47 protein-coding genes (2 of these 47 only partly in view) are annotated in these 57671 nt (G+C 64.5%); 16 read left to right on the forward strand and 31 right to left on the reverse strand.

Going from position 1 to position 57671, the window contains the following annotated elements; all coding sequences use genetic code 11:
- On the forward strand, nucleotides 1-1378 hold the 3' portion of the coding sequence (ctaD, locus tag AC5RV3_RS10915) for an aa3-type cytochrome oxidase subunit I (protein WP_494122144.1). 308 nt of this gene lie to the left of the window's left edge; only the last 1378 of its 1686 coding nucleotides appear in the window; the start codon falls outside the window, past its left edge; it ends in the stop codon at nucleotides 1376-1378.
- 104 nt (nucleotides 1379-1482) lie between these two features.
- Here the strand turns inward: ctaD and AC5RV3_RS10920 are convergent, their stop codons facing one another.
- On the reverse strand, nucleotides 1483-1776 hold the full coding sequence (locus AC5RV3_RS10920; RefSeq protein ID WP_494075798.1) for an antibiotic biosynthesis monooxygenase family protein: 294 nt from the start codon (nucleotides 1774-1776) through the stop codon (nucleotides 1483-1485).
- A gap of 253 nt (nucleotides 1777-2029) precedes the next feature.
- Between AC5RV3_RS10920 and mdlC the strand changes: the two genes are divergently transcribed.
- Complete coding sequence (gene mdlC, locus AC5RV3_RS10925) at nucleotides 2030-3640, forward strand: benzoylformate decarboxylase (RefSeq protein WP_494122145.1); 1611 nt, start codon at nucleotides 2030-2032, stop codon at nucleotides 3638-3640.
- 30 nt (nucleotides 3641-3670) lie between these two features.
- On the opposite strand, the gene AC5RV3_RS10930 is transcribed toward mdlC, so the two are convergent.
- Nucleotides 3671-3997 (reverse strand): cupin domain-containing protein, encoded by a 327-nt coding sequence (locus tag AC5RV3_RS10930; RefSeq protein WP_494122146.1) that lies wholly within the window; start codon nucleotides 3995-3997, stop codon nucleotides 3671-3673.
- Nucleotides 3998-4382: 385 nt separating this feature from the next.
- Here AC5RV3_RS10930 and AC5RV3_RS10935 point away from each other — a divergent pair, with 385 nt between their 5' ends.
- Nucleotides 4383-6347 carry a transglycosylase domain-containing protein gene (locus AC5RV3_RS10935; RefSeq protein WP_494122147.1) on the forward strand — a complete coding sequence of 655 codons (1965 nt, stop codon included), beginning with the start codon at nucleotides 4383-4385 and terminating at the stop codon, nucleotides 6345-6347.
- 47 nt (nucleotides 6348-6394) lie between these two features.
- Here the strand turns inward: AC5RV3_RS10935 and AC5RV3_RS10940 are convergent, their stop codons facing one another.
- The 6 genes from AC5RV3_RS10940 to AC5RV3_RS10965 all read right to left on the reverse strand — a co-directional run bounded on the left by AC5RV3_RS10940 (nucleotide 6395) and on the right by AC5RV3_RS10965 (nucleotide 13747).
- Nucleotides 6395-7141, reverse strand: coding sequence for an alpha/beta hydrolase family protein (locus tag AC5RV3_RS10940; protein WP_494122148.1), 747 nt, complete (start codon nucleotides 7139-7141; stop codon nucleotides 6395-6397).
- A 102-nt stretch (nucleotides 7142-7243) separates the two neighbouring features.
- A complete protein-coding gene (locus AC5RV3_RS10945) occupies nucleotides 7244-9634 on the reverse strand; it encodes a bifunctional salicylyl-CoA 5-hydroxylase/oxidoreductase (protein ID WP_494122149.1) in 2391 nt (796 codons plus the stop codon).
- 23 nt (nucleotides 9635-9657) lie between these two features.
- Nucleotides 9658-11304 (reverse strand): AMP-binding protein, encoded by a 1647-nt coding sequence (locus AC5RV3_RS10950; protein ID WP_494122150.1) that lies wholly within the window; start codon nucleotides 11302-11304, stop codon nucleotides 9658-9660.
- A gap of 97 nt (nucleotides 11305-11401) precedes the next feature.
- Entirely contained in the window at nucleotides 11402-12316 is a 915-nt protein-coding gene (locus AC5RV3_RS10955) for an acyl-CoA thioesterase (protein ID WP_494122151.1), read from the reverse strand.
- Nucleotides 12313-12795, reverse strand: a complete 483-nt coding sequence (locus AC5RV3_RS10960) for a cupin domain-containing protein (protein WP_494122152.1) — start codon at nucleotides 12793-12795, stop codon at nucleotides 12313-12315. Before AC5RV3_RS10960 ends, AC5RV3_RS10955 begins: the two co-directional genes overlap by 4 nt.
- Before the next feature lie 40 nt (nucleotides 12796-12835).
- Nucleotides 12836-13747 (reverse strand): fumarylacetoacetate hydrolase family protein, encoded by a 912-nt coding sequence (locus tag AC5RV3_RS10965; RefSeq protein WP_494122153.1) that lies wholly within the window; start codon nucleotides 13745-13747, stop codon nucleotides 12836-12838.
- 139 nt (nucleotides 13748-13886) lie between these two features.
- On the opposite strand from AC5RV3_RS10965, the gene AC5RV3_RS10970 reads away from it, so the two are divergent.
- On the forward strand, nucleotides 13887-14303 hold the full coding sequence (locus AC5RV3_RS10970; protein ID WP_494122154.1) for a RidA family protein: 417 nt from the start codon (nucleotides 13887-13889) through the stop codon (nucleotides 14301-14303).
- A 97-nt stretch (nucleotides 14304-14400) separates the two neighbouring features.
- Here AC5RV3_RS10970 and AC5RV3_RS10975 read toward each other — a convergent pair whose 3' ends face one another.
- The 6 genes from AC5RV3_RS10975 to AC5RV3_RS11000 form a co-directional block, all read right to left on the reverse strand.
- The gene (locus AC5RV3_RS10975) at nucleotides 14401-16107 is read right to left on the reverse strand and encodes a thiamine pyrophosphate-binding protein (protein ID WP_494122155.1); all 1707 of its coding nucleotides are present in this window, start codon (nucleotides 16105-16107) and stop codon (nucleotides 14401-14403) included.
- A 121-nt stretch (nucleotides 16108-16228) separates the two neighbouring features.
- Nucleotides 16229-17584 (reverse strand): MFS transporter, encoded by a 1356-nt coding sequence (locus AC5RV3_RS10980; protein ID WP_494122156.1) that lies wholly within the window; start codon nucleotides 17582-17584, stop codon nucleotides 16229-16231.
- A gap of 290 nt (nucleotides 17585-17874) precedes the next feature.
- The gene (locus AC5RV3_RS10985; protein ID WP_494122157.1) at nucleotides 17875-18750 is read right to left on the reverse strand and encodes a PaaX family transcriptional regulator; all 876 of its coding nucleotides are present in this window, start codon (nucleotides 18748-18750) and stop codon (nucleotides 17875-17877) included.
- Nucleotides 18747-19205 (reverse strand): acyl-CoA thioesterase, encoded by a 459-nt coding sequence (locus AC5RV3_RS10990; RefSeq protein ID WP_494122158.1) that lies wholly within the window; start codon nucleotides 19203-19205, stop codon nucleotides 18747-18749. The genes AC5RV3_RS10985 and AC5RV3_RS10990 overlap by 4 nt, the downstream gene beginning before the upstream one ends.
- Before the next feature lie 93 nt (nucleotides 19206-19298).
- Complete coding sequence (locus AC5RV3_RS10995) at nucleotides 19299-20786, reverse strand: MFS transporter (RefSeq protein WP_494122159.1); 1488 nt, start codon at nucleotides 20784-20786, stop codon at nucleotides 19299-19301.
- Nucleotides 20783-21871, reverse strand: coding sequence for an MBL fold metallo-hydrolase (locus AC5RV3_RS11000; RefSeq protein WP_494122160.1), 1089 nt, complete (start codon nucleotides 21869-21871; stop codon nucleotides 20783-20785). The genes AC5RV3_RS10995 and AC5RV3_RS11000 overlap by 4 nt, the downstream gene beginning before the upstream one ends.
- Nucleotides 21872-22076: 205 nt before the next feature.
- Here AC5RV3_RS11000 and AC5RV3_RS11005 point away from each other — a divergent pair, with 205 nt between their 5' ends.
- Entirely contained in the window at nucleotides 22077-22562 is a 486-nt protein-coding gene (locus tag AC5RV3_RS11005; RefSeq protein ID WP_494081791.1) for a cupin domain-containing protein, read from the forward strand.
- A gap of 113 nt (nucleotides 22563-22675) precedes the next feature.
- Here the strand turns inward: AC5RV3_RS11005 and AC5RV3_RS11010 are convergent, their stop codons facing one another.
- A complete protein-coding gene (locus AC5RV3_RS11010) occupies nucleotides 22676-23554 on the reverse strand; it encodes a PaaX family transcriptional regulator (RefSeq protein ID WP_494122161.1) in 879 nt (292 codons plus the stop codon).
- Nucleotides 23555-23738: 184 nt separating this feature from the next.
- Here AC5RV3_RS11010 and AC5RV3_RS11015 point away from each other — a divergent pair, with 184 nt between their 5' ends.
- On the forward strand, nucleotides 23739-24011 hold the full coding sequence (locus AC5RV3_RS11015) for a hypothetical protein (RefSeq protein ID WP_494122162.1): 273 nt from the start codon (nucleotides 23739-23741) through the stop codon (nucleotides 24009-24011).
- Between the two features lie 506 nt (nucleotides 24012-24517).
- Here AC5RV3_RS11015 and AC5RV3_RS11020 read toward each other — a convergent pair.
- From AC5RV3_RS11020 to AC5RV3_RS11030, 3 genes are read right to left on the reverse strand one after another with little or no spacing between them, the layout of a single operon-like run.
- The gene (locus tag AC5RV3_RS11020; RefSeq protein WP_494122163.1) at nucleotides 24518-25033 is read right to left on the reverse strand and encodes a nucleotidyltransferase family protein; all 516 of its coding nucleotides are present in this window, start codon (nucleotides 25031-25033) and stop codon (nucleotides 24518-24520) included.
- Entirely contained in the window at nucleotides 25023-25166 is a 144-nt protein-coding gene (locus tag AC5RV3_RS11025; protein WP_494122164.1) for a hypothetical protein, read from the reverse strand. Before AC5RV3_RS11025 ends, AC5RV3_RS11020 begins: the two co-directional genes overlap by 11 nt.
- Nucleotides 25167-25201: 35 nt before the next feature.
- Nucleotides 25202-25765, reverse strand: a complete 564-nt coding sequence (locus AC5RV3_RS11030) for a TetR/AcrR family transcriptional regulator C-terminal domain-containing protein (protein WP_494122165.1) — start codon at nucleotides 25763-25765, stop codon at nucleotides 25202-25204.
- A 98-nt stretch (nucleotides 25766-25863) separates the two neighbouring features.
- Between AC5RV3_RS11030 and bioB the strand changes: the two genes are divergently transcribed.
- Genes bioB through bioD form a run of 5 tightly spaced genes read left to right on the forward strand, consistent with a single transcriptional unit; the run spans nucleotide 25864 to nucleotide 31258 of the window.
- Nucleotides 25864-26943, forward strand: coding sequence for a biotin synthase BioB (gene bioB / locus AC5RV3_RS11035; protein ID WP_494122166.1), 1080 nt, complete (start codon nucleotides 25864-25866; stop codon nucleotides 26941-26943).
- Nucleotides 26936-28270, forward strand: coding sequence for an adenosylmethionine--8-amino-7-oxononanoate transaminase (locus AC5RV3_RS11040; RefSeq protein ID WP_494122167.1), 1335 nt, complete (start codon nucleotides 26936-26938; stop codon nucleotides 28268-28270). Before bioB ends, AC5RV3_RS11040 begins: the two co-directional genes overlap by 8 nt.
- Entirely contained in the window at nucleotides 28270-29400 is a 1131-nt protein-coding gene (locus AC5RV3_RS11045) for an 8-amino-7-oxononanoate synthase (protein ID WP_494122168.1), read from the forward strand. The genes AC5RV3_RS11040 and AC5RV3_RS11045 overlap by 1 nt, the downstream gene beginning before the upstream one ends.
- Nucleotides 29397-30488 (forward strand): cytochrome P450, encoded by a 1092-nt coding sequence (locus AC5RV3_RS11050; RefSeq protein ID WP_494122169.1) that lies wholly within the window; start codon nucleotides 29397-29399, stop codon nucleotides 30486-30488. The genes AC5RV3_RS11045 and AC5RV3_RS11050 overlap by 4 nt, the downstream gene beginning before the upstream one ends.
- Nucleotides 30485-31258 carry a dethiobiotin synthase gene (gene bioD, locus AC5RV3_RS11055; RefSeq protein WP_494122170.1) on the forward strand — a complete coding sequence of 258 codons (774 nt, stop codon included), beginning with the start codon at nucleotides 30485-30487 and terminating at the stop codon, nucleotides 31256-31258. The genes AC5RV3_RS11050 and bioD overlap by 4 nt, the downstream gene beginning before the upstream one ends.
- A gap of 283 nt (nucleotides 31259-31541) precedes the next feature.
- On the opposite strand, the gene AC5RV3_RS11060 is transcribed toward bioD, so the two are convergent.
- Nucleotides 31542-32807, reverse strand: coding sequence for a glycoside hydrolase family 26 protein (locus AC5RV3_RS11060; RefSeq protein ID WP_494122171.1), 1266 nt, complete (start codon nucleotides 32805-32807; stop codon nucleotides 31542-31544).
- A gap of 168 nt (nucleotides 32808-32975) precedes the next feature.
- Nucleotides 32976-34151, reverse strand: a complete 1176-nt coding sequence (locus tag AC5RV3_RS11065) for a PP2C family protein-serine/threonine phosphatase (protein WP_494122172.1) — start codon at nucleotides 34149-34151, stop codon at nucleotides 32976-32978.
- 356 nt (nucleotides 34152-34507) lie between these two features.
- On the opposite strand from AC5RV3_RS11065, the gene AC5RV3_RS11070 reads away from it, so the two are divergent.
- Nucleotides 34508-35014, forward strand: coding sequence for a hypothetical protein (locus tag AC5RV3_RS11070; protein ID WP_494122173.1), 507 nt, complete (start codon nucleotides 34508-34510; stop codon nucleotides 35012-35014).
- An 89-nt stretch (nucleotides 35015-35103) separates the two neighbouring features.
- Here the strand turns inward: AC5RV3_RS11070 and AC5RV3_RS11075 are convergent, their stop codons facing one another.
- Genes AC5RV3_RS11075 through AC5RV3_RS11090 form a run of 4 tightly spaced genes read right to left on the reverse strand, consistent with a single transcriptional unit; the run spans nucleotide 35104 to nucleotide 40850 of the window.
- Nucleotides 35104-36093 (reverse strand): C-terminal binding protein, encoded by a 990-nt coding sequence (locus AC5RV3_RS11075; RefSeq protein ID WP_494122174.1) that lies wholly within the window; start codon nucleotides 36091-36093, stop codon nucleotides 35104-35106.
- Nucleotides 36090-37775, reverse strand: coding sequence for a thiamine pyrophosphate-binding protein (locus tag AC5RV3_RS11080; RefSeq protein ID WP_494122175.1), 1686 nt, complete (start codon nucleotides 37773-37775; stop codon nucleotides 36090-36092). Before AC5RV3_RS11080 ends, AC5RV3_RS11075 begins: the two co-directional genes overlap by 4 nt.
- Nucleotides 37768-39480: an amidohydrolase gene (locus tag AC5RV3_RS11085; RefSeq protein WP_494122176.1), complete on the reverse strand. Its 1713-nt coding sequence runs from the start codon at nucleotides 39478-39480 to the stop codon at nucleotides 37768-37770. The genes AC5RV3_RS11080 and AC5RV3_RS11085 overlap by 8 nt, the downstream gene beginning before the upstream one ends.
- Nucleotides 39477-40850, reverse strand: a complete 1374-nt coding sequence (locus AC5RV3_RS11090) for an MFS transporter (protein ID WP_494122177.1) — start codon at nucleotides 40848-40850, stop codon at nucleotides 39477-39479. Before AC5RV3_RS11090 ends, AC5RV3_RS11085 begins: the two co-directional genes overlap by 4 nt.
- A 217-nt stretch (nucleotides 40851-41067) precedes the next feature.
- Between AC5RV3_RS11090 and AC5RV3_RS11095 the strand changes: the two genes are divergently transcribed.
- Nucleotides 41068-41973 (forward strand): Lrp/AsnC family transcriptional regulator, encoded by a 906-nt coding sequence (locus AC5RV3_RS11095; RefSeq protein ID WP_494122178.1) that lies wholly within the window; start codon nucleotides 41068-41070, stop codon nucleotides 41971-41973.
- A gap of 281 nt (nucleotides 41974-42254) precedes the next feature.
- On the opposite strand, the gene AC5RV3_RS11100 is transcribed toward AC5RV3_RS11095, so the two are convergent.
- Nucleotides 42255-43322: a hypothetical protein gene (locus AC5RV3_RS11100; RefSeq protein WP_494122179.1), complete on the reverse strand. Its 1068-nt coding sequence runs from the start codon at nucleotides 43320-43322 to the stop codon at nucleotides 42255-42257.
- 722 nt (nucleotides 43323-44044) lie between these two features.
- On the opposite strand from AC5RV3_RS11100, the gene AC5RV3_RS11105 reads away from it, so the two are divergent.
- Complete coding sequence (locus tag AC5RV3_RS11105) at nucleotides 44045-45103, forward strand: DUF262 domain-containing protein (RefSeq protein ID WP_494122180.1); 1059 nt, start codon at nucleotides 44045-44047, stop codon at nucleotides 45101-45103.
- 1353 nt (nucleotides 45104-46456) lie between these two features.
- On the opposite strand, the gene AC5RV3_RS11110 is transcribed toward AC5RV3_RS11105, so the two are convergent.
- The 6 genes from AC5RV3_RS11110 to AC5RV3_RS11135 all read right to left on the reverse strand — a co-directional run bounded on the left by AC5RV3_RS11110 (nucleotide 46457) and on the right by AC5RV3_RS11135 (nucleotide 54968).
- Complete coding sequence (locus AC5RV3_RS11110; RefSeq protein WP_494122181.1) at nucleotides 46457-46966, reverse strand: hypothetical protein; 510 nt, start codon at nucleotides 46964-46966, stop codon at nucleotides 46457-46459.
- Nucleotides 46967-47856: 890 nt separating this feature from the next.
- Nucleotides 47857-48960: a hypothetical protein gene (locus AC5RV3_RS11115; protein ID WP_494122182.1), complete on the reverse strand. Its 1104-nt coding sequence runs from the start codon at nucleotides 48958-48960 to the stop codon at nucleotides 47857-47859.
- Complete coding sequence (locus AC5RV3_RS11120) at nucleotides 48957-49490, reverse strand: hypothetical protein (RefSeq protein ID WP_494122183.1); 534 nt, start codon at nucleotides 49488-49490, stop codon at nucleotides 48957-48959. The genes AC5RV3_RS11115 and AC5RV3_RS11120 overlap by 4 nt, the downstream gene beginning before the upstream one ends.
- Nucleotides 49491-49892: 402 nt before the next feature.
- Nucleotides 49893-51092, reverse strand: coding sequence for a DNA cytosine methyltransferase (locus tag AC5RV3_RS11125; RefSeq protein ID WP_494122184.1), 1200 nt, complete (start codon nucleotides 51090-51092; stop codon nucleotides 49893-49895).
- 10 nt (nucleotides 51093-51102) lie between these two features.
- Nucleotides 51103-52569, reverse strand: coding sequence for a site-specific DNA-methyltransferase (locus tag AC5RV3_RS11130; RefSeq protein ID WP_494122185.1), 1467 nt, complete (start codon nucleotides 52567-52569; stop codon nucleotides 51103-51105).
- 884 nt (nucleotides 52570-53453) lie between these two features.
- Complete coding sequence (locus tag AC5RV3_RS11135; RefSeq protein WP_494122186.1) at nucleotides 53454-54968, reverse strand: helix-turn-helix domain-containing protein; 1515 nt, start codon at nucleotides 54966-54968, stop codon at nucleotides 53454-53456.
- Between the two features lie 127 nt (nucleotides 54969-55095).
- Between AC5RV3_RS11135 and aceA the strand changes: the two genes are divergently transcribed.
- Both aceA and aceB read left to right on the forward strand, forming a co-directional pair.
- On the forward strand, nucleotides 55096-56412 hold the full coding sequence (aceA, locus tag AC5RV3_RS11140; protein ID WP_494106841.1) for an isocitrate lyase: 1317 nt from the start codon (nucleotides 55096-55098) through the stop codon (nucleotides 56410-56412).
- A 198-nt stretch (nucleotides 56413-56610) separates the two neighbouring features.
- Nucleotides 56611-57671, forward strand: partial view of a malate synthase A gene (gene aceB / locus AC5RV3_RS11145; protein WP_494122187.1) — the 5' portion only. It continues 583 nt past the right edge of the window; only the first 1061 of its 1644 coding nucleotides appear in the window; its start codon is at nucleotides 56611-56613; the stop codon falls past the right edge of the window.

The following is a 57671-nucleotide window of genomic DNA, read 5'->3' on the forward strand; positions in this document are numbered from 1 at the left end:
CAATGCCATGGTGCCGCTTCAGATCGGGGCGCCGGACGTGGCCTTCCCGCGGCTAAATGCGCTGGCTTTCTGGTTTTTCCTCTTTGGGAGCCTGATCGCGGTAGCCGGATTCGTCACGCCCCAAGGGGCAGCCTCGTTCGGCTGGTTCGCCTATGCCCCGTTGTCCAACACGACGTTTTCGCCGGGCGTCGGCGGGGATCTCTGGGTCTTCGGCCTCCTGCTGCAGGGCTTCGGTACCATCTTGGCCGCCGTGAACCTGATCACGACGATCCTCTGCATGCGGGCACCGGGCATGACCATGTGGCGCATGCCGATCTTCACGTGGAACGCGCTCATCACTTCGATGCTTGTACTGATGGCTTTCCCGCCGCTCGCGTCCGCCCTCGCAGCACTCGGCTCGGACCGGCGCTTCGGATCGCACATCTTCAATCCCGAAAACGGCGGCGCCCTCCTGTGGCAGCACTTGTTTTGGTTCTTCGGCCACCCCGAGGTCTACATTCTGGCCCTGCCGTTCTTCGGAATCTTCTCGGAAATCTTCCCGGTATTCAGCCGCAAACCGATCTTCGGCTACAAGGGACTCGTGTATGCAACCATCGCCATTGCCGCCCTCTCGGTGACGGTCTGGGCGCACCACATGTACGCCACCGGCTCCGTGCTGCTGCCGTTCTTCGCGTTCATGACCATGCTGATCGCGGTGCCCACCGGCGTGAAGTTCTTCAACTGGATCGGCACCATGTGGCGCGGCTCGATTACCTTCGAGACACCGATGCTGTGGAGCCTGGGCTTCCTGGGCACGTTTCTCTTCGGTGGCCTGACCGGGGTGATCCTGGCCTCGCCGCCGCTGGATTTCCATGTCACCGACACCTACTTTGTGGTGGCGCACTTCCACTATGTGGTGTTCGGGTCCGTGGTCTTCGGCATGTTCGCCGGCTTCTACTTCTGGTGGCCCAAGTGGACCGGCAAGATGCTCAACGAGCGTCTGGGCAAGGTCCACTTTTGGATGCTGTTCCTGGGCTTCCACGGCACCTTCCTGGTCCAGCACTGGCTGGGCGTGACGGGAATGCCGCGCCGCTACGCCGACTACCTGCCCGAGGACGGGTTTACCGCCATGAACCAGTTCTCCTCGGTGTCGTCGCTCCTGCTCGGCGCTTCAATGATTCCGTTTCTGTGGAACGTCTACTCAACATGGCGTAAGGGCAAGAAAGTCAGCGTGGACGACCCCTGGGGCTTCGGCAGCTCGCTTGAATGGGCTACGTCATGTCCGCCGCCGCGGCACAACTTCACTTCGCTGCCTCGAATCCGCTCCGAACGGCCCGCCCTGGACCTGCACCACCCCGAACTCGCCCTGCGCCCAGACCGGGAAAAGGTTGCAACATAGCTTGCCATTCGCCTGCATGGCGTCGCGTCCTCCCGAGCGCTGCCGGGAGGACGCGACGCCCGGTATAGGTGAGGCAAGAATCCGCCAGACGTCGAACGGCAGCCCTAGTCGGCGAGCTCAACGACCTCGAACTCGAGCAGCTCCGACCCACTGGCCACTGGGGTCTTCGAGCCGTGATCGCGGGGCGCACGGTTGTCGCGCCAGTTCTCGAAGTCCTCACGCGTGGCCCACTGGGTGTACACGAAGTAGCGGTCTTCGCCCGCGACGGGACGCAGCAGTTGGAAGCCCTCGAACCCCGGAGCGGAGTCGACGGCGTGCTTGCGTGCGGCGAAGCGCGCCTCCAATTCGGTGCCCGAGCCTTCGGGGACCTTGAGCGCGTTGATGACGACGATGGACACGATGCTGCTCCTTTCGGGTCCGAACCGCCCGGACCATCACGCGTCCACGCTATCGCGTCAGGGCCTTTTTGTTGCCGCGCATGCGTACGTTACCGCTACGACCGACCAAGGCGGGCTTTCAGGAAGCCCGGAAACCGCTCGTTGGATTTAGTGATTCGCTGCACATAGGCTGCGTCCAAGGGCATGACGCCGGGCCGGCGCGGCCGGTCACCAGGACTGACCGCTTGGTTCGCGAAGTTTGAGGAGCAGACGAGTGACGGGCAAGCAGAAGACGGTTCTCGAGGCGACGCTGGAGATGTTCCGCGCACACGGGATGACCACGATTTTCGGCAATCCCGGGTCGAACGAGCTTCCGTTCCTCGCCGGCCTGGGCGGGGACTTCGACTTCGTCCTCGGATTGCACGAGCAGGTGGTCGTCGGGATGGCGGAGGGCTATGCCCGGGCCACGGGCAGGCCGGCGCTGGTGAACCTGCATGCCGCCTCCGGCTCGGGCAACGCCATGGGCGCCCTGACCAACGCCCACTACGGGCACATCCCGATGGTCATCCTCGCCGGCCAGCAGGTCCGCCGCACCGTCGGACAGGAGGTGATGCTCGCCAGCGCCGACGCCTCGGCCCTGCCGGCGCCGCTGGTCAAGTACTCGCACGAGCCGCTGGCCGCCGCCGACGTGCCACGCACCCTGTCTCAGGCCGTGTTCGAAACCTGCACCCAGCCCCGCGGACCGGTCTACGTCTCGGTCCCCCTCGATGACTGGGCCGAGCCCGCCCTCGACGACGACGCCCTGCTCACCGACCGCTCGGTCGCCACCGCCGGCGGCCTCACCGAGGACCTGGCCCGGGAACTGATCGCCGCGATCGACGGCGCCAAGAACCCGGCCCTGGTCGTCGGCCCGCAGGTGGACGCGGCCGCCGTCGAAGACCCGGGCGTGTTCGATGCCGTGGTGGCTCTGGCGGAGAAGGCCGACGCCTCCGTCTACGTCGCCCCCTCCCCCTCCCGGGGCCCGTTCCCAACCACCCACCCGAACTTCGAGGGCGTCATTGTCCCGGGCATCCAGTCGGTGCGCGACCGGCTCGCCGGCCACGACGTCGTGCTCGTCCTCGGCGCCGCCCTCTTCCGGTACCACCGCTGGGAACCCAGCAACTATCTCGAAGAAGGAACCCGCGTCATCCACCTCACCCAGGACCCGCGCGAGGCCACGCGGGCGCCATTCGGCCGGTCCGTCGTCGCCGACGTGGCAGGGGCGACCAAGACCCTGGCCCGGGGCGTGAAGGACCGCGGCCGGCGGCGCGGCGAACCGGGCACCCGGGAGCTGCCGGCGGCCAAGACCTCCCCGGACGGCATGACCGGCACCGAAATCCTCGAAGTCCTCAACACCCACGTCAACGACACCGTCGCCTACGTCAACGAGACCACCACGCTGGACCTGGACTACCTCGAGCGCATCGCGATCGACCGGCCAGGCATGTACCACTTCCCGGCGTCGGGCGGGCTGGGGTTCGGCCTGCCCGCGGCCGTGGGCATGTCCCTGGGCGCCCCGGAGAAGACCATCGTCGCGACCGTGGGCGACGGCTCCGCGAACTACGGCATCACCGCCCTCTACACCGCGGCCCGGCGGCAGACGCGGACCGTGTTCGTCATCGTCAACAACTCCGGCTACGGCGCCCTCGCCGGCTTCGCCCAACGCATGGGCGTGCCCGACGTCCCCGGACTCAAGCTCGGCGGCATCGATTTCGTCTCCATCGCCGAGGGCTACGGCGTCCCCGCCGAACTCGCCACCACCCGCGAAGAATTCGAAGCCGCCTACCAAAAGGCGCTTGCCGCCAACGGCCCGATCCTCATCGACGCACAGGTGGCCACCGGCTGACCCGCCGTCGGCCTGGCTACCGCACACCGCCTACTTGAGCTCGATCTCGACGAACACAAAGTCGTCGTTGGACTCGTTGACGACGTTGTGTTCGCTTCCCGCCTTGCGCGTGTAGGAAACGCCGGCGGTCAACTGGCTGGCCGACGCCCCCTCGCTGGTCTCCAGGGTCAGGGTACCGGTGCTCATGGGGACCACGACATAGTCCACGGGATGCACATGCCAACCGGTTTCCGCGCCCGGAGGAAAACGCCACTCCGTGACCGTCACCCGGTCGTTGTCGATCTGAACGGTGGCCACCGCGGGCGGGCGCCCACCCGTCTGTTGGTCCACGAAACCAGTCTGCACGTCGCGTTGCATGTTTCTCCTTCGGTCAGGAAATGGCTGTTCGTGGCCACCCTATCCGGCGCCTCGCCCACCCTGCAGCAGCCCTCCACGCCGGCGCCCCTCCCCTGGTCAAAACAGGGTAGGCCGGCCTCTACCGAAGGGGGTTTTGAGCTTCTACCATTTTCTCTACTGCTCCATTGCGGGGAAGGAGGGGTGTGGGATCCATCGTCAGGAAATGCTCCCCAACGCCCCGCCCGAAGGCTGCGCGCGGATGCATCCGTCGCTTGGATTTCCCGCATAACGCATCATGTGGCCCTTTCGACGAAACAGGTTTCAACAGGTCGATTTCGACGAGCTGATGGCGTCTGCCCGTCGTCCGAAGAAGAAGCTCCGGCGTCGGCGCCTCGACTTGTGGCTGGTGAGCGTTGCCGTGGCGGCCCTAGGGGCCGGGGCGATCGTCGCACCCGCGGCGGTGGGCGTGTCCGCCGTCGGCAATTCCGTCCTGGACATGTGGCAAGACCTGCCGACCGATCTGCCGGTGGAGCGACCGCTGCCACAGCACACCGTCCTGCTGGACAAGGACGGCAAGGAATTCGCCCGACTCTACAGCGAGAACCGGATCGATGTTGAGCTGGACCAGGTGTCGGAGGCCTTTAAGGAGACCCTGATCAACACGGAGGATGCCCGCTTCTACGAGCACCGCGGAGTCGATCCCCTCGGCATCACCCGCGCGCTGATCAACAACGTCACCAGCCAAGACGTCCAGGGAGCTTCCACCATTACCCAGCAGTTGGTCCAGAACATCCTGGTCAACCATGCCCGCAATGAAGAGGAAGACAAGGTCGCCGTCGGCGATACCTATAATGCCAAGCTCCGCGAGATGAAGTATGCCGTCGCCCTGGAAAAGCAGCTGCCCAAGGACGAGATCCTCACGCGCTACCTGAACGCGGTCTATTTCGGCAACCGGGCCTACGGCGTGGAGGCCGCCGCCCGTGTTTACTTCAGCACGACGGCGGCGAAGCTCGACCACGCGCAATCCGCCCTGTTGGTCGGCCTGCTCAAGGCGCCTGTCACCTACGACCCGTTCACCCAGCCGGACGCGGCCAGCGCGCGGCGGAACACCGTGCTCCAGGTGCTGGAAAAGGAGGGAGTCCTGTCAGCCCGCGAGGCACAGACCGTCCGCGAGGCCCCTCTTGGCGTAAAGCGCGGCTCGGTGCCGTCCAGCTGCGGCGGGTCCAAGTATCCGTTCTACTGCGAGGTGGTCCGCGAAGAAATCCTGGGCAACCCGGCCTTCGGCAAGACAGCCGACGCCCGGCAGGAGCGCTTCTACCTGGGCGGCCTGACACTGACAACGGCGCTGGACCGGAAGGCCGCCGACGCGGCCCAGAAGGCAGTCAAGCGGGCGCTCGGCAACGACAACCGCGCGGCCCTGGGAACCGCGATCGTCCGGCCGGGCAAGGGGCACGTGGTCGCCATCGCGCAGAACCGTGCCTGGGGCGAGGGTGACGGCAAGACCCAGGTTGTCTACGCCAAGCACGCCTTCCAGGTCGGTTCGGCCATGAAGCCAATCGTGCTCGCCGCCGCACTTGAGCAGGGCATCCCAACCTCCCAAAAGTTCAAGGCGGACGGCCCCTACCGCTCAAAGAAACTGGACAATCCGAAGGGCGGCTACATCAACTACGACAACGAGGACTACGGAGTCATCAATGCGTACCAGGCGATCCGTGCCTCGGTGAACGTCTACTTCATCAAGCTCGTCGAACGCGTCGGGGTCGTCAAGGCCGCCGAAATGGCCAACACGCTGGGCATCACCTCCATCGACCCCAAGAAGCTTGGCGGCAGGGAAGGTTCCATTGCCCTGGGCGCCTACGAAGTCAACCCGCTGGAAATGGCCAACGCCTACGCCGCCTTCATGGGCGACGGCACGGTGTGCCGCCCCGTCACGGTCATCAAGGCAGTCCGCACCGGCACCGACGAAGAGCTGCCGGTCCCCGATCCCGGCTGCCACCGCGCCATCGATCCGAAAGTCGCTGACACCGTCGCGGACGCACTCAAAGAACCCTTCAACCCGAGGGGTACCCTGGGACCGCGCCTGGAGCTCGACGGCAACCGGGAGGCCGGCGCGAAAACCGGAACCACCAACGACTTCGCGGCCAACTGGATCGTCGGCGGCACTCCCCAGCTCACCGCCGCCGTCTGGCTCGGCGATCCCCGCGGCGGCGCAGAATACCCGCTCACCCGCCTCACGGCCTACGGCAACACCTACACCGACCTGACCGGCTCGGAAGTCGCCGCCCCGGTCTGGAAGGAAACCATGGACGGCGCGCTCAAGGGCGAAAAGAAAGTCCCGCTGCCCGAAGCCCACCGCTCGATGACCAAGTAGACGCCGACCAGGGCTGGTATCAGCACTGTTGGACGATGGTCACGGCGTTAAGGCACGACTTCCAACGGGAATTGTTGTTCATCCATCCACGTCAGGACCCTGTCCCAGTGTCCGGCCTGCGGATCGATGAGCTGGACGTGGTCCATGCCGGACTGAACGCATAGTTCGATGTGTACACCGTGTGTCCGGGCCTGCCGGACGAAGTCGCGGGTGTGATCCAGAGGCACGCGTACGTCAGCATCGCCATGCACCGCCAAGGTGGGGATGGAGCGCGGCCGCTGCCGCACCGGCGATGCATCACGGTACAAATCGTGGCGGCCAGCGCCGTAGTATTCGACGACGGCACCTTCCGCCAGGTTCTCTTCGTATGTTCGTGCCACGTCTGTCACGGGCGCCAGCACAACCAGCGCGTCAACTGGCGCGCGGGTCAGCAGGACCAATTGCCCGCCCACCGAATGGCCGATGGCAACCCGCGGTCCGGGCAGTTCCTGCGCCCACGCACTATCGGTGACCGCACGGATTGCCGCGTCAACGTCCTCGTGCGGTTCGGGCCACTCGCTCTCTGCCGCTCCGCGCCGGTATTCGATGTTCGCCACCGCCCACCCACGGGAAGTCAGGTCGGCCGCCATTGGCTCCATCAGCGAGGCGTCGAACTGGGCACGCCAATAGCCGCCGTGCACCAGCAAAGCTAAACCGACAGGTGTAGCATGGCCGGCTGGATTCCAGCAAACGACGTGCTGGGAGGCGTCCGGCCCGTAGTAGATCGTCTGGATTTTTTCAGCGAGTGTGCTCACTTAACCTTCCCTTTCGCCCTGCTCGCACTGGTGGATAAAAGATGCGGATGACGGTTGGCCCGGGCCGTTGCCCGGGCCAACCGTCATCAGTCACCAGGGACCTTAGCCTGCCAGTGCGGGCTGAGCCGGACGCAATGGCTTCCAGCGTAGATGCGAGTTGTCCTCTGACTCGTTGACCTCCCGCATCAGGGAGAGTCGCGGGCGGACCGCATCCGTGCGCGCGCTCGGCGGTTTGCGGCGTCCAGCCCGGAACTGTGGAATCCACGCAACGCCGTCGCCCCGGTAGTTTTGCTCCGCAGCTGCGTGCAGCGTCCAGTGCGGGTCATACAGGTGTGTCCGTCCCAGAGCGATCAGGTCGGCGCGTCCGGCCAGCAGGATCGAGTTCGCGTCGTCGTAGGTGGAAATCGCCCCCACCGCGATAACAGCGATGCCCGCGGGGACTGCGACTTCCTGACGGATTCGGTCCGCGTACGGCGTCTGGTAGCTGCGACCATACTGAGGCTTCTCCCCCTTGGCGATCTGGCCGGTGGATACATCGATTCCATCGGCGCCGTGGGCCGCAAACGCCTTGGCGATCTGAACAGCTTCATCCAGCGTATTGCCGCCGTCGATCCAGTCTGTCGCGGAGATGCGCACAGTCAGCGGTTTCTCCGCCGGCCACGCAGCCCGCACCGCGTCGAAGACCTCCAGCGGGAAGCCCAGCCGGTTGTCCACACTGCCGCCGTACTCGTCCGTTCGGTGGTTGGCCACCGGAGACAGGAATGAGGAGAGGAGGTAGCCATGCGCCGCGTGTACTTCCAGGAGGTCGAATCCGGCCTCGTCTGCCCGCTGTGTGGCGGCGACAAAGTCTGCCACGACCTTATCCATCTGGGCACGATCCATTTCCCGGGGAACCTGATTGTCCGGTCCGTAGGGCAGCGGCGATGGGCCGATGACCTCCCAGTTGCCCGATTCCAGCGGCTGATCGATGCCTTCCCACATCAGCTTCGTTGACGCTTTGCGGCCGGCGTGGCCGATCTGGGCGCCGATCTTGGCGTCGGAATGCCCGTGGACGAACTCGGTGATGTCTTTCCATGCGTCGCGCTGTTCGTCCGTGTAGAGCCCGGTGTCGCCCGGGGTAATACGGCCTTCTGCCGAGACGCAAACCATCTCCGTCATGACGAGGCCGGCGCCGCCCATGGCCTTACTGCCCAGGTGCACCTTGTGGAAGTCCGCCGGCATCCCATCGATGGCGGAGTACATGTCCATGGGCGAGACCACGATGCGGTTCTTCAGCTCCAGGCCGCCGATGCGGTACGGCTGGAACATAGCCGGCGCGACCGATTCCAGACCCTGCGAGCTGGCGAAGTGTTCCTCCACCTTCAGTGCGAATTCGGGGTCCCGCAACCGCAGGTTGTCCTGCGTGATGCGCCGACTGCGGGTGAGCAGGTTGAAGGTGAACTGGACCGGGTCCTGCCCGGTGTATTGGCCCACGCGTTCGAACCACTCGAGTGACGCCTGCGCGGCGCGTTGGGTAGATTCCACCACTGGCCGCCGCTCGGTTTCATAGGCTTCCAGCGCCGTCTCCAGATCCTGGTGTTCGTGGAGGCATGCCGCCAGGGCCAAGGCATCTTCCATGGCCAGTTTTGTGCCGGAGCCGATGGAGAAGTGTGCGGTGTGCGCAGCGTCGCCGAGCAGCACCACGTTGCTGTGCCGCCAACTGCTGTTGCGGACGGTGGTGAAGTTCAGCCACTTGGAATTGTTGGCCAGTACCTGATGGCCCTCGAGCTCGTCAGCGAATATCTCCCGAATCTTCGCGATCGCTTTCTCATCGGAGACGCCGGGGGCAAATACCTCGTTCTCGGTTTCATCGAAGCCGGCAGCGCGCCAGACGTCCTCGGGCATTTCCACGATGAACGTGGAGCCCTGATCGGAGAACGGGTAGCCGTGGATCTGCATGACCCCGTGCTCGGTCTCTTTGATAAAGAACTTGAAGGCTTCGAAGACCAGATCGGTACCCAACCACATGAATTTGTTCGGCCGCGGGTCCAGATTGGGGCCGAACGATTCGGCGTACTTCGAGCGGATCTGGGAGTTTACCCCGTCTGCTGCCAGCACCAGATCATAGCCGGCTTCGAGTTCCTCCACCGGGGGTGCCAGGGTTGAGAAGCGCAGGTCCACACCGAGTTCCGCACAACGGTGCTGCAGCAGTTCGAGCAGTTCTTTACGGCTCATGGCAGCGAAACCTTGGCCGCCCACGGCGATGGTTTCGCCCTGGTAGTGAATGTCGATGTCGGACCAGCGGGCGAATCGGCGGCTCATATACTCGGCCACCACCGGATCCGCGTTGCCGATCCCGCCCAGGGTTTCGTCCGAAAAAACCACGCCGAAACCGAAGGTGTCATTAGCCGCGTTGCGCTCCCAGACAGTCACCTCGTGCGCCGGGTCCAACTGCTTCATCAGGGCTGCGAAGTACAGGCCGCCGGGGCCGCCTCCCACAATTGCGATTTTCATGTCTGTTGTCCTTCCGGTCTGGTCTAAGCCGGGCTGCCGGCCAGGTCTGCCCCTTGGCCAGCCTGCTCGCGGAGTTTGAAGTGCTGAAGTTTTCCGCTGGGGTTGCGCGGCAGCTCGGTCACGAACCTGATGTCCCGCGGGTATTTGTAAGGCGCGATGGTTGCCTTGACGAAGTCCTGGATGTCCTTGCGTGTGGCGTCGTCGCCGACCGCACCGTCGCGCAGCACCACGAAGGCGCAGACCACGCTGCCGCGTTCCGGATCCGGCCGACCGATCACGGCGTTCTCCACCACGTCCGGATGCTGGTCGATCGCCGCTTCCACCTCGGGGGCCCCGATGTTGTAGCCGGACGAGACAATCATGTTGTCCGACCGGGCTTGGTAGACGAAGTAGCCTTCCTCGTCGCGCAGAAACGTGTCGCCGGTTATGTTCCATCCGTTCTGCACGTAGTTTGCCTGCCGCGGGTCGTCCAGATAGCGGCAACCGGTCGGGCCGATGACGGCCAGCTTCCCGGGCTGGTTGACCGGGGCTTCGTTGCCATCGTCGTCCAACACCTTGGCACGAAAACCCGGGATCGCAATCCCCGTGGCGCCGGGGCGGATGTCGTCTCCGGCGGCGGAAATGAACACATGCAGCATTTCGGTGGAACCGATCCCGTTAACCAGGGATAGCCCGGTGGCCTCATGGACCGCCTCCCACGTCTCCCTTGGCAGATGCTCTCCTGCCGACACCGCAATGCGCAGCCCACGGAGGAGGTCCGCCCGACCTTCCTTCAGGATGGCGCGGTACGCCGTGGGGGCCGTGAAAAGCACCGTAGCGCCGGCATTGGCCGCCTGTTCCGCCAACTGCACCGGGGTGGCACGTTCGGTCAGGAGCGCGGAAGCACCAAACCGCAGCGGGAAGACCACCAATCCGCCGAGCCCGAAGGTAAACGCCAGAGGCGGAGATCCCGCGAACACATCGTCGGCGGTGGGTTGCAAGATGTACCGGGCGAACGTATCCGCGTTAGCCAGGATGTCGCGGTGGAAGTGCATGGTGATCTTGGGTGTGCCGGTGGTACCCGAGGTCGGCCCAAGCAGGGCAATGTCGTCCGCCGCTGTGGCAACGTCGTCGAATTCGCCGCTCTTAGCAGCACACCGGACTATGAGGTCATCGGGGTCGTCCGCCCCATAGGTCATGACGGCGATGCCTTCCCCCACCGCCTCAGCAAGTCCATCAGCAAAGCGAGCATCAGTGATCGCAGCCGAGGGACGCGTCAACTGGCAGATGGTGGCAACTTCACTGGCGCGCAGCACCGGCATCGTGGTGACGACGACGGCACCGGCCTTGAGCACGCCCAACCAGGCGGCCACCAGCCACGGGTTATTGGGGCCGCGCAGCAGGACACGGTTACCCGGCACCACGCCGAAATCCTCGGTGAGCACCTGCGCCACCTGGTTGGCCCGCTGCTGCAGTTGGCCGTAGCTCCAGGTCTGGCCGTCCGGAGTATGCAGGGCGGGGCGCTCGCCCCCGAAGGCGGCTACGGCCTCATCGATGAGCGCCGTGGCAGCGTTGAGTCGGTCCGGATACTGCAGTTCGGGAAGGGTGAATTCCAGGATTGGCCACTGCTCGGCGGGAGGCAGGTGGTCGCGCGTGAACGAGTCCACATGAGCTGACGGGGAAAGCTCCATGGCGTTCCTTTCGGAGAGAAGAATGGGCGGGGAGACGGAAGAGCGGGCTAGTCGGGCAATGTGGAGGCACGTGGATGACCACATGCCTCCGCCAGGCTCAGCGCCCTGCGCGGATCATGCCTTCTTGCGCAACCGTGGCCAGCAGGCGGCCGTCGCGGTCGAAGAACCTGCCGGTGGCCAGCCCGCGGTTGCGCTGACCGGAAACCGCTTCCTGGGCGTACAGCACCCAGTCGTCCAGGCGACCGTCGCGGTGGAACCACATGGAGTGGTCGAGGCTGGCGGTCACGAGTCCGGGTTGGGCCCAGTACTGGCCTTGCGTCCGCAGGATCGGCTCCAGGATGGTGTAGTCGCAGACGTAGGCCAGCGCGGTGCGGTGCAGGTCCTGAGTGGCACGCTCGTCGACTTGATCAGGCAGTTGCCCAAATGCCTTCACCCACACAGCTTGCTGCGGCACCTGTTCGCCCTCGATCTCCACATACACTGGGCCGGGCACGTGCCGCATGTCGAAACTGCGTCCCCGCGACCAGTAGGCAGCGGCGTCGCCTTCGACGCCTGCCAGCACTTCGGCGGCACTCCGCAGCGAATCCGGGTCTACGCAAGCCGGCATGTCCGGCTGGAATTCCGGACCGTCCTCGGGCACTTGGAAGGAACCCATCGCGGCGAACACGGTCTTGCCGTCCTGCCAGCCCCGCACGCTGCGGGTGGAGTAGCCGCGACCGTCCCGCAGCTTCTCCACTTCGTAGCGGACCACGGCCCCGATATCCACCGGGCGCATGAAGTAGCTGTGCATCGAATGCAGCTGCCGGTCCTCGCCCACCGAACGCATCATGGCCGCTGCGGCTTGGGCCACCATATCGCCGCCGTAGGCCTTCGGCCACGGCACGTACTGGGTGGTCGCCTCGTAGGCCTCGTCGTGGACTTGAGGTTTAACGGCGGTCAGTTCGACGGCGCGCAGGAAGGTCTCGGCCGTCGGCGCCAGGCTTCCCTCAACGGTTACGGTGTCGGTATTCATGCCCGGCGGTATCCTTCCAACGTCTCGTCCGGAACGTCGTCCAGGTTGACCACAATGTTCTCGGGCGTGCGGGCCGTAAGCCAGACCAGCTCTTCTGTGACGGACATGTTCGCTTCCACGTGCGGCATGAACGGCGGCACGAAGACCCAGTCGCCGGCCGTCATGTCCACAAACTCGGAGTAGTCCTCGCCGAAGTAGATCCGGCCGTGGCCGCGCAGCACGTAGCCACCGGTTTCGGCTTCGCCGTGGTGGTGGGGCAGCGAGCGGTAGCCGGGAACGTTCGAAACCTGTCCGAACCAGATCTTGGTGGCCGGCGTGTGCTGGATCGAGACGCCGGAGACGCGGACGCAATCGCCGGACTGGGCGGTGTTGGTGTCCTCGCTGCCGGATTTGGTGACGACCGGGACCACTTTCCCGTCCGCGCCGGCATACACCGAGTTGTCGCCCTCGGTGCGGTATTCGGTAGCTGCTTCAGTCATGTCGCTCCTCTGTCATAGGGGTGGGGTTGGGAAAGGCGCCTCAGCCGCGGGCGGCCGGCTCCGCCGTTGTTGTTCCGGAAAGGGCCGGTGCCGGTTCCCGCAGGCCTTCCGCGGGCTGGATGCGGATCAGGTTCGTCAGGCGGCCGATGCCGTCGATCTCGGTGGTGAGCACATCGCCGTCGGCCAGGAAGCGCGGCGGAACCATGCCCATGCCCACTCCCCCGGGTGTGCCCGTCAGGACCACGTCTCCCGGGCGCAGCGTGGTGAACTGCGAAATGTAGGACAGCAGCCTGGCCGGACCGAACACCAGAGTGCGGGTGTGGCCGTGCTGTACCAGCTCGCCGTTTACGTAGCCGCGGACCTCCACGCCTGTTCCGTCGAATTCGTCGGCGGTGACCAGCACCGGTCCCAGCGGCGTGCTCGCGTCGAAAGCCTTGCCTTGGAACCACTGCAGGGTCCGGCGCTGCCAGTCCCGCATCGAGACGTCGTTGGCCACGGTGTAGCCGGCGATGGCGGCGGCGGCCTGGTCTTCGTCGGCTCCGGTCAGGGTGGCCCCCACGACCACGGCCAGCTCGGCTTCCCAATCCACGTTCTCACTGCCGACCACGCTGAGTTGGTCCTCCGGACCGGCCAAGGTGTCCGCGAATTTGGCGAACAGCGTCGGATACTCGGGCAGCTCACGCCCCATCTCCTGGATGTGGTCGCCGTAGTTCAGGCCGCAGCAGATCACCTTGCCCGGCCGCGGCACTACCGGCGCCAGGTCGCCGACCCGGGACCGGACGACGGCGGCGCTCGCGGCGGTGCGCACCGCCTCCTCGGCCTGGGCGCGCCAGCCCGGCATCGCCAGCAAGGCTCCCACATCGGACGCCGGCAATGGCACATAGGCGCCGGCCGTCGTTTGGACGGCAGCCGTGGTGCTGCCTGGTCCGGTGCGCAAGGTGGCCAGTTTCATGCGGTCTCTCCTTCGTATTTCGATGTGTCGACTTTTTTACGGCCGTCACATATGCTCAACGTACACGATCAGAACGATCCGCACCAGAGTTTTTTCCAAAAACCGAAGAAACCGATCTACCAACGCCAGGAGAGAACACATGAGCAATCAGTCAGCCGTTGGCAACCGCACCATCAACCCTGCGTCGCTACCCAAGCCGTCCGGCTACGCACACGGGATTTTGGCCGGAAACACGGTCTTCCTGGGCGGCCAGACCGCCCTGGACAAGGACATGAACATCGTCCCGGGCGGGATTGTCGAGCAGTTCCGCCAAGCATTTTCCAACGTGCTGGCCACGCTGGAGGAAGCAGGCGGGCGCCCCGAAGACCTGGTCAGCGTGACCATCTACCTCACCGACGTAGACGACTACCTGGCCAACGGCCGGGAAATTGGGCGGCTCTGGCGGGAAATGGCCGGCACTGAATATCCGGCGATGGCCGGCATCGGCGTCTCCCGGTTGTGGCAGAAGGAAGCGCTGATCGAAATCCAAGGCACCGCGGTGATCCCGGAGCGCTGAGTAAAAACGCAGAGCCACGCTGTGTGGGAGGGCGGAATTTTCCGCCCTCCCACATGTTTTCAGCCGTGGCCGACCACACCCCCGGCAGCGCCGGCGGTCAATGCCCCTTGAATGCCTCGGCAAGCCACCAGGCACCGCCGTCGGAGGCGATCCGCGCATCTATCACCAGCGGCTCCGCCCGAGGGCCCTCAAGCCACGCCGAAACCGCTGCCACATCGTCCAAGCCGGTAACGGTTATCGCCTCGGCCCCGTAGCCCCTGGCTATCGCGGCGATGTCCACGAGCGGAAACCGGACCACCTCAAGATCCTCGTCGTCTACGTCGAAGTGATGGACTTCGGCCCCATAAGCGGAGTCGTTGTAGACGATGACCACCAGCGGAATCCGCTCCCGCACTGCTGTCTCCAGGTCGGCGATCGCCATCAGGAAGCCGCCGTCCCCGGTGCCCAGGACCGGCAGGCGGTCCGGGCGGGCTGTGGCGGCCCCGATGGCAGTCGCGAGCCCGAGGCCAATGGATTGGAACGCCTGGGTGAAGCAGAATCCGAATTCGTCCGGCACAGACAGGTAACTGCTGGGGTAACCCATGAAGTTTCCGGAGTCGATGGACACCAGCCGGTCAGCCGGGAGGATCTTGTCCAGCTCCCGGCTGATGACCCGGGGGTCGATGGCCTCATCAGTGGACAGGTCTTCTATCGCCACGGAGTTCCAGCGGGCATGGGCGGAGATCTGCGCGGCCATCTCCTGGGTACGCAGTCCGGCGGCCCGGTAGCCCTCGGCCTGCAGCACTTCCAGTACGGCCTGGGCCGTCTCGGCGCTGTCACCTAGTACGCCCAGTTCGATCGGCCGGTTGGCGCCGAGAGCCGAATCCTCCACATCGACCTGGGCCACCAGCGTATTCGCCCCAATCAAGGACCCGTGCCGCATGGTCCACATGTTCAGTGCGCAGCCCCAGCCGACTATCAAGTCCGCGCTGCCAATGGTTTCCGCGGTGAAGGGGGAGGAAAATCCTCCGGATATTCCGAGATTAAAGGGATCTCCGGCGAAGAGCCCATGTGCCACCGCGGAGGTTGCCACCAGCGCCCCGGAGGCTGCGGCAAGTGCCGAAATCTGCGGACCGGCTCCACGGGCGCCGCGTCCGGCGACAAAGACGGGACGCTGAGCGCCGCGAATCAATTCGGCCAACAGGGAGACCGATGCGACGTCCGGACGGACGGCCTGCGGCAAGGGGAGAGGTTTAACATCGGGCAGGTCGGCAGACACAGCCGCCGCCTGGATATCCGTGGGCAGCGACAGCACCACCGTCCGGCGTTCGTTGACAGCGGTACGGAAGGCGCGGACGGTGTCCGCTACGGCGCTCTCCGGCGAATGGATGCGTTCGGCGACGGCACCGACGCTTCGTGCCAAGGCATCTTGGTCGATCTTGAAGTTGGAACGGATGGCCGAGGCCGCCGTATCCGCTGTCAGCACGATCATCGGAGTGCGGCTCTTAGCGGCTTCCCCGATTCCGGTGACGGCATTGGTCAGCCCGCAGCCTTGGTGGGTAGAAGCAATGCCCACCCTTCCAGACATCCGCCCGTACGCGTCGGCCATGGTCGCTGCGCCAGCTTCATGCCGGGCGGCGGTGAACGGGACGCCGTAGCGGCGCAACGCCGTGGTCGCAGTGAAGTTGCCGCTGCCCACTACCCCAAAAACGTGGCCCGCCCCCAGACGTGCCAGGGTGTAGCCGACGAGCTCTGCGACGTTGACGGGTGGACGGGCGTCTGCTTGCGGGCGTGCCTGTCGGCGGTTGTTGGTCGTAACGGTCAAGACGTATCCCTCCATAGACGGGGCCAGGCCAGCTCGGCGATGGTCCCGCAGTAACCATGAAATGACGGAAATGCCTCGGCTCCGGCTCGGCTTCGAGGCATTTCCGCGCTCAGCAGTACGGCTAGCGGACGCTCGCGTCGGCAGTTTCGCCGCCTGGCTCCGTCGACGACAACGCTGGTGAAATGCGTTTCGGAATCAGCGCAACTGCTACCGCTGCGATAACGGCGACTCCGGCGAAAATGATGAAGTTCCACTCGAAAGGCAGTGCGGCGCTTCCGATCCATCCACCAATCAAGGGGCCCGAGATGGCTCCGATGCGAGCGAAGCTCAACGCCCAACCCGTGGCGGTAGCCCGCATATTTGCGGGATAGTAGTCGGCAATGTAGCCGGTCAGCACCAGCGAGGTAGAGATGGAGCCGATACCGGCGAACGCGACAAACAGGAGATTGACCACCATGTTCCCGGGGAATATCAGCAGAAGAATGCCCAAACCCCCGAGGAGGTAGAAGACCACCAGAATGAGCTTCTGACCGTACCTGTCTGCAGCCTTGCCCAAGGCCAGCCCTCCCGCAGCGGAGGCGAGGCTGAACACCAGCAGGAAGGTCAGAGAGGAACCGAGATCGTAGCCGGCGGATTTCATGATGGAAGGCAGCCAGGTGTTCAGACCGTAGACCAAAACCATGCCGCAGAAGAGGGAAATCCAGAAGAATACTGTCGAGCGCAAGTACCGGGAAGAGAACATCGTCGTAATGGTCCGCCACCAGGGGTCGGCCTTGCCTTCTTCGACTGGCTTCGTTGGCACGGTCGGAACATAGGGAGCTATCCCCAATCGGCCGGCCAGAAGCTCAGCCTGCCGCCGCTTGCCGCTGGCCTCCAGATAGTCCAGCGACTCCGGCAGCAGCTTGGCGATAATCGGCAAGAGTAGAACCGGGACGGCGCCGATTGCGACCACCCAGCGCCAACCGGCCACCGGGAGCAAGAAGAGCGCCATGAGCGCCGCGGCAACGATGCCCAGCGAGTAGCCGGAGTACATGAGTCCGTAATTGTACGAACGCTTTTTCGGAGCCGAATACTCGATAGTCAGCGCGGCGGCCACGGGAATGACGCCGCCCATGCCAAGGCCGCCGATGAGTCGGAAAAGACCGAAGATTTCCGGCGTCGGAGCGACCGCGGCACCTGCTTGTGTCAGGGTGAAGATGACCATTGAGACCAACAGCATCTTTTTGCGGCCGTACATATCGCTAAGGGTGCCGATAAACAGGGCACCGATGAGCATTCCGACCAGGGCGTAGGCTCCGAGTCCGCCGAGCTCCAACGGCGTAAGGTCCCAGGCACGGTACTCCGCGAGCGCCGGCAGGACCGCACCAAGGACGCCGACATCGTAGCCTTCGGCCAGGATGGCCAGCCAGCAGCAAAAAAGCACCGTCTTCGTTGCCTTGGGCGGCACTCTGAAGGCGGGTGGGGACGTAGTTTCCATTCGGGTCTCAATTCATCATTCGGGACGAAGTGGGCGAGTGCTCTACGGGACGGGCAGGACTGCCGTTATGCGGTTCTTCTGCGCCGCCCACGACATATGCTGACATTTTTACGAGCGTCATACTGGCACAACATAACACAGGCCTGTGACAAGCGTCACCAGGTTTCGGCAAATAAATCTTTGAGGACGAGAAGACATCACGCCGGTCTCGGCTTGCAACCGGTCGGCGGGGCCGGCAGAAGCCTCAGCCGCACAGCGTCCCAGCGTTCTGCGGCGATTGCCGTCCGGATTCAGGCCGCTGCGTCGTCAGCGACCAGCGACTGGGCATGGGCCTCGGCCAGAGGGCCGATCAAGCGATGAACTCCGAAAAATGTTTGCCGCGCGTTCGGGCCGCGCCAACCTTCAGGCAGATATTTCAGCGGCAGCCCGGGATCCCGATACGGCAGTCGCCGCCACAACGTCAGCATGGGCACGTAGTACCGGAAAGCGTCCCGTTTGGTTTCGGCATCCGCCGCGGCCAGCGCCAGAGCGGCGTCGTCACCGACGCGCTCCGTCCACGCTGCCAGCGATCCGCCGTAGTAGTCCAGGAATTCATCGATTTGAGCCGCCAACGCGTCGAGGTCCCACCACTGCGCCACCTTGGCTCGCATATCCGGCCCTTCCGAGTACTCACCCGTGAAGAATTCCACGTACTCGGCCAAACCGCGGTCTTCGAGCCGCCGCCGGGCGCTCTCCCGGACCGCGGCCGGAGCGATCCAAACCCCCGCCGACATGGACCCGAAACCCAGCCGAGCCAGTTCGGCGCGGAGTTGGTGCCGGCGATCGCGCATCGACTCCGGCACCGAGAAAATCGCCAGCACCCATCGACCTTCCGGCTCCCCGCGGTGTGGCGCGAAAATGCGCTCATCGCCTTCCTGCACTATCTCCAGCGAGCGCGGCGACAGCTCGTATCGCGCCGCTCCACCGCTGCGAACGCTGTTGAGCACACCCTTGGCCTTCATGCGCGAGACCGCCGAACGCACCCCCGGGGCGTCGTGCCCCAGGTCGCCAAGCATATCGATCAGCACCGACACGGGCAGCGCGGATCCGCCTCGCCGCCCGTACAAGCCGTAGATGGTGAGGATCAACTGCTGGTGCTGCAGTTGGGGCGCTGGAATCTCCATCATGCCTTCAGGATTCCCGCACCAGCCGACTGCTTGCCGGCACCGCAGATGGCGGCGCGCATGTGGTCGGGCCACGGCTGCGCGCCGCCGCTCTCGGCCGGTACGTAAACAGTAGTGAAGGTTCCGTGGGCCGCCAGACCGCCCGGCGACTTCCCGTGCGGCTGGCCGTGGACCTCGAACGCGAACGTCAGGGATGTCCGGCCCAACTGCTGCACGGACAACCGGGCGGTCACCCGCTGGCCGAACCACAGCTTGGCCCGGTAGTTGATCACCTGCTGCACGCGCGGGGCGCTGGGGAAGTAATCGGGCAACTGCAGCCGGCGGAACAGTTCGGCCTCAGCAGCCTCCACCCACCGCATGATCACGGAATTGTGCTGGTGGCCGGCCGCGTCGGTATCGACCCACTCAACGGTCCGTTCGATGCTGACCTCCGGCAGGCCGCCGTCATTCCGCTCCATGGTTCTCCCTTCGCTGCAGACCACATCCATCCTATGGCGCAACGGTGACGGAGCGCCCTGCCTGGTCGATAGACGACGGCGGCCTTCCGCCGTTCAGCCGTTGAACACGAACCGCTGCTGCAGCCGATTTGCCGTGCGGTCCGGGTTGAGCATGATCACGCTCAGGATCCCGACCGCGACGAGGTAGATGCCGATCATCCAGAATGCCGAGTTCATCCCCGCGGCCAGCCGAGCGGCCATCTCGCCGGTATCGGCTGCACCCCTGGGGCCTATGACATAGCCGGCACGGTCCATCAGCCAGCCGACCATCGCCGGAGCGATCACGCCGCCGAGCGAGGCCAAACCGGTCAAGGTGGCCATCACGGCGCCACGCTGCTTGGCACAGACGCTGAAGGCCAGGGCCGTCGGAGCCAGCGGAAAGACCAGCGCCAGACCCGCGCCAAGCGTCACAAAGACCACCGCTGCCGGGCCGCCAACCTGCGGCAGCACCAGGAAACACACACCCGAACACAGCAGCGATGCCCCGAACAGCGCCCCGAGTGCCCAGCGGACGGTCACACCGCGCTGCATGAGGAACCGGGACGTGTAGCCGAGCACCAGCAGCGCCAGCGCGCCGAGGACCCAGGGGAATGTGGAGACGAGCCCGATCATCTCGGGAGAAAGCTCGACCACCGAAGCAAGGTATTTGGGCGACCACGTGGTCAGGAACCCCTGCGCCCAGAAGCAACCCGCTCCCGCCAAGACAGCAGCAACGAACATACGAGTGCCGAGCACACGTCGGATCGGGACTATCTTGAGCAGGTCCGAACGGTCAGCGATACTTGCGGTCGCGGGAGCGGGCGCTGTTCGCTCCTCTGCCGCCGCCGCAGCAACAACAACTGGCTCCTCGCCGCCCGGCTTGCCAGACTCCGATTTGGCAGTGTGGCTATAAGGGCCTTCGCGCCCTATGAACAGCCAGGCAAGCGACCAGAGTAATCCCACGATTCCCAGAAACCCGAACGCCCAGCGCCAGCCCAGATCCGGATGCGCGATGATCCAGGCCAGCATCGGCGCTGCAATGATGGGCCCCAGCGTGGAACCAATGGCGACCAAGCTACTGGGCAGCCCCCGCTCCTTGGCGGGGAACCAGCCGTGGACGTGCTGCAGGCTGATGGGAGTGGCCGGGCCTTCTGCGGCGCCCAGGATAATCCGGGTTACCAGCAGGACGGCCGCGCCGCCGCCGAAGAGCATCGGGAACTGCAGCACCGCCCAGGAAATACCCATGGCCAGCAGGATCCAACGCGTCGGCACCTTGCCGGCCAGGAAGCCCACGGCCACGGCAGCTGCCGCGAAGAGAAAGAAGAAGGCGCTCCCAATAAAGCCGAACTCACCGGCGCTCAGGTTGAGCTCCTGCATCACGGGCGCTGCAACCAAACCGAGCACGGCCTTGTCCGCGAAGTTGATGATCTGAAAAACCACCAGCGCTCCCGTGACCAGCCAGGCTCGCCGATTCATTCGTCCATGCCGGACCGCGGCCCGGAGGGTATGCGGCGGGATCAGCTCCTCTTGCCCGGTCGCCTGCCGGGCCTGCTGCGCGCTCATGCCCCCACCTCTACGGTCTCGGCTGCGGCAACAGCCTCCGCTGCCCCAGCCTCGGGCGGTGCACCAATCGGAAACTGCGGCGGCAGAACGAAGACGTCGTTATCCTCGGCCACGTCTACCGATCCATCGAAGTCGGCGGCAGCGGCATCGCGCATTTTCTGCGTGTCGGCTGCGCCGGGCGTGTTCGGCACAACGTGGTGCAACACCAGCCGCCCCACACCTGCACGTGCGGCAACTTTGCCCACCTCGGTGTATGGGGTGTGCGATTCACGCAGGTGAATTTCTATGCCGTTGCGGGTCGGCCCGTCCGGGAAGGTCGCGAGGATGGCTTCCAGATCCATCACCTCGTGCAGCAGCAGCTCTGCACCCTGCGCCAGCCGGATGCAGTTCTCCGAATAGGCTGTATCGCCGGATATCACCACCGACCCGTACGCCGAGTCGAAACGGTAGGCGAAGGCCGGGAAGCACAGCCGGTGGTCCACCAGAATGGCGCTGACGGCAACTTTGTCGTCCCGGTAGATCTCGAAGGGCTCCATCTCGGGATGCCGGTTGTGGACAGGGTCTGCAGCCGCCGATGCTGGTATCTCAATATCTGCGGCAACCACCCAGTCGTTTGGGTCGGCGCGCCCTTCATCGGTCATCCGGATGCAGATATCAGACGCGAAAACCTTGTCCAGCAGCGCGCCCACCATCTCGCGGGTACCTGTCATGCTGCGGTTGCCGAACCGGGCGCTGATCTGCCCGGCATGCTCGTCATCGAGAGCCGGCACGCGCTCCGGACGGCCCGGACCCAGAATCTGGATCTGCCGACTAAAGGACTCCCCGGGGACCTGCCAACCCGTAACCAGGAACGAGCCCAGGTCGTACACGTGATCGGAGTGGTGGTGGGTCAGGAAAATTCCCCGCAGTTCGCCCCAAGTGGAACTGGATCGATAGTTGCGGATGCTACCCATTCCACAGTCCACCACATAGACAGCGTCGTCTACGCGGATGGCGGTGCTGGTTCCGGCGCGACTGCTGGAGACGATCGGACCGCCTCCAGTTCCGAGCGTATGAACGCTCATTCCGTGCGGTGTTGTAGCCATGTGTGCCCTCTTTCCTTCGGTAGGTGGGCGGGAAATGAGCCGCCCGAGAGAATGATGTGGCGGCGGCGTGGCGCGCTCCGGTTATGCGGCCCCCGAAGCGTGACACACATCATATGGAGCTATTTTTGCGATCGCAATACCTATTGCATATTCATCCTCAGCCTGCCATGCTGACTGCACAGTTCGTTCAACGAAAGGAGCCGCCATGCAGGCGCAACAGGATCAGGAAATCGTTCTGGGAGACCTGCCCAAGGGCATCACTCTGGCCAGCGAGGCCATGGGTAACAAAACCTGGAACGTCCTCGGCCACACCTACTTGGCCAAGTCGGAAAGTGCCACCAGCTTTGCGTGGCTGTCGTTGGATCCCACCGGAACCGGCGTGCCGCCGCACGTCCACCCCACCCAGGACGAGCACATCTACGTGATGGAAGGCGTCTATACGCTGTACCTCGACGGCGAGTGGACCACCGCGGGCCCTGGCGACACCGTCCGCATGCCCCGGGATCTGCCGCACGCTTACTACAACAAGGGAGAGACCCCGGGCAAGGCTCTCTTCTGGGTCAGCCCGTCAGGCCGGCTGGCCCAGCTGTTCGACCAACTGCACAACCTCAGCGATCCGGAAGAAGTTGTCCGCCGATCGGCGTTGCACGACGTAAACTTCCTGCCCGAGGGCAGCGTTCCCGGCGCGTAAACTCCCGCTCCGGAGCGGCCGGGAAAGTCCTGAACAAACGACGCCGGTGCCCTGCTCCCGCAGCAAGGGCACCGGCGCCGGTGCTAATCGGGCACAGCGGAAACCGTGCCAGCTCAGCGAAATGCCCCTGCCGCCAGCTTCCGTGCGTGGTCGGCGGCCGGAGCACGAAGGATGCGGTCCAGGGTTAGGAAGACTTGTTTGGCTTGCGGTGCTTTCCAGCCTTCGGGCATGTATTCAAAGGGCAAGTTCGGGTCTCGGTAAGGGAACCGTCGCCACTGAGTGAGCATTGGCACGTACAGGCTGAAAGCCTCGCGCGGAAGCGGCTTTTCACCTTTTGAACTCCGCCGCTGCCACTCGTCAGCCACCGGCGAGTAACAAGTCAAGAAATCCTGATACTGACGCTCGAGCAGGGCGAGGTCCCACCACTGTTGCACCTGCTCGCGGACATTGCCGTCTTTAAGGTAGCTTCCAGCAAAGTACTCCGTGTAGCGGTCCAGACCGCGGTCAGCAAGCCGGCGCATAGCCTGCTCCATCACAGTAGCCGGCGCGACCGCCACGCCTGCCGCCACGAACCCGAAGCCCAGGCTGGTCAATTCCGCGCGCAGTTCGTACCGGCGGTTTCGCTCGGCCTCCGGCACGGAAAACACCACCAAGGCCCAGGGGTCTTCCGGCCGTGAACGCTCCGGTGCGAAGATCCGCTGGTCATCGGAATGGAAAATATCCAGAACGCTTTCGGAGAGTGCGTATTCGGACACTCCGTCGGTCCGCCGACCGGACAGCACGCCCTTTGACTTCAACCGGGAAATCGTCGACCTCGCTGCTTGGCCGTCCACGCCCAGGTCCGCCAACATGGCCACCAACACAGAGACCGGCAACCACCCTCCAGCGCCTCCCGCGTAAAGACCGTAGAGCGTGACCAGCAATTGCTGCAGCTGCGGGCGCTGCGTCCGTGGCGCCATGGCGGGAATTGGGTCCTCCTCGTGAATGCGCACCCCTCATATTCCGTGCGTCTCCCATCCTAAGTCGCTGGCCCTTTCGGCTGCGCCCGGCGACAGCGGCGGTTTGATAGCTGATCATCCCTCTGGCACTTGTTTTCAGTGGCGGCCAGGAATCATGGCGGCTGATTGTCTATATGGGCGCGGGCATGATTCTCATTGCCGCAGACCGACGGCGATCATGCCGGCCTTCTTCCCGGAGCAGTTCCCGGCCCGCGTTCGGACCATCGGCATTGGCCTGCCTTACTCTGTTGCCGCAGCGCTAACCGGCGGAACCGCGGCGTACCTGCAGACTTGGCTCTACTCGGAGGGTATGCCGCGGGCCTTCGATATCTATTTGATCCTGCTCTGTGCCCTGGTGCTGGTCGCGGCGATCGCATCTCCGGAGACCAAAGGCAAGGATCTAGCCAGAGACGATGAGGCTCATCGCTCACGTGAGGTCGCGGCTTGTTAGAACACCTGCCGGTGGCCCACCCGCGACGGCGCCCGGCCTGCTGATGCAGACCGGGCGCCAAGGGCGAGAAGAAAGTCCTGCTGCCCGAAGCCCATCGCTCGATGACCAGAGTGAACACCGCCAGGCCCGCTGCCTGTGCATCTCCGTCGTGCACAGTCAGTGCTCCCTTGGCCGCGAGGCTATCCTGCCGAGCCGATCGCGCAGCTCCGGAAAACCAACCGACACCGTCACCCATAGTGCTTGCTCATCGACTCGGTCAAAGTGATGCACGAAGCAGCCCCTGTTCCTGGCTGCCTGCCGCCAGATCGGGTCAGTGAAGGTCTCGGGTTCCGCGGTAACGAGCCTCTTGCACAGGTCTCCGACACGGTTGCACAAAGCCTCAAAGGCCAGACGAGGCGCTGAATCGGAGTCGAACGCTTCTCGGCCCCGGTTCACGAGCTCGGCCGCCAGATCCAGGTTGACCGCCAGGTCTGCCAGCCATCGTTGCGTGCGATCGGGAAGGTCTGTCACAGTGGCACAGCTTCGGCCAAGATCGTCGCGTCGCGGCGGGGATCGAGCACACGGCGGGAGATGACATCCACCGGGCGGGCGACCAGCTGCTCCATATCCTCGGCGAACTGCGCCAAATCGAACAGACTCGCGGCATCCTGCGGATCGACCACTAGATCCAGGTCGCTGTCCGGCTTTTCTTCCCCGCGGGCGGCCGACCCGAAGACAGCGACAGCCTCAATTCGGTTGAGTGTGGCCAGACGGGAAATCAACCGGCGCCGCTGCCTGAGGAGTTCGAGCAACGGCATCGATTCGCCGCCCCGGCCGGCGTCCATGCTGCGGTAGAGGCGGATCGGCACAATCGCGGCATCAGCTTTTCGATGGGATCCAACGAGTACGTTGCGCGCACCCGGGACGGTTCGGAAGTGCCGCAACGTTGCCGGCAAGGCTGCGCGAGCCTCAGCTACGGTCAGGACGTCAGCGTCCGGCTGAACATTCAGTTGGTCTGCAGCAGCCTTCAGCTCATTCCGCATAAGGCCAGCCTAGTTTCGGCAGTGGAAGATGAACATAAATCTGTACATCCTTCAAGTCGCAGAGCACTGTCGAGAACGTGTCGGAGAGGCTCCAGCCGCCGAAGCTGGGCAATATCGCGTCCTGCTCATCCACGAACTCGCCCCTCGGACCCTAAAGCAGGACTCGGATCACCGCGTCCGATGCATCTGCAGCCCCTCGAGCAGCGTATTGATGCCGAAGAGGAACGCTTCGCCGTTAGTGTCGGAATCAGGGCCCGGTTCCAGCAGGCCGGATCGGGCAAGCTCGGCCCGGGTCTGCTCCTCCGCCACCGCGCCGAGGATGTAGTGCGTCAGGCTCTTCGCCCCCCAGCGCGCGTGCAGCTCGCTCAGTCCACTCTCAGCCAAGAGCGCGGTCATCCCATTCAGCGGGGTGAGGGACTCCGGCGCCAGCGCCTGCGCGAGGGAAACGACGTCCGAGCCGTCGCGCACGGCAAGGAGCGCCGCGCGCAGATCCTGCGCGGACCGCCGCACGGCACCCTCCGGGTCGCCGCCGGCGTCGCCCACTTCTACGGGCTCCAGAATTCGCTCGGCCAACACCACCAGCAGTTCCTGCTTGTTCTTAATATGCCAATACAGCGCTCCGGGCTGCACGCCGAGATCGCGCGCAAGCCTGCGCATCGAGAGATCGGCCAGACCGTACGAGCGCAAAATTTCCAAGGCCGTATCGACAATCTTCTGGCGCGTCAGGGCCACGTCGGCCTCCGTCCTCTCCGTCTCCAGCCGATGTCACGTTATCGCGTCCATCATGCACCATCCTTGACAACCACTCCTGCCCCACCCACTATTGAACGGTGTTCAATTCCTTCCAAGATCTGGCCGACCGGCAGCTGGCCGGCGGCACCCTCACGCGCGACGATGCGCGTGCCATCCTCGCTTCCGACGACTCACAGCTGCTGCAGCTGACTGCGGCGGCAGCGACGCTGAGGCGGGCCCACTTCGGCAACACCGTCAAGGTGAACTACCTGGTGAACCTCAAGTCGGGCCTCTGCCCGGAGGACTGCACCTACTGCTCGCAGCGCCTAGGGTCGGCCGCCGAAATCCTCAAGTACACCTGGCTCAAACCGGAAGAGGCCGCCGAACAGGCCGCCAGCGGCATCCGCGCCGGCGCCTCCCGGGTCTGCCTCGTGGCCAGCGGCAAGGGCCCCACGGACCGGGACGTGGATCGAGTGGCCAACATGGTCGCCGGACTCAAGGACGAGCATCCGCAGGTGGAGGTCTGCGCCTGCCTGGGCATCCTCAAGGACGGGCAGGCAGACAAGCTCAAGGCCGCCGGAGTGGACGCCTACAACCACAACCTGAACACCAGCGAATCCAACTACGCCGACATCTGCACCACCCACGAATACGCAGACCGCGTTCGCACCGTCAACCATGCCAAGGACGCCGGCCTCTCCCCCTGCTCCGGCCTGATCGTGGGAATGGGCGAGAGCAACGAAGAGCTGATCGACGCGGTCTTCGCCCTGCGAGAGCTGGGGACCGACTCGATCCCGGTTAACTTCCTGATGCCCTTCGAGGGCACCCCCCTGGAGGGCACCTGGCTGCTCACCCCTGCACACTGCCTGCGGATCCTGGCGCTGGTGCGCTTCGCCTGCCCTCCCACCGAACTGCGGATGGCCGGCGGCCGCGAGATGCACCTGCGCTCGCTGCAGCCGCTGGCCCTGCACGTGGCCAACTCGCTCTTCCTCGGCGACTACCTGACCAGCGAGGGCCAGGCCGCGAAGGCGGACCTGGAGATGATTGCCGACGCCGGCTTCACTGTTCTGGCTCCCGCCGGCCCGGTGCCCGCTGCGGCCGCTGACGACGACGGCGCACCGACAGAGATTTCCATCCGGCGCCGTGGCGCGGGGACGGAGCTTGCCCCCAATGCCTGAGGCAGCGCTGTCCGGCGCTGCGCTGCTTGCGCGTGACCGCGGCCTGCTCTGGCACCCGTACGCCCCGCTGGACGGCCCCACGCCTTACGCGGTTGCCGCCGCGGACGGTGTGCGGCTGCAGTTGGAAGCCGCGGACGGGGCGCGGTTCGAGGCGGTCGATGCCATGAGCTCTTGGTGGTCCGCCATCCACGGCTACCGGCATCCGGCCCTCGACGACGCAGTACGCCGCCAAGTGAAGCGGTTCAGCCACGTGATGTTCGGCGGCCTCACGCACGAGCCTGCCGTCCGGCTGGCCGAGCAACTGGCGGAGCTGGCCCCAGATCCGCTGCGGCACGTGTTCTTCGCGGACTCCGGTTCAGTCTCGGTGGAGGTCGCGCTGAAGCTGGCCATCCAGTACCAGGCCGCAGCCGGGCGGCAGGGCCGGCACTCGTTCCTGGCCCTGCGTGGCGGCTACCACGGGGACACCTTCGGTGCGATGAGCGTGTGCGATCCGGTGGACGGCATGCACTCGGCCTTCCCATCCCTGCCGGTCCAGCATTTCCTGCCCCGGCCGCCGGCCGCGCGGCTGGACGGCGGCGGCAGCCTGGTCTCCGACGGCGCAGCGGTTGCCGCCTGGACCGCGGCATTGGAGGCCGCCGTCGCCCGGCACGGGCACGAGCTGGCCGGGATCATTGTGGAACCAGTGCTGCAGGGCGCCGGCGGAATGCACGCCTACTCGCCCGAATGCCTGCAGGCCCTGCGCCGGGTGGCCGACGCGCACGGGCTACTGCTCGTCTTCGACGAAATCGCTACCGGCTTCGGCCGCACCGGCAAGCTCTTCGCCGGCGAATGGGCAGGGGTGGTCCCGGACGTCATGTGCGTGGGCAAGGCCCTCACCGGCGGCTACCTGACCCTGGCCGCGGTGCTGTGCTCCACGACGGTCGCGGACGTCATCACCGCCTCCGAATTCCGGGCCCTCCTGCACGGGCCGACCTTTATGGCCAACCCGCTGGCATGCGCGGCGGCCTTGGCCTCGCTTCAGCTGCTGGAAAGCGCCGGTTGGCAGGAGCAGGTGCGAGGCGTCGAAGCTGGCCTGCGCGCGTCCCTGGCCTCGGCATCCGGCCTCGGGTCCGTCCGGGACGTGCGGGTGCTCGGCGCCGTCGGCGTCGTCGAACTCCACGACGCGGTGGACGTCCCGGCCTTGACCCGCGCGGCCCTGGCGCACGGGGTCTGGGTGCGCCCGTTCCGCAACCTCGTCTACACCATGCCGCCATATATCTGCACGCCGGCTGACGTGGCGGCGATCGGCGCCGGCATTAGTGCCGCCGTTAAAGAGGTGCATGGCTGATGGGCTCCATGCAGGACTGGCTCGCCGCCCAGGCCCGAGTGCGCGCCCGGCGCGGCATCATCCGGCACACGGTGCCGCGGACCGGCACCGTGCTCGACCTGGCCTCCAACGATTATCTGGGCCTGGCCGCGGACCCCCGGCTGCAGGCCGCCGCCGTCGCCGCCGTCGAACGTTACGGCACCGGCGCCCGCGCTTCCCGCGTGGTCACCGGCACGCACGCTGTGCACGAGGAGCTCGAGGCCGAGTTGTGCGCGCTCACCGGCCGCCCCGCGGCGCTGGCCTTCTCCAGCGGCTACGCCGCGAACCTGGGCATCCTCACCGCTCTCGGCGGCCCCGGAACCCTGCTTCTGACCGACGCGCACATCCACGCCTCGCTGATCGACGCCGCCCGGCTCTCCCGCTCCCCTGTCGAGGTTCTCCCGCACGGCGACCTGGATGCCTTGGAGCAGCGGCTGGCCTCGCGCAGCCAGCCGCGCGCCGTCGTCGTGATCGAATCGATCTACTCGGTGCTCGGGGACGCCGCCGACGTGTCCGCCGTTGCGCAACTGTGCGCCGGCCACGACGCGCTGCTGGTGGTGGACGAGGCGCACGGGATTGGCGTTGCCGGCCACGGCCGGGGCGCCGTCTACGCCGCGGGGCTGGCCGGAGCGGAGCATGTGGCGGTTACTGCCACGCTGTCCAAGGCCCTGGGCAGCCAGGGCGGGGCGGTACTCGGCTCCCTCGCTCTGCGCGAGCATCTGGTCAATACGGCGCGGAGCTTCATTTTCGACACCGGGCTGGCCCCGGCCGCGGCCGCTGCTGCCGCGCAGGCCTGCCGCATCATTGCCGACGAGCCGGAGCGCGTGGCCGCCGTCGGCCGCAACGCGGCGCTGATCGCCGCCGGTTTGGGCATCGAGCAGGCTGATGGCGCGGTGCAGTCCGTGCCCGCCGGCTCACCGCGGTGCGCCGCGGAACTGGCCGCCAGGCTGGAGGACGCCGGCGTGCTGGTCGGCTGCTTCCGTCCGCCGAGTGTGCCGGACGGGATCTCGCGGCTGAGGCTGACCGCCCGCGCGGACCTGGCCCCGGAGCAGTTGCGGAACGTCACCGACCTTATTAATACGCTGCTATCCCACATGGAGGTGCCCGCGTGAGCCAGGGCCCGAGCTATCACGTGATCAGCGACCCCGAGCAGGTCCGCCAGGTGCTGCGCCGGGTGGATGATTTCCTGCCCAGCAACGCCTTGACCTCGGTGGTGCCGCTGAGCCCGGCGGCACTGCGGATCCTGAGCCGCAGCCGGTTCGCCCTGCCGCCGGTGCTGGCCTCGGCCACCGGGGAGCTGCACCGGACGGTGCGTTCGGTGGTAGCAGGGTTCTTCACCCCCGCCAAGGTCGCCGTCATCGGCCCGCGGGTGCGCGAACTAACGCGCAAACATGCCGAAGCCGCCGCCGCGGAGATCGCGCACGGCCCGGTGGACCTTGCCCGGGCTGTTGGCGCCCACATCCCGCCGGTGATCATGCAGGAACTGACCGGCTTCCAACTGCCGGACCTGGAAGTGCTCAAGGGCTGGAGCCGGGATTCACTGGAACTTTTCTGGGGCTGGCCGGATCCGCAGCGTCAGGTGGAACTCGCCGAAACCGCCGCCGAGTTTTACACCTGGCTGCGGGCCGAGGTCATCGCCAGCCACGGGCGCGACAACCTCTTCGGCGCACTGCACGCGGCCGGGCTCCGGACCGCCGAGGTCTGCTCGCTGGGCTACTTCCTGCTCATCGCCGGGCAGGAAACCACCGCGCTGCTGATCGGCACAGCCTTGTACCGGGCGCTGCAGGATCCGGCTTGCTGGCAATCGCTGGCCTCCGGCGGCACTGGATCAACGCTGGTGCGCAGGGTGCTGGCCGAGGAACCATCCGTGCACACCTGGCGCCGGGCCGTCCCGCGCGACACCGTCCTGGACGGCACGGCGCTGCCCGCCGGATCCGAAATCCTGCTGGAACTGGCCGGCCACCACCCGCCCGATGCTGGCCCCACGGCCTACTCGCTGGCCTTCGGCTACGGGCTGCACCGCTGTCTGGGGGCGAGGCTGGCCGAACTCGAAACCGTCCTGGCCCTGGAGGAAACAGCCCGCGCCCTGCCTGATATACGGCTGATTGGGCCGGAACCTGACTGGCTGCGGCTGTTGTCCTTCCAGGCGCCCCTGTCCGTCACGGTGGAAGCCGCGTCACCGGAAAGGAGCAACCGGTGAGGCACCCTGACGCGGGCCTGCCCGCCCTGCCCCGGATCCTTTTCGTGACCGGCACGGATACCGGCGTGGGCAAAACGATGACGACGGCGGCGCTTGCGGCGGCGTTGTCTGCCGGTTCCCGCGCGGCTTCCGCGCGCAGCGGCCGCCCCTCGGTCGCGGTCTATAAACCCGTCCAAACGGGCGTTCTGGAGGAGGATGCCGGGGACATCGAGGAAGTCCGCCGGCTGGCCGGGATCGACCACGTCTTAGAAGGTGCCCGGCTCCGGTTACCGATGGCGCCGGTCGCCGCAGCCGCCCGGGAGGGCGCTTCCCTCCCCAGACGTGTGCAGCACACCGAGACCATCCGGGGGCTAGCCGAGGATTTCGATCACGTGCTGGTGGAGGGGGCCGGCGGACTGCTCGTCGAACTCGAACCGGGTTTTTGCCTCGCGGATCTGGCTGCTGGCTTCATCGACGGGACATCGACGGCCGGCGCCCGCGACAGCCAGCGAACGGCGGGCATCGTCGTCGTGTGCCGCAGCGGGCTCGGGACCTTGAACCACACCCTGCTTACCCTCGAGGCACTTCAGCGCCGATCAATTCCCGTCGCGGGGCTAGTGATCGGCGCCTGGCCGCAGGAGCCCACCGACATTGAGTTGGACAACCAACGGTACCTGAGCGATCTTCCCGTTCCGTTCCTAGGGAAGGTCCCTGCGGGAGCCTCGGCCCTGCATCCGCAAGAATTCCGCGCCCTGGCTTCCGGATGGTTCGGCGGATCGGACTTGGCCTAAACATCTCCACCCGGCAGTGCGCCGTCGCGGCGGAGTGCTCGGCGTTGCGGTCCAGCACGGCCAGCACATGCTCGGCCAGTTCCAGCGTGGGGCAGCGTCAGGAGTACTGGATCTGCGCCACCCGCGCCGGCAGGTTGTCCGCCGTCGACCGCGCGGAGCTTAGGATCGCGTCCGAGCCGCTTCAGGCATCGAAGCTGCAGCCCAGACGTACAACTGCGAGTTCCGTTGCTCAAGTAGTCCCCGGTGCTGCAGGTTCGGAGCGATAAGCTCGCGCGTCAGACAGTTATTTGGGCCGGGCGGCGAGGGCTTCGGCGAGCGCGCTGGCAGAGGCTTTGCTGCTGTCGATGCGCCAGTCGGTCTCCTTGTTGTAGTGGAACCAGACCAGGGCTGTGATGTCGGGCTGCTGGGACAGGTAGTAGACAAGGTCCTTGTTCCACGCTGCCTTGGAGCCGCCCTCTTCTGCGGAGGCTGTTTCGGCGATGAGGATGGGCTTCCCCGGGGCCAGTGACCGGAGCTGTCCGAGACCGTCGGCGAAAAGCGCCCACGGCGGGGTCCACGTGCTCCACGCTGCGGAGGTTCCCCAGTTGTACCCGTCGAGGGCAACCGCGTCCACGTAGCCCGCGCCGGGGTAAAGCCCGTCCATGAGCGTTGATCCGGCATAGGGGACATTCGGGTTCCACACCCACGTGATGTTCTGGGCACCGGTGGAAGAGACGACGTCGTGAACGTGCCTCCAAGCGGCGGCGTAGTCCCCGGCCGTGTTGCCGTTGATACCTTCGGACCAGGGGTACCAGTTGCCGTTCATCTCATGGCCGAAGCGCAGCATCACGGGGTGGCCCCACTTAGCCAGAGCCGTGCCCCACTCGCGCAGATAGGGGTCGAAGTCCCCGGCGGTGATCCGGTCCAGTGAGTAGGCGGGCTGTTCGGTGCCGCCGCCCCAGGTCCATGGCTCCCAGGTGAGTAAGGTGACCGCACCGCGGATGCGGACCGCTTCCAGTTCTGCGATGGGCGGGGCTTGGTTGAAGTCCTTGTAGGAGAGGATGATCGATGGAGCTTCGCCGACCAGGGCAGCGGCTGTGTCAATTTCGGCGGAGGCCAACGGTCCGCCCGGCGTTCCCAGGCCGAAGCGAAGCGGCGCCTTGCTGATCGATGGCGCGGTGGGGGCGGGAGACTGCTGGGGCTGCGCCGGTTCCTCCTGCGTCACTGAGGGGCTGCTGTAGGTGAGCGTGAAGGGAGCCGATGCGCGGGTGGCCCCGGCTTTAGCCTCGATGAGGACAGTTGCCTGCTCGGCCGCAGGTATCACCAACGCCGTTTGGAAGTATCCGGAGGCACTGGTGACGAACTTGACCGGTTCAGTTCCGCCGGTGACAGTTCCGGAAGACTTCTTGGGGAAACCCGTTCCGGTGACCGTTACCGAAGTTCCTGCCGGCCCCGACGAGGAGCTAAGCGTTATCGCGGCCGTGGCTGCCTGCGCCGGGGCAATCCCGCCTGACATCAGCGCGAGTGCGACCAGGATTGGAACCATCAAAACGTTTAACGTCAGACGCATGGGAGGACTCTCTAGTGGGAGAAGGCGAGACAGGGAAGAGCAGTGGCGGAAATATCAACGGCACGTGCGGCGCAACACTATCCGAACCAATCGAGGCGGATCAAATGCACCGCGAGGTACATAAGTCGGCACCATTCCCGCCCCCGGAATGCAGCGCCCACGGTCGTCTTATTCCCGCCGGAGCGCGACGACGGTGATGTCGTCGTCGTGTCCCTTCACGCCGGCGAAGGCAACGGCCCGGTCAACCAGCTCATCCGGTGGCAAGGCGACGATTCCGGCGGCAACCGCCTGCTCGACCGTTTCTTCCAAGGTCGCAAAGAAATCGAGGAAACCGTCTGACACCACCACCAAGGTCTCCCCAGGTTCCAGGACCGTGCTGTGGACCTCCCACCGCTGGCTGGGCACCGCCCCCAGGGGAGGACCGGAACGGTGCAGCCGGCGGTATCCGCCGCCGCTGAAGACGAAGGCCAACCCGTGGCCAGCGTCCACGTAGTCAATGGCTCCGCTCGACGGTTCGAGGCGGGCCGAAAAGACAGTGCCGAAAGAGCCCGTGTCGGAAAGCAACTGTTCCGAGGCGGCCGCCGCCCGGTGGATCGCCCGACCCTGGTCGCTGAACTGTGCGGCACCAACCAGGGTTGCCCGAAGCGACGCGGCGATGAGGGCAGCTGGGATACCCTTGCCCATCACGTCAGCCACGTGAAGCTGAAGCTTTCCGTCCGGCAGGCTGTGCCAGGTAAAGAAGTCGCCGCCTAGGGCGCGGGACGGCACACACCGGCCGGCCAGCTGGTATCCGGGAAGGTCCGGGACGGTATGCGGCATGAGTACGCGCTGCACCTCGGCCGCGTGGTCCAGCTCCCGCTGCAGCTCCAGCTCCTGCTCGACCCAGCGCCCCATCTCTGCAAGCACCTCGGCTTCTTTGTCGCTGAGGAGCCGCGGCTTTGTATCCAGGATGCACAGGGATCCGACAGGTTCCCCGCCCGTCGCCCTCAGCGGCTGCCCTGCGTAGAAGCGAATATTGGGATCCGAGGCAACGGAGCGGTAGTCGCTGAAGCGCTCATCGACCGACGCGTCGGGCACTACAAGGACGTCCCCTTTTTGGATGGTATACCAGCACATCGCTTCCTCGAGCGGCGTGTTTTCCAGTCCGGGCAAGCCGGCCTCCGCTTTGGTCCATTGCCGGTCTATGTCGATGAAGTTCATGGCTACCATCGGCACATCAAAGACAGCCCGTGCTGCACGGACAATCCGGTCAAAACGCTCCTCACGAGGGGTATCGAGAATGTTCAGGGCCTGGAGAGCGTCGGCGCGGGCGGCGTCGGTCACGGGGATTGAGCTTGTCGGCATGCCCCACATCCTAGTCATGGCACCCTGCCCTTTTAGAGTCAGCTACCTCTTTAATCCCTGCGTCTGCCCCACCAGCTGTCACACATCGTGCAAAGGCACGGGAATAGCCGTGCCAGCGCCGCTGGCAACAGAGCCGGGGCGGAAGAGTCGCATAAATCATCACGACGGCGATGCCCGCCTTCGTTTTGCACGGCCACGTCGGGCACGGCTTGTCCCAGTAAAAGCGCAGCTTTTGGAAAGCAGCGACAGTCTTTCGGCAGATTAGCCGCAAGGTTGGCTTTTGCGTCGAGTCCGCTCGTTACTTTCGAAAGGTGGCTGGCGCTGGGCCAGCTATCTCATCCGAATACGGAGTAAGAATGACTGCAATTCGCAAGATCGCCGCTGGCTTCCTCGCCGCCGGCCTCCTGGTTGGTGGAAGTGCCACCGCCGCATCCGCCGCTGACCTTGTGCCCGTTACCACCGCGCCAGTTGTCACTGAGTCAGCCCCCCTCACCAAGGCCGACGTCGCAGCAGCAAAGGCTGCCTTCAAGGACGCGCAAATCGGGGCCCAGACAGCTGAGAAGCAGGCCCGTGCCGCCGCTGCCGCCGAGCTGAAGTCGCTGTCCAAGAAGGCGAAGCTGGCCAAGGGCAAGGCTGTGAAGGCTGCGCAACTGGAGGTCAAGAACCTGCGTGCAGCCCAGGCCGCTGCGCTGAAGAAACTCCGCGCCGAGAACCGAGTGTTCGTCGGCGAGGCCCGCGCCGCCTACCAAACCATCGCTGCCGCCTACGAGGCGCAGCTGGTTGCCGCGCAGCCGGTTGTCGAAGCACCCGTCGTTGAAGAGCCGGTTGTCGAAACCCCCGTTGCTGAGCAGCCAGCCGCCTAACGTCGCATCGCGCAAGCTCCAGGAATGCGAACGGCGCCCGGCCCTGCTGATGCAGGCCGGGCGCCGTTGCGTGTTCAGCGTGCCTGGGGTTACCCGGCAGCCGGCGCGAGGGACGGGGCAGCCGCGGCGATCGGGGTCTCCGGCTGCCGGCCCTGCAGGCAGGCGATGATGTTCCGGGCCGGCAGCGCCACGTATTCACGCAGCGAGACGTTGCTGCGATACGCCGCGTGGGGCGTGACGATCGCCGACGGGTGGACCACCAGCGGGTGGTCAGCCGGGGCCGGTTCCTCCGCTAGGACGTCCAGCATGGCCCCGGCGATGTGGCCGGAGTCCAGAGCGGCGCAAAGAGCCTGTTCGTCGACGAGCGCGCCGCGGGACACGTTCACCACATAGCTGCCCGCCGGCAGGACGGCGAGGTTCTCGGTGTCAAGCAGGTTCCGGGTCTCCTCCGTCAGCGGGGTGTGCAGGCTGACTACGTTCGACGCCGCCAGCACCTCGGCGAGCTCGCCCCGGCGCACATCGGCCGGCCAGGCCTCGTCGGGGACGAACGGGTCGTAGGCGATGACGGACCCGAAGACCGGGGCCGCCAGGCCACCCAGGTACTGGGCAATGCGCCCGAACCCGACCAGCCCCAGGGTCAGCTCGCTGATCCGCGGGGGCACCGGGATCCCCTCCCCCGTCCAGTCCCCGCGCCGGGTGGCCGCCTGGGAGCGCGGGAGCTCGCGGATGAGCGAGAGCATGCCCGCGAAGGCGTGCGTGGCCACGTCGCGGGTGGCCACCGAGGGCACGTTGCAGACCGTGATGTTCCGGGCGGCCGCCGCCTCCAGGTCGACCATGTCGAAGCCCGCGGACATGGTTGCCACAACCTTCAGGTTCGGCATGGCGGCGATCATCTCGGCGTCCAGGCTGGCGTAGCCGAGGATGATCCCCTCGCACCCCGCCGCGGCGTCGAGAATGACGCCGCGGTCCCGGGTGTTGAGGTAGCTCGCCTCGATGCCGGCCTCGGCCAGCAACTCCAGGGCAACGGAGTAGTCGAGGTCCTCGGCGTCGGTAATAATGACCCGCGGGCTTCCCGTCATGCCTGGCCATCCTGCGCGAACAGCTGCGCGGGGACGTGGATCAGCTGGACCCCGCCGTCGGCCAGCGCCTGGCGGATGGCCGGGGCCAGCTCGGCGGCGTCGTGGATCCGCCTGCCGGTGCCGCCAAAGGCGGTGGCCAGGGCGGCCCAGTCCGGCTGCACGAGCTCCACGCCGACTGGCTCGATGCCGCGGTCCAGTTCGTTCTGGCGAATCTCGCCGTAGCCGCCGTTGTCGGCGCACACCACCACCAGGTCCAGGCGCTGTTCGACGGCGGTGACGAGTTCCTGCACCGCGAACATCAGCGCGCCGTCGCCCACCACGCAAACCACGGGGCGGTCGGGCGCGCCGATGCGGGCGCCGATGGAAGCCGGCAGCCCGTACCCGAGCGTGGCGTAGGCCGGGGTGTAGAGCAGCGAATGCGGCCGGTCTTGCGGCACGAAGCTGGCCGTTCCCAGGTAGGTGGCCTGCGAGGAGTCGCCGCCGATGATGGTCGACGCCGGCACGGCGGCCGCCACCTGTTCGGCGAGAGCCGCGAACTCCGGGGACAGCTCACGGGCGGCGTCACGCAGCACGGGGCGCAGCCGCGCCGCGCGGTCGGCGCCGCTCTCCGCCCGCGGCGGGACACCGCCGTCGTTGTTTTCCTGCAGGGCGGTGAGCAGCTGGGGCACGACGGCGGCGCTGTCACCCACCAGCGGAACGTCGGCGGCGATGTTCTTGGCCATCTGGCCGGCCAGGATGTCCACCCGGATCACCGTGCCGCTCGGCTGCAGCTCGTTGAACCACAGTTCGGCCTCGCCCACCTTGGAGCCGATGACCAGCAGGACGTCGGCCTCCTCGCAGAGCTGCTGCGCGGCGGGAAGCCGGATGTCCGAGCCCAGCGAGAGCGGATGCGATTCGGGGATGGCACCCTTGCCGTTGAGCGTGGTCACCACGGGGGCGTCCAGCGCTTCGGCCAGCTGCAGCAGGTGCCGGCCGGCGCGCAGCGAACCGCCGCCGGCCAGCAGCACCGGCCGGCGCGACTCGGCCAGCAGTTGGGCGGCGTGCCGGATGGCCTGCTCGGACGCGCCGGCCGGCTCCCGCCGGGGCGCAGCCTGCAGCAGCTCCGCCGGAGCGTCGCTCGGTCCCTCGAGCACGTTGAGCGGTACCTCGATGTGCACCGGCCGCGGGCGCCCGTAACGGAAGAGTTCGAAGGCGTCGTGGATGGCTTGGACCGCCTCCGTGGCGGAGGTGACCCGGCGCGACCACTCGACGATCGCGCCGACGGCGGCCGTGGCGTCCTTCGTCTCGTGCAACGAGCCGATGTCCGCGAACTCTTCGCCCTCGGGCACGCCCGGCGAGAGGATGATCAGCGGCCGGGACTCGCAGTAGGCGGTGCCCGCGGCGGAGAGCGCATTGAGCAGGCCGGGCCCCGACGTCGTAATGACGACGCCGGGCAGTCCGGTCTGCTGTGCCCAGCCGTCGGCGGCGTAGCCCGCACCCTGTTCGTGCCGCGTGGTCACCGGGCGGATGCCCAGCGGCACCAGGTGGCGGTAGAACTCCAGGTTGTGCGTGCCGGGGATGCCGAAGATGGTGTCGATGCCGTAGTTCCGCAGGGCCGTCATGATGGCCAGGCCGGTGTTATCGGCGACGACCCCCTCGGGCAGCGTGACGGTGGGGGTGGCCGCCGGGTTCTGCTCAGACATGCTGGACCTCTTCGTTGAGTCGTGCCGGACGGTCGGCCGTGAAGCGCTGGATGCCGTCCACCCAGGTTTCCAGGACTTGGATGCCGGAGATCTCGGCGGCGTCCACGGCCAGCGGGTCGCCGGCGAGGACCACGAAGTCGGCCCGCTTGCCCGCCGTCAGCGAGCCGAGGTCATCCTCGCGGCCAAGCGCATAGGCCGCGTTGATGGTGTGGGCCGCCAGCGCCTGGCGCGCCGTGATGAGCAGCGAGTCCCCACCCAGCCGCACGCCGGAGCGGGTGATGCGGTTGGTTGCGGCCTGGATGGCTTCCAGCGGCCGGGGCTCGGCCACGGGGGCGTCGGAGCTGATGGTCACCCGCACGCCGGCCGCCGCGAATTCGCCCAGCGGGTTGAAGCGCTCGCCCGGGGTGCCGACCGCTTCCTTCACGCCCTCGCCCCAGTTGTAGTAGTGCTGCGGCTGGTTCACCGGGTGGATGCCGGCGGCGGCCATCCGGTCGATCTGCTCCAGCGTGGGCAGCCCGCAGTGTTCGATCCGGTGCCGGGCATCGGTGTCGGGGCGTTCGGCCTGCGCGGCCTCGATGGCGGAGATGACCATCTCCAGCGCCGTCGGGGACTGCGCGTGCGTGGCGGTCTGCAGGCCCAGCCGGTGCGCCTTGGAGATCAGCGCGGCATAGTCGGCCGGGTCGTGGTAGAGCTGGCCGGTGCGGCAGGGGTCGCCGACGTAGCCGTCCGGGAAGTACGCGGTCCAGCCGCCCAGGGTGCCGTCGGCGTAGAACTTGAAGCCGGCGAAGCTGAGCCGCGCGTTGCCGAACTGGCCGTGCAGGCCCATCTCGGCGGCCTCATCCAGCAGGTGCGAGAGCAGGTACATGCTGACCCGGACCTTGAGCTGGTTTTCCTCGGCCATGCGCAGGTACATGTCGAACTCGCGCCGGGACACCTGGGCGTCGCCGATGGTGGTGACGCCGCCGGCCAGGAAGTTCTCCTGGGCGATCTGCAGCTGGCGCAGGTGCTCCTCGGGGGCGTCGGCCAGGTGGAAGTTCGGGCCGTGGTGGCCGATCTTCACGCCCTCGAGCCCGGTGAGGATGTTGCAGGCCGCGTCGGAGAGTTCGCCGGTCAGCTCACCGGAGGCGTCGCGGAAGAATTCCCCGCCGGCCGGGTTGGGGGTGTCCTTGGTGACGCCGTGTAGTTCGAACGTGTAGGAGTTCACGACGCCGCCGTGCCCGGAGGCGTTCATCAGGTAGACCTCGCGGTCGGTAGCGACCTCGTCGAGCTCCTGCCGGGTGGGGTGGCGGCCCTCCACCAGGTTGGTGTGCTCGTAGCCGAAGCCGCGCACGGGCAGCCCGTTGGGGGTCTCGGCCGCCCGTTCCTTCAGCAGCGCGACGATCTCGGGGATGCTGCCGGCGCGTTCCGGCCCGCAGTCCACCCAGGTCTTCAGCTGCCCGTACATCAGCGGGTGCGCGTGCGCGTCGATGAAGCCCGGCACGATGGTGGCCCCGCCGGCGTTGCGTTCCTTCGGGTCCGGCAGGCCGAGGTTGACGGCGGCGGCGCGGCACTGTGCCTCGGTGCCCACGGCGAGCAGGCGGCCGTCGTGCACGAGCATGGCCTCCGCCGTCGGGCGCTCTTCATCCATGGTGTGGATGGTGGCGGCCGTGATCAGCTGTGGGATGAAGCTGGTCGCGGGGGCGTCGAATGTCTTGAGTTTCCTCACCGGAAGGCCTCCAGGTTGGTGTTGCTGTTGTTCGTGTGTGCTGCGTCGGCGCCTTCGGCTAAGTCGGCGTCGTCGTATTCGTCCTCGTCGCGGTGCTGGGGGGCGATCGCCAGGCAGACGATGCTCAGCACGCCCATGGCGCCGAACATGATCAGGACGGGCCAGATGCTGCCGGTGCTGCTGTACAGGAAGGTCGCGGTCAGCGGCGAGAGGGCCGCCCAGATGGCGTTGGCCATTCCGTAGGCCAGCGAGATGCTGGTGTAGCGGGCCTGTGCCCGGAACAGCTGGGAGAGGATGGTCGCGGTCGGCGCGTAGGTGGCGGTCATGACCAGGCGCATCGCGGCGAAGGCCAGGAAGATCAGCCATTCGGGCCCGGTGGACATCAGCAGGAACTGCGGGACGATGAGCACGATCGAGCCCACCAGGCCGACGAACATGACCCGCTTGCGGCCCCACCGGTCGCCCAGCCAGGCGACGCCCAGGGTGCAGATGAGCTCGACCAGGGCGGCCACGGACAGCGCGTTGAGGATCATGGTTTCGCTCAGGCCCACCGACGGGTCGGTGCCGTACGCGGTGGCGAAGGTGGTGGCCAGGTAGTAGCCGCCGGTGGAGATGGGCAGCAGGCCGATGCCGATGAGGATCGGCTTCCAGTTGGTGACCAGCGCGTGCTTCAGCGGCAGGGTCTGGACCTTGCCTTCGACCTTCTCCTCGAAGACCGGGGATTCCTCCACCCGGTAGCGGACCCAGAAGCCCACGCCGATCAGCACCACGGAGAGCAGGAACGGGATGCGCCAGCCGCCGTCCACCAGGAACGTGTCGCTGATCCCGGACAGGTAGGCGAAAATCAGGGTGGCGCCCAGCGCGCCGGCCGGGTTGCCCAGCTGCGCGAAGCCGCCGTAGAACGTCTTGTGCTTCTCCGGCGCGTGCTCCACCGCCATCAGTACGGCACCGCCCCACTCGCCGCCCACGGCCAGGCCCTGCAGTGCGCGGAGCACCACCAGCAGGACGGCGGCCCAGGAGCCGATGTTTTCGTGGGTGGGCAGCAGGCCCACAAACACGGTGGACAGGCCCATGATCAGCAGCGTGATCACCAGCGAGGGGCGCCGGCCGAACTTGTCGCCGATGTGGCCGAAGATGATGCCGCCCAGCGGGCGCATGAAGAACCCGACCGCGTAGGTGGCGAAGGCGGCGGCGATGCCGGTCATGCGGTCCGCTTCCGGGAAGAAGAGCGGGCCGAACACCAGGGCCGCGGCCGTGGCGTAGATGTAGAAGTCGTACCACTCGATGGCGGTGCCGACGAAGGCCGCGAATCCGGCGCGGCGGGCCCGGGCGTGGCTGAACTGCGGCCGGGCTGCTGATGTATGAGACATGGTCTTCCACCTTAAGGTGTGGGCATGAGTGCCGTTGTGATCTCTGCGACTGTAGGGCCTAAATCACAATCCAACAAGAGCACAAATGTCGCGTTACAGACCCCTGAATTCACTTCTGTTCCGGTTCCCGCGCATGATTTGGCGGAAGCGCTTGCTTGTGGGTTGAATCACTGGATAATTGACGACGGCGGTGCTCACTTGGGAGGTTAAGGAAACTTTGGCGGACCACACAGAAATGATCGACACAAAACTCGTCCGCGCCCTCCAGCAGGAGGGCCGGGCCAGCTACCAGGAACTGGCGCGCGAGCTCGGCCTGCCGCGGGCCACGGTCTCCGCCCGGCTGCGGGAGCTGCTGGACAGCCACACGGTCCGGGTGGTGGCCGCCGTGGACCCTGCGTTCCTAGGGCAGCACGTGATCGCCCACGTCTCGGTGGTGGCGTCCGGGCCAGTAAGGCACATAGCCCAGCGGCTGGCGGAGTGGTCGGAGGCCGTGCTCGTCTCGGCGGTCGGCGGCACCCACGACCTGATCGCCGAAATCCGCGTCGCCACCCACGACGAACTGCACGCCGTGCTCACCCAGCTCCGCGAGCACCCCAACGTCGCCTACATCGACACCTTGGTCTATACCCGGGTGGTCAAAGGCTTCTTCATCTCGCAGTACGCCGGCGAGGTCACCATCGACCACGTGGACACCCGGCTCATCGAGATCCTCCAGCAGGACGGCCGCACCAGCTACCGGGATCTCGCCGCCGCCGTGGGCCTCACCCCCACCGCCGTGCGCTCCCGGGTGCAGCGGCTCCTGGACGCCCGCATCATCCGGATCAGCGCCGTGGAATCCCGCGGCGCCGGCGGACGGCAGCTGTCCATGGGCGTCGGCCTGAACCTCTCCGGCGACAATGACGCCGTCCTCGAACTGCTGCGCAACTCATCCCACGTGGAGTTCGTCGCCCAGACCGTCGGCCGGTTCGACGCAATCGCCACCCTCGCCGCCCAATCCCCCCGCGACCTCCTCGCCCAACTCGAAGTAATCCGCAGCCTCCCCGGCGTCAGCCGCACCGACTCCTGGCTCCACCTCGAAGTCGTCAAGGAAGACTACGCGAGGCGGATCTCCGTACTCTCATGAGTTTTAGAAGTGTCCACAAACGGACTGAACAACCAAAGAACGGTGATTCCGCGACGACTTAGGCGGGAGACAGAACGCGTTAAGCTGCCAAACATGAATCTGGGCGCATGCCAAGGAGTAGTGTTCACTACACAAAGCCGCCCACTAGAACTGGCTGCCACCTTCAGGAGGCTTAAAAGCTGGCGGAGGATGAACACAGGCCGGACGTGTTCAGAACGGTGAAGGTCCGCTTCGCTATTCCCGGCAGGAAAGCAGGGCACCTACCGCACACGAACCTAAGATTAGATGCCTTCTGCGCTCGCCCTCTCCCCTTCCGGGTCTGGCGGACCGCCTTCGTCTTCCCATCGGGCAGCGTCCAGCTTGTCTTGCTCTTCCCCCGCGAACCGAGCCCACAAGCGGGCGGCCCGCGCGGCGGCGTCCTGGACTTCCTCAGCGGCCGCCTCGGCGTCCTCTAACTCCGCTGCTACGACCGCCTCTTCATGGGCGGTTTTGGCCGGCCCGGCTACCGTAACCCACGCTGCGAAGCCGATGAACCCCACGGCAGCCAGTTCAATGTAGCGCATAGAGTCTTGCTGGTTGGGCACCAGGGTCGCGGCGGCGTACGCCACGGTTAGGGCGAGTTGGACCGCGATGACCTCCCGCAGTGCCTCCGTGGCGCGCGCCCATGCGGCACCGCGAGCGACCGCGGCACGTCTGGCGCGCAGGTAAAGGTGCAAGGTCGGGGGCAGGAACAGGACCGACACCTCAATAGTCAAATCCGAATTTTCACCCGTGAGCAAGTCCAGGATCACTATGCCGAGCAGGACGACGTCGAAACCCACCATCCACAGGGCAGATAGGAGCAACAGGTAGTGGTCGTCTCTAGTTGCTGCTTTACGTGCCGGCGCCGGCCCCTGTCCCTTGTCGTGGGCCTCAGCGGCTTCCACGAAGTGCGTCCAAGCCGCGCCTGTCGTCTGGGAAATGGCGTAAAGGGCGCCGAAGCCGAGAACCCCGATCATAAGGTCCTCGAAAACTGCCGTCCATGCCGCACGCGACTGGATTATAGGCAGGGCCAAATAGGCAGCGGCGAGCGTTGACATAAGAAGGATGCAGGCCACTGCATACTCCCGCAGGACCTCTGTGGCCCGTGTCCAAACGAGTAGATTGGATCTCACGAACGGCAGTGCCAAGATCAACAGCGCGGAACCGGACACCGCCAGACCCAGCGGGGACGCGACCAATATCAGCAGCATCCCATTGGACCAGTCGCCGAAAATGGCGACAACTAACCCGAACAGCCACATCATGCCCACCAAGGTCAAATAGCAGGCCAGCAGCGTCCAGTGGCGGGTCTTCGCCGATCGCCCCATGGCCGGCAGGCTACCACCGCCTCCCACCGAGAGGCCACGGTCACCACTGCCTTACCATCACGGTCGGAAAGCGGCACTGGGGATATTAACCGCCGAGAGTTCAATCGGATAGCCGACCTGTCTAGGAACAGCATGCCGTTCCACTATGAGGACTTGCATCGCATCCCACGTTTCAGCGCTGCCCCCTACCGTGCACATAGATTACGACGTGGTCCGGTTACAAGCCTTCGGCGGTACTTCCTGTCCCCCAACATTGGATGCGTTCTGCCCGATTTATTCGGTGTTTTCTGACCCTGCCATTTCCAAAGACTGATCTTCTGCAGGTGAGTTGGGCTAAGTTTATTGCTTCCCCAGTAGCCATAAGGACATCGTTTCTCGGGCTTCGAATTTTGGAAAATTGGAGTTAGCTGAGAACAAAATCTAATTCGTCGAGTCGCGCACCTCCGCTCATCCAAGCTCCGTTGTCCTCCCCGCGGGGTACAAGGGCTGCCCGATATAGCCCCCCGACCTTAGCGCTTCTGATTCCCTTGGAAGCATGAACCAGCTAGTTGGAGTACACGGCCTTGACGCTGCGGTAACCGCGATGCTGGCATGCGACCACCGAAGACTAACTGATTCTCAGTCGGATGATCCGCTTCTGTCATACGCGCTCATGACGAGGCGATGTTGTCCCACCGCTAGACTCAGTTCTTACGGATCGGCGTCTATCGAAAGGCAACTCATTGGCGGTTTCATCTGATCTTCAGCAGTACACCGTTGCGGACTTCCTAGAGTGGTTCGAGAAACAGCAGCTAAAGCTGAATCCGGAGTTCCAGCGCGGCAATGTTTGGCCCGCGGCTGCGAAGACGTACCTGATTGACACAATCCTTCGACGTCTCCCCGTGCCTAAGATCTACGTCCGGACGCGTGTCGATCTGCAGACCAAGCGTTCGTTTCGCGAAGTAGTGGATGGGCAACAACGCCTTCGAGCCATCTTGGACTTCGGCAACGACAAATTCGCGCTTGGCTCTCGAGCCAAGGAGTTCGCAGGGAAGCGCTACTCAGACCTGACAGCCGACGAACAAGAGCGTTTTCTCGGCTATGCAATCGCCGTGGATCAACTGATCAACGCCTCCGATGCCGATGTGCTGGAGGTCTTCTCACGGTTGAACTCCTACACCGTCCCGGTGAACCCACCCGAACTGCGCCATGCCAAATACCAAGGCGAATTCAAATGGTCCGTTCACGAGATGGCTCGCAAGTGGGCGGTGTTGTGGGAAGACTTGAGGGTTGTTGGGGCACGCGACACAGTGAGACTTATGTCCGACTCGCTGATGGCAGAGATGTATGGAATTGTGCTTGAGGGTGTGAAGGACGGCGGGCAACCCAAGATCACGGCGCTGTATGAGCGAGTTGATAAGGGATACGAACGCGGGGATACAGAACAAAAGGTAGACGCCACGTTGGAGTACCTCGTAGATAACTTCACCGATGTGTTGGATCAAACTCCGATCTCGAATGCCCCACACTTCCTGATGCTGTACGCAGCTGCTGCACACTGCCTTTTCGGGCTTCCAAGAGGAGACTTGCAGGGTCTTCCGGATAAAGAACCACCAGCAATGCGGGATGAGGTTGCCGAGCGACTATACAAGATCGGCGACCTGCTGGAGTCCGATGAAGCCCCCACTGCGGCCGCGACGTTCTGGAAGGCCTCGACCTCCAGTACGCAGCGTATCGCTAGCCGTCGTACTAGGTTCCCGGTCTACGTATCAGCCATCCAGGGAAAGCCTCTGGCCTGGTGAACCTAGGAGCGCGGTATTGGCGCTTTAGCAGGAGATCCTCTTCTATCGCGTCCGCCTTTCAGCACGCGGCCTGGCCGTTGACGGATCCTCGCTGCCTTTCGGCCCACGCTTTAGCGAGGGAGAACGCTCTCATCCAGCTACAGGATCAGTGGAGCGCGTACTGTCGAGATCTTATTCTCAGCTCGTGGCAAGGGGGTGTCACTACGCTCGGTGGCACAATGATTGCGAAGCGGGGAGGTGACAGGTCCACAAGAGCAGCTGTCAGGACATTACGGGCAACGTACACGGGACGCGCTAGAAAACCCGCGCATTGGGAGCCCAAATGGTTTGACCCGGGAGAGAGCATTGACGCCGCGAAACGGCTGGGAATTCCGAACCTTGCAAGCGTGTCGGCAGGATTAGGAATGAGTCCAGCTCCGTTGGACGAACTGCGAGCCGTACGAAATTACTTTGCTCACAGAGGCCGAGAGTCGAGACAGCGTCTGTCTTCGTACATTAGTGGTCCCGTGAATGAGGTAGCCGCCCACGCCTATGTAACCCAATTAACCTTGGCCGGCGTCCCTGCCTTTGTCCGATGGGCAGCAGAACTCGATACAATGGCTCGCGCCGCAGCTACTTGACTTGGGCCTGCCCCCAGCACGAAATCAGTCATTCCGTTAAATCGTCATGAATGTAACGACGGACTTAATGACGGTATTGCTTTATCCTCCGGAACAGACGCGACTTCGCGTTCCTGGCGAAGCGGGACGTCTCAGTGGAGGTTGGCTAGAAGGGCCAATGATGGGCGCGACTTTACCAAGTGCAGATATGACCGCGGCCATCCTGCATAAAGCCTGTCTAAAGCCGATATGGATGGTGGCGTCCGCTTTAATGTCAAACTACGGCTTCCGTTTGTAGTCATCGGAGACAAGCTTTTACGCAAAGGTCCTTCCGCTGATGCCATTAACGTCGAGGGCTACAGTGGCCGAGCCAAGCAGACGCGCTCATCGCTCAGCTGAACTTTCTCATGCTCGAACCCCGAACGCTCCTGCCTGGTTTCGGATTGCATTCGACGCCTGCAACACTGGAGTTGCTGCCCCGCCCCGCGGGAGGGGACCGGCTGAAAAACACCCTTTTATTGAACTTCCCGTGCGATTTCGTGCGCACCATGTCGTCCGGTTGAGCATTGCGCCCGACGATGGTTACCCGGCTTGATTCTCAGTCATTTGTCGCTGCCGCCTGCACGCTGATGCCGCCCATGTCGTATAGGGACCTAAGTTGAGACGGTACACGATGCGCTGGGCGAGCATGCGTAGAGGTGAACCTCCCCGATTATCCGCTAGTTGAAACACATGGCGGCGCGGCGGGCCAAGATTAGACGGCTGGACGTTTGACTATTTGCTCAATGATCAACTCCGCAAAATCGCATGGATCACAAGGATCAGCAGGGATCACACTTGATCGGCCGGAAGGATCAGCCGATTGTGGCCCCCCTAGTGGTGCTGCCAGAAAGACTGCATCAAGTGCGGTCGCAGTGATATTCGAAGCGTCGCGAATATTCCAGAGATATTTGGAGGCACTAACTGTAAGATCCTCATAAGTCATTTTTTTCTTGCGCTTCTTGGCATCAACGACTACCAGTGATGTCACACCTCTTGTCCGGCGCGCGATCATTACATCAGGTTGCGATGCTCCTACTACGCCTATGAGATGGGATCCCAGCACCTTGCGGGGCTCTGCCTTCGGATTTTTCGAAGGGATATCGGCCTGCTCCAACATGAGCCATTCTTCCCCGTCTACCACCCACCGCCAGCCGTTCTCGTTCTTGTCGCTTCCGGCTTCACCGTACTTAATTGTGAGAGCTGTTAGGATCCTCTCGGCCACCCACGCTTCGTAGAGTTCCCACAGTTCCGAGAGGGGCGCGTGAGATACTCCCGCACCAATGTCTTCGAGCTGAGTGAGTAGCCGAATGCAAGCTGAATATAGGACCCGCATGCGAGGGGGCCAAGTAGAGGCCGGAGGATCAATGCTCGGTTGGGCGGGGCGACTTCGCACCGACACACGGCGAAAAAGGTCAGCTAGTTCGACGGCTGCGGTACCCGCCGCTGTTAAGAGGGCTTCGTCGGAGGAAATCCTTTCAGCGACCATAGCTGTGAGGACTGAGATGCCAGTGAGTTTCCTCTCGACACGTCTTGTGCCCGCGGTGGCAACGCGGAGTGGGACCCGCCCTTCTTCCATGAACTCCAGCCGCTTCGATCGCTCAGTTTCACGAACTAAAATGCGCCCGTGTGTGCTCTCTAGCGACCCCCAGTTCACGATTCTCACGGGGTCCGTGGGCCACTCGGAAAGAAGAGCAACGGCTCCTTCGACCGCCGAACGCAGCTCGATCCAAGAAAGATTGTCTAGTGAGGAAGCCGACAAACTAGACCATGCCGCATCCGCGCTTGTTGGGGGCCGGCGCTTGGTGCGAAGGCGATTGCGAGCTTCCAACATGACACTTACGCCTTCTGCGCTAAACGGCTGAGGAGGAGGCACGTGCAGGTATTCGATACCAAATTCTCGCCCTGCCATCCATGGAAGGGCCAAGCGTCCGCAGCATTCCAGCATCGGGTCCGGGTTCTCGACGATATCGATTCCCTCAGCAGTTCGCACAAAGGCGACGCTCGAGGGAATGTCTAGCTCGAGCAATGTTCCAGGGACGTTTTTCTCGACAATCGGTACACCTCCTCGAACAAATCGGACAAGCGCGTCCTGCGCGTTTGGACGCATGTGGGTCAAGACAAGCTCGCCCAAAAATCCGGTGGTACGCCGAACACTCCATCTCCCCCTTCGACCAGTCTGGTCAGTCGCTGTTGAAGCATGCCCCCTGCGGAGGACTCTGAGAGCAGGGCAGGAAGCGCAAGGCGGAATTGTTCTGAGGTGAGGCCCGGAAGGACGAAATGAAGTAATGCGTTCTCGGCCGCTGCATTGTCATCTACTGCGACGTCCATGCCAGAGGACGACGCTGCATGAGCGAGCGAGCCATACCACGCCATATATTGGACGCAGCGTTGCAAGTCTCTCGGAGTGACCAGGTTGGCGCCACGGCCGGCCGAATCTCGGAGGATATCGATAAGTGGCCGGAGCTTCGTGAACATCGTAGCCGGGTCGCTGTTCGTAGCTAGATCAGCCCAAGCCGCCCGGGGATTGCCTAGCAAGTTGACGCCTGGAGGAGTTTGATTAGGGGCCGCCAAAGCTGTAATCGCGTCCACCGACTTGATTGCATTCTCAACCGTCGGCGGCTCCAACAAAACAACGCATGCCCTTCCGGTTACTTTGGGAGCAGGCGCTGGCGCAGATGAATCAACGTTAACCGTGCCGAGAAACCGCGGCCACGGACCCAAGTGCAGTTCCTTGGGCACATCCGTGCCGGTTTCCTGATTATGAAGTCGCCATTTGAGCCATTGCCAGGCGGTATCACTACCAGCCGTCACCAATGGCCCAGCATAGGCCTCCATTGGGCTCAAGTTGGCCTCTTCCACTGTGACAACTGCCGGATGCGGAGATGCACTGCCGCTCAGCAGTCGAAGCTGGGAGAAGGCGTCCGTCGCGGTGTACTGCTTTGCGAAAATGCTGTACTGTCCCACGGTGTCCTCACTCGAAGCCCATCCGGGTCGGACGTCGATGCGGCAGCGGCGATCGTCCGGCACAAAAAAGCTCGCCAGCATTCTCGCTGCGGTCGACTTCCCGGTGCCGCTGGGGCCCGCGAAGAGAAGGAATTGGCTTCCGAGCATTGAAGCAAGCAAATCCACTTGAGTCTGTTCGTCATAGACAATGCCCGAAGCTTGGAGGTGGTCACGAAAGGCCTGGGGCACGCCTGCTAGTTCATTGGTGGTCATTCTTTGTCCAATAGCTCGTTCAGTCCGGTCGAACCCAAGAGTTCGAGCATACGTGTGGAATCAAGCCGACCTATGCCATTAGCAGCACACCAAGCAACCAGCAACGACAAATCGGAGGCGATCGGCTTACTGAGGACGCCCCCGTTGGTCGCTTTGTCAATAAGAGCTGGAATTGCTCCTGGCAAGAGCAGTCGGCCTTCCTCCTCATGTGACTTAGCCGGCACTAAAAGCCTCGGCTTCGTCCGTGCACGGCCACGGCCGGCGCCCTGACCTCCGCAAACTTCCTTATTGAGTGCACACACCGGGTCACCATCTAAACCAGAGTGATGATGAGGACACTGAGGGCGCTCAAGAGCATATGCTGCTTCCGCTGCCTGCCCCCCTCCTAGCGCCGCCGATACTGCGGGCAGGCTACATTTGATGCCGTTTTGCTGGTTCAGTGTGTTTACGGGGTTGTATTCAACAAACTCGATTGCGGGCTGGATGCTGTTTTCGGGAGCCCAAAGCCATCCAGGGTCGGTTGATGACATCTTTAAAGCATTGCGGCTCCCACGGTTTGGAATCCTCGCATCGCTAACTAGAGTGAGGTCTCTCTGAGGGTCGTAAAACACCTCTGGCATGACCCGACCGGGCGCCAACAGGGACGCTGCGTGGGAGTCTGGTCGGAGCAATGCAGTCGGATCAGTGCCAAGCAGTTGCCAGACAGCCCATTGGATCTGACGCCGGGCGAAAACAACGGCGGAGGACGGAGGGGCTGCGTCCCAGGAGCCCCAAGCGGTAGCCTTCCCCCGCCGCACTAGCATGGTGAGTGCGACAGCCATGAAGTAAAGTCTGGGCTCAGCAAGTTCTCGAACGCGGTTACGGATGCTGAGCACTGCATCTCGTACGTCGTCGATTGAAGCCGAGTAGATGATCCCTCTCATAGGGATTAACTATGACACTTTTTCGAGGGGGCTTGTTTGAGCACCTTGGATAAATTCATCGATTCGAATCTCGCCACGGAGCCACCGAGCATAATCACTGGTCGCCGCTCGAATGCTCATGGCGACGTCCAGATCCTCGCTCTGATGTCCCGGAAGATCACCTATTGCCTGACGAACAGTCGGCATAATACCGCCGCTAATTAGCGGTCCAGGCTGGTCTTTTACGAAAAAAGGAGTGATAAGACTATGCGTGGGTTTCGGCCAAACTATTTGTTCTTCGCGCGTTGCCCGGACAACAAGTCTCCGTCTCAGTTGAGGAACACCATAGGCTTCGGAATGGAGGATCCTTAACTCCGCGACGTAGCCGAGTGCTGCGAGCCTTCCTAACAACTCATCGAGAAATTGCTTCCCTCTCCACCGCAGCGCTGGGACGTTTTCGAAGATAACGTTGCGCGGCCTGAGCGATTCAACGGCCCGTAGGAATGAAAGAACGAGTTTATTTCGGGGGTCGTCTACGCGACACGGCCCGGCCGTCGAGAAGCCCTGGCAAGGAGGGCCGCCGACAAGGGTGCCCAGCTCCCTCCCTGCGAGTGCCGCTCGCGCACTGTCCACCATCTCGTGAAACTGTTCGTCCAATGAGAGGTCGTAGGCCTCAGCGCGATGATCTGGCAATGCGTGGTTAGCAAGAGTTCTTAGCGCGTTTGCGTCATTATCGACGCTTAGCACCATTTCGTGACCAGCCCAGCCAAGGCCTAGCCCGAGGCCTCCTGCTCCAGCAAAGAGGTCAATCGCTGTGCCTTTTTCGATTGACTGCGCCAAGTGGTACGCCAGCAAGGGTGGGACTGCGTTGCCGATCTGCATGGATCGCTGCCGCATTGTGCCGTGAAACCGAATGTTGTCAGGAAACGACTGCAACCGCGCAGCTTCCCTAACCGTAATTAGTCGATCTGCTTCCGGATGAATGAAGCAGCCGTTGCCGGGTCGAGTGATGTACGTAGAAATTGTGTAGGCAGGACGTTCCCAGGAAAGTCGACCGTAGTAGGTGCTCCTGCTACCCTCTCCGCGCGCTGCGCTCGCTCTGATTTGTCGGACCCGGTCCGACGGAAAATCGTCTGGAAGGTCCCGCCAGTTTCCTCCGGGAGGAACATGGTGCACAACAATCCGATCGGTGTCGCTCAAACGCCCACTGACGTGGTCGTATACCTTCACATCTCTCCCATCAAACGAATCTTAAGTCGTAGTCAGCAAGTCCAGTTGACGACACGGACTTGGCGTGAAAAGCAGCTCGGGGCACCCGGCCGAGGTACTCGGCTCCCATTTTTCGCAACTCTGAACTGACCTGGTTGGCGCCCGGACCATCTACGATGAGCGCTTCCTTGATGGAGCGTTTCCATGTGCTGAGGGATGCGCCAGCACCCAATGGAACGGCAGTCGCGAACTTGGGATTCCATCCTCGGGTGCCAATGATTGCCGCCTGAGCCGATGCCTTCCGGTCCAACCTGGCGGATAGCAAAGCGGTCGTCCATGCTGCGTAGGCCGTCGGTTCCTGACTACTCAGCAAATCAAGCGCTCTGCCGGTCGTAGGGAAGCCGGTGACGTAGACGGGCAGCCCGGGCACGTCTTCACGTACCCGGGACATTGTCAGGCTCGCAGCCAGGGTGCTGCGATCTGAGACGTGCCATGCTCTCCCGAGGCGTTCGGCGGCAACCGCAGTCGTTCCGCTCCCGGCGAATGGATCCACTATCAGATCTCCAGGATTCGAACTGGCAGAAATGATCCGTTCCAAGAGAGCGACGGGTTTTTGCGTGTCATATCCTGTCCTCTCGAAAGAATGGGCCGAAAGTGAAGAGATATCGGACCACACGTCTTGAATGCGAACTCCGGCACCGTCATCGGCATACCTTTTGTAACGGGGTATCCCGTTACGGGAGTAGACGAGTCTTCCTTCCTTCTCGTACTTAACCATCGTCTCGATTTTCCACGCCCAGTGTCGTCCCGTAGGCGGCAACTGCCCCCGCCACTCGTAATGCGCCCCAGTGCCGATTCGGTCGCCCGGTCCAGTGCAGGTGATGAGTTGATAGGGGCCACGTTCGTCGGATTTGGTGAAGTGGTTTGCTAGGTACTCACTCGAGTAGGGCGAGAAATGCTGGTTCCACGTGTATGAGGCCGACTTCGTATAGAAGAGGATGGTGTCGTGGATTGGCCCAAACCGGCGCGATCCGCTATGTGCGTTCGTGCGCTGCCAGACAATCTCATTGCGGAAGTTCTGACTGCCGAAGAGAGCATCAAGAACTATCCGAAGAAGATGGCTCGCGCTCGGGTCACAGTGCAAGTAGAGGCTACCAGTTGAGGTGAGTATGCGGTGCGATTGGGCAAGGCGAAGCGCCATTTCGAGAACGTACGCCGTACGGCCAGACTTACCCAAGGCTTCGACTAGCGCTCGAACTGTACGAGCGAGGGCTGGAGGCAGCTCAGCCTGCAGGGCCCGCATCCTCGCGTCGCACGATCCGTCCCAACTCCAGACGTCCGAGAATGCTGATTCGCGGTTGTCGCCGCTGACACGTGACTCATAGGTCCTGCCGCTGTTAAAAGGAGGATCGAGATACACGAGTTCAACGGATCCAGTCTTGATTGATGCTAGGGCCTCGAGGTTGTCACCAATGTCAATCCTTCGAGTCAATTCCATCTCTATAGTCTCCCATGCTGTTTCCCTGGATCTTGTTCGGCGGCAGTGTGACATGCCGCCCTAATTCCCTACTTGCCAGTCTCAACCCAGCTGTCCTGCACATCCGCTCCTCGACATGAGGGCATGTCAAAATAAGTTCCTTAGCAGGACATCCGCTCGAACGTTTGCCTTGGCAGCCAGACAGACTGAACAAGTCAAGCTGCACTGGCACGGCGGCGGGCCCGCTCCTTCGCGTTCAGCATGCTCCGCATGTTTCAGCGCGAGTCCTATCTGGTCCCGGCCTCCAAGGATCTTCACACTTACGAGCCAATCTGCATGAGCCGGAGTACCCCTCGACAGCTGGACCACCGGCGCCGCACACGGTATCCGGAGCGCCTCATTGCGGACATCATCCGGCTGCATGGTCCATTGCCGGAGCCGACGAGATCATGCGCCTGCCTTTGACCCACTCCCTCGACGCGCAACTCCGGTCGTCTTGAAGGAATCTGAGTTCGCGCGTTCAACGCAGGCTGACAAGTCTGGAGGTACCTTGCATCTACCGCCCGCCTCGGGCCGTACCCTAGTTGCTGTTCTGGTGTACCCCACAGTCCCGGCGGTACAACGCGGGATACGCTTACGCAGAGAGGGTGCCCACCCCTCTCTTACACTTACAAACGACACTGACTCGATGATTGAACTCACTCATATTTCCCCTATCTGCACTCGCCAGCCCTTGGCTCGCGACACGGTAAAGGCTAGTCACGGCCTCTGACATTTTGGGGGGCTGGCCTATGGGCTAGGAGTCGCGGAGCACGAAGAGCCGACAATGGCGCAGCTGACAAAAGACAAGCCGCTTGTCAGGCTCACAGAGAATTAGGATGGGCACAATCCTTTCGCGCGACTCACTACTTCCCCGCATGCGCCTCCAGGAAGGAATACACCTCGGTCTCGTCCACGCCCGGGAAGGCTCCTGGAGGGAGGGCCGCAAGCAAGTGGGAGTTGGCGCGGGCGCTGGGCCAAGCGTGGCCGGCCCATTGGGCGGCTAGGTCGGCGGGTGGGCGGCGGCAGCAGGATTCGTCGGGGCAGTTTGAGACGGAGCGTTCGGGAGTGTCGCGCCCGCGGAACCACTTCACTTCCTTGTACGGAATGCCGATGCTCAGCGAGTACTCCCCCGACGAGTGCCGCTCGGTGATCGCCGTGCACCAGAACGTACCGGCCTTGGTGTCCGTGTACTGGTTGAAGGCACGGAACTTGTCCGGCACGTCGAAAACGGCCCGCGACGTCCAGTTGCGGCAGACAGGCTGGCCTTCGATGGCGCCGGTGTGGTCGGCAGGGAAATTCACGCCGTCGTTCTCGTAGGCCTTGTGGATAATCCCGGAGACGTGGACCTTCTGGAAATGGCAGGTAATGCCCAAGTGGTGGGTGGCCAGGTTGGTGAAGCGGTGGGCGGCAGTTTCATAGGAAACGCTAAAGGCGTCGCGCAGGTCCTCGATGGCCAGCTCCTTGGCGGCCTTGGCCTTCTGGAGGAAGTCAACCGTGGCGTGTTCCGGCATCAGCAGGGCGGCGGCGAAGTAATTGGTGTAGACGCGCTGGCGGAGGAAGTCCGCGTAGTCGGTGGGCGCCTGGTGACCCAGCACGTAGTGGCCGACGGCCTGCAGCAGCACGGAGCGCGGGTCGTGTTCGGACCGGTGGCCCTGGGTCAGGTAAATTCTGTTGTTCTTTAAATCGGTCACGGACCGGGTGGAATGTGGCAGGTCGCTGACGTACTGCAGGCTGAACCCGAGGTGCTCGGCGATGTCCGCGGCCACGTGGTGGGACAGCGGCCCGCCCTTGAAACCAACAGCCTTGAGCAGCTCCTGGGCCTGGGCCTCGAGGTCCTCGTAGTGGTTGTTGCGCGAGCGCATTTCCGCCCGCAGTTCGGTGTTGGCACGACGGGCTTCCTCCGGGGTGGCGGCCTGCTCGTCCAGCCGGCGCTCCAGCTCGTGCTGCAGCCCCACCAGTGACTCAAGCACGTCCATGGAAAGCCGCGAGCTGACGCGGACTTTCGGCAAACCGAGCGACTCGTACAGCGGCCCACGCTGGTAGCGTTCCAGCTCGATTTCCAGCGCCGCGCGGCGGCTGGGCGGCTCGGCCCCGAGCAGCTGGTCGATCCCCACACCGAGCGCCTTGCCGAGGGCCTGGAGCATGCCGAGCTTGGGCTCGCGCTTGCCGTTTTCGAACAGCGAGAGCTGCGAGGGCGCGGCGTTGACGGCGGCACCGAGATCGTCCAGGGTCATGCCCTGGGCTTTGCGCAGGTGCCGCACCCGACGGCCCAGGCTGATGACGTCGATTTCGGGCTCGGCGGAGGCACCGCCGTCGTGCTTGGAGGGACGATTCCAGCTGGTGGTTGTCATTTCTTGAGGATACGAGAAGAACTGCAAATCTTTCCAGCAATTTCTCTGGATTTACTGTTGCAGACTGCGGAATAGTCGGTTTCACGAAGGATTTGGCCCGGACCGATCACCGAGGATCGGAACCCGCCGACCCGACACCGAACAGGAGACAGCAATGACTGCATCATTTGAGCCGGCCCCGATGAACGCTGAGGAAGCGGCCAAGGCACTGGAGCTCGAGTGGGCCGCCGATTCCCGCTGGGAGGGCATCACTCGCGACTACACCGCAGCGGATGTCGTCCGCCTCCGCGGCCGGGTCCAGGAAGAGCACACGCTGGCCAAGCGCGGCGCGCAGAAGCTGTGGAAGCAGCTGACCGAGGAAGCCGCCGAGGGCCGCTACACTAACGCCCTCGGCGCGTTGACCGGCAACCAGGCGGTGCAGCAGGTCAAGGCCGGGCTGCGCGCCATCTATCTCTCCGGCTGGCAGGTGGCCGCGGATGCCAACCTCTCCGGCCACACCTACCCGGACCAGTCGTTGTACCCGGCGAACTCGGTGCCGCAGGTGGTCCGCCGGATCAACAACGCGCTGATGCGGGCCGACCAGATCGAGTTCTCCGAGGGCATCCAGACCGTCGAGGACTGGCTGGTGCCGATCGTGGCCGACGCCGAGGCCGGCTTCGGCGGTCCGCTGAACGCCTACGAGCTGATGAAGTCCATGATCGCCGCCGGCGCCTCCGGCGTGCACTGGGAGGACCAGCTCGCCTCGGAGAAGAAGTGCGGCCACCTCGGCGGCAAGGTGCTGATCCCTACCGGCCAGCACATCCGCACCCTGAACGCGGCCCGGCTGGCCGCCGACGTCGCCGGTACCCCGAGCGTGATCATCGCCCGCACCGACGCCGAGGCCGCCACGCTGCTCACCTCCGACGTGGACGAGCGCGACGCCGAGTTCATCACCGGCGAGCGCACCCCCGAGGGCTTCTACAAGGTCCGCAACGGGATCGAACCGTGCATCGCCCGGGCCAAGGCCTACGCCCCGTACTCGGACCTGATCTGGATGGAGACCGGCACCCCGGACCTGGAGCTGGCCCGCAAGTTCGCCGAGGCGGTCAAGGCCGAGTTCCCGGATCAGATGCTTTCCTACAACTGCTCGCCGTCCTTCAACTGGAAGAAGCACCTGGACGACGCGACGATCGCCAAGTTCCAGCGCGAGCTCGGGGCGATGGGCTTCACCTTCCAGTTCATCACCCTGGCCGGCTTCCACGCCCTGAACTACTCGATGTTCGACCTGGCCCACGGCTACGCCCGCAACGGGATGAGCGCCTACGTTGACCTGCAGGAGCGCGAATTCGGCGCCGAAGACCGCGGCTACACCGCAACCAAGCACCAGCGCGAAGTGGGCACCGGCTACTTCGACACCATCTCCACTGCCCTCAACCCCAACGGCAGCACCCTGGCACTGGTCGGCTCCACCGAAGAGGGCCAGTTCCACTAACGACGACGGGGCTCGCCACCGGCGCTGCGCCGGGACCCGCCGCGGCACGACCTTCCGACGGCCGCGGGCGGCCTTACGGAAGCTATTAGCCGCTTTCCGGGTCCCGGCTCCGCACCTCAGACCCGAACGTCACCTATGGCACCCAGGCCGGGCGCCGCCGTCGTAGTTACAAAAGTTTTCTTGAGGAGTGAATGAGCGATGAATGATCCGATTACCTTGAACGGGATTACGTTGACGGCCCCGCCGGTGCGCCGGCAGGAGGAAGTGCTGACGCCGCAGGCGCTGGAGTTCGTGGCCGGGCTGCACCAGGCCACCGCGGCACGGCGGCGGGAGCTGCTGGTGCAGCGGGAGAACCGGCGCCGGTCGATCGGCCGCGGGCACGACCCGAAGTTCCTGCCCGGCACCCGGCACATCCGCGAGGATTCCTCCTGGAAGGTCGCTCCCCCGGCTCCCGGGCTGGAGGACCGCCGGGTGGAGATCACCGGGCCGGTGGAGAAGAAAATGACCATCAACGCGCTGAACTCCGGCGCGAAGGTGTGGCTGGCGGACATGGAGGACTCCTCCACCCCCAGCTGGTCCAACGTGGTCAACGGGCAGCTGAACCTGACCGACGTGCTGGAGCGGCGGATCGACTTCGTCTCCGACACCGGCAAGGAATACAAGCTGACGGGTGAGACGCTGACCGACCTGCCCACCATCGTGGTCCGGCCGCGCGGCTGGCACCTGCCGGAGAAGCACATGCTGATCGGCGGCGAACCGGTGGCCGGCGGCATCGTGGACTTCGGCCTGTACTTCTTCCACAACGCCCAGCGGCTCATCTCGCAGGGCCGCGGGCCGTACTTCTACCTGCCGAAGATCGAATCGCACTTGGAAGCCCGGCTGTGGAACGATGTGTTCATCCTGGCGCAGGACCTGCTGGGCATCCCGCAGGGCACCATCCGCGCCACCGTGCTGATCGAGACCATCACGGCCGCGTTCGAGATGGAGGAGATCCTGTACGAGCTGCGCGACCACGCCTCCGGGCTGAACGCCGGCCGCTGGGACTACATCTTCTCGGTGATCAAGAACTTCCGGGCCCGCGGGCCGCGGTTCGTGCTGCCGGACCGGACGCAGGTGACCATGACGGCACCGTTCATGCGCTCCTACACCGAGCAACTGGTCCGCGCCTGCCACCGCCGCGGCGCCATGGCCATCGGCGGGATGGCCGCGTTCATCCCCAGCCGCCGCGACCCGGAGGCCAATGCCATCGCCATGGAGAA

This window comes from Arthrobacter sp. Y3221114 (assembly GCF_059092625.1).

Bases quoted from the DNA above. Each gene is read 5' to 3' on its own strand.
- AC5RV3_RS10930 (WP_494122146.1), bottom strand. From the start codon at position 3,997: ATGCAACGCGACGTGCAGACTGGTTTCGTGGACCAACAGACGGGTGGG.
- AC5RV3_RS10945 (WP_494122149.1), bottom strand. From the start codon at position 9,634: ATGAAAATCGCAATTGTGGGAGGCGGCCCCGGCGGCCTGTACTTCGCA.
- AC5RV3_RS10950 (WP_494122150.1), bottom strand. From the start codon at position 11,304: ATGGAGCTTTCCCCGTCAGCTCATGTGGACTCGTTCACGCGCGACCAC.
- AC5RV3_RS10955 (WP_494122151.1), bottom strand. From the start codon at position 12,316: ATGAATACCGACACCGTAACCGTTGAGGGAAGCCTGGCGCCGACGGCC.
- AC5RV3_RS10960 (WP_494122152.1), bottom strand. From the start codon at position 12,795: ATGACTGAAGCAGCTACCGAATACCGCACCGAGGGCGACAACTCGGTG.
- AC5RV3_RS10965 (WP_494122153.1), bottom strand. From the start codon at position 13,747: ATGAAACTGGCCACCTTGCGCACCGGACCAGGCAGCACCACGGCTGCC.
- AC5RV3_RS10970 (WP_494122154.1), top strand. From the start codon at position 13,887: ATGAGCAATCAGTCAGCCGTTGGCAACCGCACCATCAACCCTGCGTCG.
- AC5RV3_RS10980 (WP_494122156.1), bottom strand. From the start codon at position 17,584: ATGGAAACTACGTCCCCACCCGCCTTCAGAGTGCCGCCCAAGGCAACG.
- AC5RV3_RS10985 (WP_494122157.1), bottom strand. From the start codon at position 18,750: ATGATGGAGATTCCAGCGCCCCAACTGCAGCACCAGCAGTTGATCCTC.
- AC5RV3_RS10990 (WP_494122158.1), bottom strand. From the start codon at position 19,205: ATGGAGCGGAATGACGGCGGCCTGCCGGAGGTCAGCATCGAACGGACC.
- AC5RV3_RS10995 (WP_494122159.1), bottom strand. From the start codon at position 20,786: ATGAGCGCGCAGCAGGCCCGGCAGGCGACCGGGCAAGAGGAGCTGATC.
- AC5RV3_RS11000 (WP_494122160.1), bottom strand. From the start codon at position 21,871: ATGGCTACAACACCGCACGGAATGAGCGTTCATACGCTCGGAACTGGA.
- AC5RV3_RS11005 (WP_494081791.1), top strand. From the start codon at position 22,077: ATGCAGGCGCAACAGGATCAGGAAATCGTTCTGGGAGACCTGCCCAAG.
- AC5RV3_RS11015 (WP_494122162.1), top strand. From the start codon at position 23,739: ATGCCGGCCTTCTTCCCGGAGCAGTTCCCGGCCCGCGTTCGGACCATC.
- AC5RV3_RS11020 (WP_494122163.1), bottom strand. From the start codon at position 25,033: ATGCGGAATGAGCTGAAGGCTGCTGCAGACCAACTGAATGTTCAGCCG.
- AC5RV3_RS11040 (WP_494122167.1), top strand. From the start codon at position 26,936: ATGCCTGAGGCAGCGCTGTCCGGCGCTGCGCTGCTTGCGCGTGACCGC.
- AC5RV3_RS11045 (WP_494122168.1), top strand. From the start codon at position 28,270: ATGGGCTCCATGCAGGACTGGCTCGCCGCCCAGGCCCGAGTGCGCGCC.
- AC5RV3_RS11060 (WP_494122171.1), bottom strand. From the start codon at position 32,807: ATGCGTCTGACGTTAAACGTTTTGATGGTTCCAATCCTGGTCGCACTC.
- AC5RV3_RS11065 (WP_494122172.1), bottom strand. From the start codon at position 34,151: ATGCCGACAAGCTCAATCCCCGTGACCGACGCCGCCCGCGCCGACGCT.
- AC5RV3_RS11070 (WP_494122173.1), top strand. From the start codon at position 34,508: ATGACTGCAATTCGCAAGATCGCCGCTGGCTTCCTCGCCGCCGGCCTC.
- AC5RV3_RS11075 (WP_494122174.1), bottom strand. From the start codon at position 36,093: ATGACGGGAAGCCCGCGGGTCATTATTACCGACGCCGAGGACCTCGAC.
- AC5RV3_RS11080 (WP_494122175.1), bottom strand. From the start codon at position 37,775: ATGTCTGAGCAGAACCCGGCGGCCACCCCCACCGTCACGCTGCCCGAG.
- AC5RV3_RS11090 (WP_494122177.1), bottom strand. From the start codon at position 40,850: ATGTCTCATACATCAGCAGCCCGGCCGCAGTTCAGCCACGCCCGGGCC.
- AC5RV3_RS11100 (WP_494122179.1), bottom strand. From the start codon at position 43,322: ATGGGGCGATCGGCGAAGACCCGCCACTGGACGCTGCTGGCCTGCTAT.
- AC5RV3_RS11115 (WP_494122182.1), bottom strand. From the start codon at position 48,960: ATGACCACCAATGAACTAGCAGGCGTGCCCCAGGCCTTTCGTGACCAC.
- AC5RV3_RS11120 (WP_494122183.1), bottom strand. From the start codon at position 49,490: ATGTCATCAACCGACCCTGGATGGCTTTGGGCTCCCGAAAACAGCATC.
- AC5RV3_RS11130 (WP_494122185.1), bottom strand. From the start codon at position 52,569: ATGGAATTGACTCGAAGGATTGACATTGGTGACAACCTCGAGGCCCTA.
- aceA (WP_494106841.1), top strand. From the start codon at position 55,096: ATGACTGCATCATTTGAGCCGGCCCCGATGAACGCTGAGGAAGCGGCC.